Source organism: Martinezella sp. CNPSo 3957 (assembly GCF_057784395.1).
In genome coordinates, this window is sequence record NZ_JBXSOU010000020.1 from 1 (window position 1) to 56,352 (window position 56,352).

Consider the following 56,352-nt stretch of genomic DNA (forward strand, 5'->3'; position numbering starts at 1 on the left):
AGCGGTCGATAAACTAACCATAACCTGAAGGCCGCAAGGAAGGTAACCGCCAGATCCTCGGGCGCCAGACAAAAAGCGGCTGACGCCGGAAAGCGCAATGCTGCCGTAATCCATGAAACGTACCTCTGCCTGCAATCCCTCTCCAGTTGCAAAGGACGTTCTGATGCCTGCCATTCGCATGAAGCAGCTCCCCCGTGGAATTGCTGCGCTCATAGTCCTGCTGATTCTGTCGGCCTGTGCCTCGCAGATCATGAAGAGCTATATTGGCGCGCCGATCAGCAGCGTGATGCTGGACTATGGTCCGCCGGATAATGTCTATGATCTAGGCCCGGGCGCGCGTGCCTATCAATGGCGCAAGCAGAAGACGCAGGTGGTGTCAGGCCAATCCAGCGGCGAAATCCGGGATACACGTCGCGGCAAACGTTATGAAGTCACCGAAACGCCCGGCTATGTCGAGCATACGGAATGTTTCTACACCTTCTATACCCGAGGCTCCGGTCCCGATTGGTATGTAACGAGTTTTCGCCAACCTTCGCTTGAATGCGAATAAATCCCTCCAGCCGTCCAGCGGAAGCCGGATGATTCCGCTGCTCGCAAGGGATCAACTCAATCCCGGCCTGGTTCGTCGATTTTGCCCCATCGCCAACGCCATGGGGCATCCCCTTTCCACCAGGCAACGAAAATCAGCAATGCCGTCGGGACGATGATCGCCGTGGTGTAGTCGATTGGATGACTATCCGCATTAGGCCCGTCGACGAAGATAAAGGCCATCAGCACCAGCGCATAGATAACAAGCGCCATCCAGCCCTGCCAGCAGCAAGGCCGGCCGGCTCCGTAACCATAGGCTTTGACATGGAACCACGGGGCTTGGTGTCTCATGCGGTCGGATCCTTCGGCGGATCAGTCATCGCTCCGCTGCACTTTTCCACCGGGATTGTCCGGCAACTTTCGGGCAACCGCAAGACCGCCGATCGTGCGAAACGCGATGGCAGCGAATGGTTCGATTGCATAGGCATGACGCGGCTGACTTTCATGATCGAAAGCGGCGAAAGCGCTGATTTGGGGTTCGATCAGCCATCCTCCGCCGCTCTCCGTCAGGCCCGCCTTGGCTTGAAAAAAGCGTACCGACCTCTGCAAATCGGCGATCAGAAGCGATAGTTCAGGCCGGCCTTGATGACGTGATCGCGCAGATCGGTCTTCGACTTGCCGCTCGATGTTGTCGTGGAGACGTCGTTGGTCATGACGTAGTTATATTCGATCTTGGCCGACAGGCCGCCGCCGAAGCCCTGTTCGACGCCGCCGCCGACAAGATAACCCTGCTTCCAGCTGCCCGAGGTAGAAACGCCCCTGCCGCCTTCGAACTTCGTCATCGTCAGACCCGCGGTGCCATAGACCAGCGTACGGTCGAAGGTCAGGCCGGCCTTGGCCTTGGCGGCGCCGCGGAAGCGCTCTTCCACCTTGCCGTTCGGTACGTGCAGTTCGTTGTTTCCGAGATAGGAGCCTTCCAGTTCGGCGCCGACGATGCCTGGTCCCACCTGGAAATTGTAGCCGGCTTGCACGCCGCCGGTCAGCCCCTTGCCGCTGGCGAAAGGGTTGAACCTCCGCGAGGCGATACCGCCATGGGCACCGAAATAGGTGCCGCTCCACTGAAAGGCCGGCGGCCTGTCATAGGCGGAGGCATCCGGGGCCTGATAGGTGGTAAGATCGGCGGCTGATGCATTGTTTGCGGCCGCCATGGCCAGAGCCGCGAACAGGAAAGATTTTACGCTGAGCGACATTGCTAACTCCATACGAAACCCATGCGCCACTCTCGACGCTTGCAAGGTCTCTGTTGCGTTGGAGAACCGGATATCGGTTCCTGCTGCTCTCCGGGACCGGACCGCCTTGGGGAGCGGGTCGTCTTCAGGAGATGGAGGTCATTTTGCCGGCGAGAATTGCAGGTACATTGCAGGATTGAAAATCTTCAGAAATTATCTAATATTTTAAGATAGTTGATCGGATTTCCTTAACTATTTGTTAAGGTCTAGCGGTCGGAATGTCCCGATGGGTATGCAGGACCTTCGTCCGTTGGCTTGATGATGGCGTCTCTGCCAATCTCGATCGTGAAGTTCATTTCCCGACCGATTAGCGTCCTTGCGCGCAGTCTACCTGCCCATCCTTCGTTTTAGTCGACTGCTTGCGGCTCCTCGTAATGAACGGATTCCAGCCACGCCGCGCCGACGGCCGCGCCCAGCGACAGCAAGAATGCCAGAAAGATGCAGGTCGTGCGAAATGAGGTCAGACCCATCGCAGCGCCTGTCAGCATATATTCGACCGGCAGGAATAGCAGAGCGATCGAATAGGAAAGACCCATCACATGGGGTCGGCGGTCGCGTGGCGGCCTCGATTGCAGGATCGCGACGAAGGCGGGTGAAAGCCAGCCGTTCGCCAATCCGGCGACGAGACCGGCCACCATCATCGTCATCGGCGAAATCTCGATCCATAGAATGCCCATCGAAAGCGCCAGGCCGAGCAGAGCCTTGGAAACGATAGCCGTAGGCGCCGGTAAGACATGGCGCGATGCGAGATGCAGGTTCATCATGATCGTGCCCGTCGCCGATGCTGCAACGAAGAGCCCGAGCCACGCCACCGATTCGCCCTGCAGGCGCAAGGCGGCCGGCACGATGAAAATCTGCAGTACCATGAAGAAGCCGAGCGCCGCGCTTGCGCAAAGAGCGAATGGCAAAGACACGGCTGCAGGGCGGAACCGCCTGCCGGCGTGGAGGATATCGCCAAGCTTCGGCGTCGGCCCCAGCCGGAACCGCGGCAGGCTGAAGAACAGCAGCACCATGGCGATGAAATTGCCGATTACGATCCACCATGCCGCATCTTTCGGGCCGATGACGGCAATGATGAAAGCGCTGGAGGCAGAAGCCGTCAACAGCAAGAGGCCATCGATCGTATCGTCGATGGAAACCGCTGTGGCTGATGACAGCCTCGAAAGCCGGGCGATTTCCGGCGTCTTTGCCTCGGTGGCGACAGTTGCCGGGCCGTCGAGGATCGACCCTGCGAAGCTGAGAAGGAGGAAGGCGCCCGGATGCAGGAAACCCGCCATATAAAGGATCGCGATTATCAGCGACGCCACCATGCCGATCTTCGCGGAGATGAGCGCGGTGTGGCGCGTGCCCAGCATCTCCGCCACATAGCCGGCAAAGACCATGCCGATCAGAAGAACCGTGCCGTTCACGAAAGCGATCAGCGCCATGCACACGACGCTGCGGGTGAGATCGTACATGATCCAGGGATAGAGGACGGCTGCAAAGGCATGGCTGGAATTCAGAGCGACATTGCTCAATTGAAGCCCGACGAAAGGCCATCGCACGCGGCGTTGAAGTTGAAACATGGCTCTTTCCTGACGATCGTTTGCATCGTCAGGTTCGGCGCTCCGCCTTGCGGCAACATTGCGGAAATAAAATTATTGCAGGCGGACTCCGGGGACCACAGAGGCCGCCTGCGCACCCTTAGCGATCATGTCTCCAGGGGTGCGAAGATCTATTCGCAGCGCTGGCCAGTCGTGCGATCAAAGAGATGCAGCGCGCCGGCATCGAAGCCGAGTTTGAATTTCTGTCCTTCGGCAATCACTGTGCGCGGCGGCAGGCAGGCCATCAGCCGCTGCGAGCCCGCCTGCGCTGTCACGATCAGTTCGGGGCCGGTCAATTCCGCGACTTCGCATATGGCTTCGAGCTTGCCGCCCTCATCGAGATGCAGTGTTTCCGGCCGGATGCCGATGACCAGCTCCTGGCCTTGGTTGATCGGCGCTTTCGTCGACGGCATCGGCAGGGTGATCGAGGTGCCGTCGATGCGCAGCGAACCCTGGTCAGCGGTCGCGTTCAAAAGGTTCATCGGCGGCGCACCGACGAAGGTCGCGACGTAAAGTGTTGCCGGATGATTGTAGATTTCGTCCGGCGTGCCGAGCTGCTCGATCCGGCCGTCGCGCATCACGGCGATGCGCGTTGCGAGCGTCATCGCCTCGATCTGGTCGTGCGTCACATAGACGACGGTGGTCTTCAGCATCTGGTGTAGGCGCTTCAGCTCGGTGCGCATCTCCATGCGCAGCTTGGCGTCGAGGTTGGAGAGCGGCTCATCGAAGAGGAAGACCTCCGGGTTGCGCACCAGTGCCCGGCCGATCGCGACGCGCTGGCGCTGGCCGCCGGAAAGTTGGCTCGGCTTGCGCTCCAGCAGCGCTTCGATCTGCAAGAGCTTCGCCGCCTCGCGCACCGCCTTGTCGCGCTCTGCGGCAGGCACCTTGCGCATTTCCAGGCCGAAGCCGATGTTGCGGTGGACCGAGAGGTTTGGATAGAGCGCGTAGGACTGGAACACCATGGCGATGTCGCGGTCCTTCGGGTGAACGCCGAGCACGGAGCGATCACCGATGCGGATATCGCCGCTGGTTGCCTCGGCAAGCCCGGCGATGATGTTGAGCAGCGTGGACTTGCCGCAGCCTGACGAGCCAAGCAGCACCAGGAACTCGCCGCTTTCAAGCGAAATATCGATGCCTTTCAGCGTCTCCACTTCGCCATAGCTCTTGCGGATGTTCTGGATTTCGAGCGCGCTCATTGAACGGCCTCCTCGGATGCTTGGGCCGGGCCGTAGCTGCGCGGCAGAGTGGAAATGGCGCGGGAAGCGACTGCGGTCCCCGCCGAAAGACAGGCTGCAATCGGCTCTCCGCGGGCAAGGGCGGCCAGGAAGCCGGCATTGAAGACATCGCCGGCGCCGATCGTATCGACCACTGTGACTTTTGGCGCCGTAGCCGAAACGAGCCTGCCGTCAGCATTGATGGCGATCGCGCCATCCGGACCGCGCTTGACGACGAAGATGGCATCTTGAGGCATCAAAGCATGGAGCGCGCGAGCGGCTTCGGCAGGATCATCCATGCCGGCTAAGGTCGTCGTCTCGACTTCGTTCATGAGCGCCACGCCGCAGCGGGAAAGCCAGCGCCGCGTGGCATCGCAATTCTTTTTAGTCCAGCCGTCTAGCGGCCAGCCTGTGTCGAGCGCGACGGTGATTCCATGCTTCTCAGCCCAGTCGAACAAGGCATCGTAATCCCGCGTGAGATCCTCGGTGAGGAAGGCGCCGCAGAGCAGCGCATAGCCGCCGGCAAGTCTCCCGCCATCGAGAACCGCAAGTACGTCAATGAGATTGAACCTTGGCAGGTGGCCACGCGTCGTGAAGAAGGTGCGCTCGCCATCGGGATGGGTGATGCCGACCGAGAGTGTCGTCCCCTCCGGACGTACCGGCCACTTGCTGCTGCGCGCGCCGAAGGCCTCGCTGAGCCAGCGTCCGAACTGGTCGCTGCCGACATTGGCCGAAATCTCGTAATCGACACCAAGACCTTCCCAGGCAAGCGCGCTGTTGCCCGCCTGACCGCCGACGCGCAGCTCGTCGTGATCGACGATGATCTCGGTGCCGGCCTTCGGCCATGGTGCTGCGGGTCCGAGGATCAGGTCAATATTGACGTTGCCGATGACTGCAAGCGGCTTCATTCATTCGCTCCGGGTGATCTTGGTCGAGCGAACCGGCGTGCCGGCATTCTCCACCCGCTCGTCGGCAAAGGCGATCATCAACGACTGGGCGACGGGCAGCATCTGGAAGATGGCGGCAAGACCGATTTCCGGCTTGAAGCGCAGCGTGACGCAGCCGGGCACAGGCTCTTCCTCGGAGCCGTCAAAGATGATTACGGGCGCACCCGTCTCGACGGCGGAAACGGCCATCGCGGTTACGAGGTTCGCCGTTGCATCATTGCCGCGGAAGAGGACGACGCCGATCGAGGGACCGAGCATTTCCATCGGACCATGGCGCAGTTGGCCGCCTTCAAGCGAGAAGCAGGGACGACGGGAAAGTTCGGTGAGGCCGAGCGCCAGCGCCTCGGCCACGCCCTGCAGGCGGCGGCCTGAGGTGACGACCGTCGCGACATTGGCGAGGGCCGCAAGTGCCGGCTTGATATCGAGCGCTTCGGGCGCACGAAGCACGGCGAGCGCTCGAGCCGGATCCTGCCCCAGCGCGGCGAAGATCGCCAGATGCAGCGCGAAGCTGACGGTAAGGCTGCGGGTGGCCGCAAAGGCAAGCTCGGTGCCGCCGGCGCCGACGAGGGATGGAGCGGTCCTCGCAAGGAAGGAGCCGCCTTCCAGCGTCAGGCCAAAGGTCTCGGCAGTGCCGCCCGTCTCGTTGAACCAGCGCACCACTTCGGCGCTCTCGCCGGATTGCGAGGTCATGAAGATCGTGCGGCCCTCCAGCGACAGCGGCTGGCCGAGGTGTTCGGAGAGCGGCAGCGCGATCGCATCGATGCCCGCTGCGCGATAGAGCGGCTCAACGGCGCGGTTGACGGCGTGCGAGCCGCCCATGCCGAGCAGCAAGAGCTTGCCGGTGCGCTTCAGCGAGGCTGCGGCCTTGGCGGCCATGTCGCTTGTGGCATCGAAGGAGGCGAGTGCATCGGCATGCTGGCGAGCCATTTCGCGGTCGATCGCGGCGAGCCCCTCGGGGCGTGTTTTCTCTTTGGTCATGGTCATCCCTTGACGCCGCCATTGGTCAGGCCCGAGATCAGGGCACGTTGCATGACAAGGCCGATCAGCACCGGGGGCAGGGCGGCCAGCACACCGGCAGTCGCGATCAGTCCGTAATCCGAGACACGGCCGCCGGCCAGATCCGCTATGGCGACGGTGAGGGTCTTGGCGCGCTGGTCTGACGTGAAGAGCAGCGCATAGAAGAATTCATCCCAGGCAAGCAGGAAGGCGAAGAGCGCCGAGGTCGCCATGACAGGCATGGCAAGCGGCAGCGTGATGATCTTCAGGGTCTGGAACAGCCCAGCGCCATCGATCATCGCCGCAGCCTCGATCTCCTTCGGGATAGAATCAAAGCCGGATTTCATCAGCCAGGTCGTAAAGGGCGCGAGAATCGTCAGATAGACGAGCGCCAGTCCGAAGACGTTGTTGAGCAGGCCGAGATAGGCAAGGCCCATATAGAGCGGTACGGCGAGCGCCACCGGCGGCAGCATGTAGGTGGCGATGACCATGGAAAGCGACCACCCGACGGATGGCGTGCGCGACACGGCCCAACCGGCGGGGATGGCGAGCGCAATAGCGGCGATGGTCGCCATGCCGGCGACTTCGATGCTGTTGCGCAGCGACGAGGTGAAAGCCGCGCCCTCGCTGTTTTCCAGCATCGACAGCAGCACTTTGTAGCGTGAGAAGTCCGCCGTCTGCGGCCACCAGCGCAGCGGCTTGGCGGCAAGGTCGGCAGCCGGCGAAATGCTCATAATGAAGAGCCAGGCGATCGGCGCCAGGATGACGACGGCGAGCAGGATGGCGCATACATAGATGAAGCAGGTGAAGAGCGGGCTCTTGCGTTCCATCAGGTGGCACTCCCTGCTGTTTTGCGGACGAGGGTGGCATAGGCGGCGGCAAGCACCGTGACCAGCAGCGTGACGATGAGGGCAAGCGACGCGCCAGACCCTGCCCGCTGGAAGGAGAAGGCTTCCTGATAGACAAGGATCGACAGCGTGCGCGTGCTGTTTGCCGGGCCGCCGCGCGTCATGACCCAGATGATGTCGAAGACCTTGAAAGCCTCAATGGTACGCAGCACCAGCGCCACCATCAGCGGTCCCACAAGATAGGGAAGGATGACGAAGCGGAAGCGCTTGAAGGGGCCGGCGCCGTCAACCAGCGAGGCGGCGGTGATATCGCGCGGCACGGCCTGCAGGGCGGCGAGCGCAATCAGCGCCACCAGCGGGAAATTCTTCCAGCAATCGGCGACTATGAGTGCCGTGAGCGCCGTGCCCGGCTCGCCGAGCCAGGAACGATAGGCGTCGAGCAGGCCAATTTGGGTGAGGGCCGCGTTGAGCGCGCCATATTCGGGATTGTAGATCAGCCGCCAGAGCGTTGCGTTGACGACGGTCGGCAGCGCCCAGGGCAGGATCATCAGCGCGCGCAGCACGCCACGGCCCTTGAAATTCTGATTCAGCAGCAGGGCGGCCAGCACGCCGAGCACCATTTCGGCGGCGACGGAGACGATTGCGAACCAGGCCGTGGTGATCAGGGTGCGCTGGAAATTGGAATTCGCCAGCATCTTTGCATAGTTGTCGATCCCGACGAAATTGCCGCCGGTTCCCACAAGCTTCGCATCGGTGAAAGAAAGGCCGACCGTGTCGACGAGAGGCCAGCCGATGACGGCGATCATCACCACAAGCAGCGGCAGCATCAAAAGCCAGGCGCGGGTTGTCATAGAGGTGCCGGACATGGCGGGCCCCTTCTTTCATTCTTCATGGAGGATCAAGAGAGGCGGGCGGCAACTAGTACCGCCCGATAAGGGTATCAGAGACCGCTATTGTCGGCAGCAGACTTCAGCGCATCTTCCGGAGAAGATTGGCCGAGCAGGGATTCCTGGATCGCCTGCTGCAGTGCGGTCGACAGTTCCTGATATTTCGGCGTCGTCGGACGCGGATACATGGCCGCGAGGCCGACCTTTGCGGCCGCGATCAGTTCTTCCTGGCCTTTTGTCACGGCTGGATCGTCATAGGACGACGCCCAGATCGGCAGGCTGAGCTTGGCATACTGGTTCTGCGTTGCCTGCGAGGTCATGAAAGTGATGTACTTCCAGGCCTCGTCCGGATGCTTGCTGGCGGACGTGATGCCAAGGCCCATCGAACCGTTGACGGCAGAAGCCTCGCTCTTGCCGGCAACGCCCGGTGCCGGTACGACGCCGACCTTGCCCGCGACCTTGCTGTCCTTCGGGTCATTGGCCATGTTGTACATGTAGGTCCAGTTCAGCGCGAAGGCGGCGTCGCCGTTTTCGAAGACCTTGCGGACATCCTCTTCGAGGAATTCCTTGGAGTTCGGGTTGGTGAGGCCGGACTTGTAGCTTGTGACCATGTACTTCAGGGCATCGAGGCCGCCACCGGTCTGGAAGGCCGGCTTGCCGTCCTTGATGAAGTCGCCCTTATAGGCGCTGACGAGCGTTGCATAGTCGCAGATCGCGGCCTCGGCCTGCGACCAGCTCCAGGCGATCGGGGTGGCGAGAAGACCCTTGTCCTTGATGATCTTCGCCTGTTCGTTCAGTTCGTCCCAGGTCTTCGGCGGCGTCTTGATGCCGGCCTTTTCCAGGATGTCCTTGTTGTAGAACAGATACTTGGTGTCGAGGATCCACGGCATGCCATAGGACTTGCCGTCATACTGGACCGTCGTCCAGGCACCCGGCAGCACGCTCTTCTTCGTGTCGTCGGAGATGCGCGAGGAAACGTCGACCAGAACCTTGTTGGTCGCGTATTCGGCAGGCCAGATCACGTCGAAGAGCACGACGTCATAGCCGCCGCCGGACCCTTGAGCCAGCACGGTCTTGTCGTGCAGGCCTTCATAAGGGACGAATTCGAGATTGACCTTGATGTCCGGATTGGCCTTGGAGAAGGCATCCGTCATGGCGCGTACGTCGGCTTCGCTATAGGCAGCCTGTGCCATGAAGAGGGCATTGATCGTGGTTTCGGCAAAGGCGTGCGAGGCGAAAGATGCGCCGATCAGCGCTGCGCCGAGCAATGTCTTGTTCAATGATTTCAACATTCCATCCTCCGGTTTTTTGACAGTCACGCGATTTTTCCAATGGCGGCTGACGTCGCCATCGGTTGTCGAGCAGGCAATTGGCCGGGCTGGCCGCCGAACATCAATCGGCGCGTCTCTGAGCCATAAGGCTCCGTTTTGTTCCCTGATGAAACTCTGTGGTTTCTTTTAAGTCAATTGTCTTGACTAATTTGTTCTTCAATATTCTATTGCTGTCAAGAGGCAAAAACAGATGAACGATATTCGCCCGATCAGGGCTACGAGCGGAACGAACCATGAGGGCACCAGCGCCCATAACCGGCGGGTGATCATCGACGCCCTCAGGCTGAACGGCGCGCTCTCCCGCGCCGACCTTGCGCGCGCCACGCGCCTGACAAAGCAGACAGTCTCCAACATCATGGAGGAGCTGGAACACGACGGGTTGGTGACCTCAAGGGAAACGGTGCGCCGCGGCCGCGGCCAGCCCTCGACTCCCTATGGCCTCGTGCCGGAAGGTGCTTTCGCCATCGGCCTGCAGATCGACCGCCACATCACCCGCGCCATCGCCGTCGACCTCGTCGGCAATGTCCTCATCCGCAAGGAAGCGAACCTACCGGCCGGTGGCCCGGCAACGGGCACGCCCGTTGTCCTGCAGCTGGTAGAGGATGTGCGCAGCGAACTGAAGCAAAGTGTCGCGCAAGCGGAGAAGCGCCTCGTCGGCCTCGGTGTCGCGATGCCGGGCCCGTTTGGTATCGAGCAGGAGGATGCCGACAATCCCTGGATGATGGGTGCCTGGCAACGCTTTCCGCTGCTGGAAACGCTGTCGGCCGGAACCGGCCTCAACGTCACCCTGCAGAACGACGCGGCTGCCTGCGCGACCGCCGAGCGCATGGTCGGGGCCGCGCATGGGCTCGACCATGCCGTCTGCCTCTATGTCGGCTACGGTATCGGTGCCGGGCTGATCCTCGGCGGCGAGCTCTATAGTGGTGCCCATGGCAATGCCGGCGAAATCGGCATGGCGCTGCTGACATCAGGCGGAAAACAGACCCAGCTCGAGCATCGCGCCTCGCTGGCTTCCCTGTACGATCACCTCGGCGTCGATCCAATGGCGCCTGATATTTACTCGCTGATCAATGATCGAGCTGCCGCCGACGATCCGGATATTCTCGCCTGGATCGAAAGGGCGGCGATCGATCTGCGCTGGAGTGTCCAGCTCATCGAAACCGTCTTCGATCCGCAAACGGTGATTCTGTGCGGCGGTGCCCCCGTCGCGTTGGCAACACGGCTGATCGCCGCCATGCAGCCGCTGTTGCCCTCCAATGCCGATCGTCCCGACCGATTGCTGCCGCGCCTGCAGCTCGGCATGACCGACCCTTGGGCTGTAGCGCGCGGTGCGGCGGCGGAGCCGATCGGCCACGCCTTCGATCCGCGTTTCCAGGCGATTTTGAAATCCTGATATTCAGGGATGTCTCGGGCTGGCCCCGAGGCGCGCAAGCACCTTGTTCGGAATGCCATAGCGCTGGATGACATCGCGGCCGTTGCGCAGACCGCAGATCTCGCGATGGATGAACATTCCCCAGACGGCTTGCGCCGCGATATCCACCAGCCGCTCGTGCTCCACGCCATCCTTGCCCTTGGCTTCGCCCTCTTGCAACGCGGCAAGCGCCGCTTCCACCTTCATGCCATGATGGCCGAGCGTGCTGGCGCGTTCCGACATCATCTCATATTCGAGGATGCCGAGGCCGGTTTCTTTGGTTTGAGATGGATTGAAGTTGCGTGGCGGGCGAACTGTCATATCGAGCTCCGCATGCTTGACGATCTGGCTTTCCGCGATTCTACACAATTCCAGCCCATTCCCCAAGCGTGCGCATGGCGGCTGCGTTATCTTGCGGCTGAGCAAATGAATCAGGAAATGCCGGGATTTTCCTACCCGTCGTCCGTTTTCGGGTGGTTGGCGACCGTCATTTGAGGTCCAATAGGGACATAAGCGCTCCATCCGAGGCAATCTCGCCCGATGCCACGAGTGTAATTCAAAGAAAGGATATCGGCATGACCAAAGCTCAAAAAAATGCGGAAAAACAGTATGTCTATCGGACTATCGATTCGCCCGTTGGCGCCCTGAAGCTCGTCGGCAGCGATGATGGACTTGCCGCGATCCTCTGGGACAATGATCGCCCGGGCCGCGTGCCGCTGCTGGTCGTCACCGAAGACAACAGCCATCCCGTGCTGCTGGAGACCGAGCGGCAGCTGCGCGAATATTTCGCCGGCAAACGACAGATTTTCGATCTGCCGCTCGACTTTGTCGGAACGGAGTTCCAGCAGAAGGTCTGGCAGTCTCTGCTCGCCATCCCCTTCGGCGAGACGCGCAGCTACAGCCAGATCGCAAACGAGATCGGTTCGGCAAAGGCGATCCGCGCCGTCGGCGCCGCCAATGGCCGCAACCCGATCTCGATCATCGCACCCTGCCATCGCGTAGTGGGATCGGCCGGCGATCTCCGGGGATTTGCCGGCGGTCTCGAGCGCAAGGCCTATCTGCTGCGCCTCGAAGGGGCTGATACGAAGACATTCGATTTCGCCGCCTGATCATTTGGCAATTATCAACGACGCATATGCAAAAGGCCCATCCGGTTTCCGGATGGGCCTTTTGTGTCAATAATGCCTTTGAACGATAGGCCTATCTCAGCCCTCGAGCCACTTCACCTGTTCCGGCGTCAGCTTGATGTCGAGCGCCGAGAGGCTGTCTTCCAGTTCGGCGACCGTGCGTGGGCCGATCAGCGGGATGACCGGGAAGGGCTGTGCGACGACATAGGCAAGCGCGATATGGATCGGGCTGCGGCCGAGCTTCTGCGCCAGTTCGATCGCCCTGTCGCGGCGGCCGAAATTGCGGTCGGAATACCAGACGCGAACCAATTCCTCGTCGTCGCGCTTGTCGCGGCCGGCGCGGTCGGTAAAGAAGCCGCGGCCCTGGCTCGACCAGGCGAAGTTCGGGATCTGCTTGGCGTTGAGCCAGGCCTTCCATTCGTCGTCGGAGGCGGCGACGCATCCGGCCCAGATCGGATCGAGCATTTCCGCCAGCGAGAAGTTGTTGGAAAGTGCAGCCGGTGCCGTCTTGCCGTTCTTCTGAGCATAGGCGATCGCCTCGTCGAAGCGGGCGCGCGTCCAGTTCGAGCCGCCGAAGATGCCGCGAATGCGGCCGGCCTTCACCTCGGCATCCATCGCATCGACGAACTCGCCGACCGGAACGTCGGTATTGTCGCGGTGCATGAAGTAGATGTCGACATAGTCGGTCTTCAGGCGGTTAAGGGATTGGTCGAGCTGCTTGGCGATCACGTCCGGATAGCAAAGCGGCGAATGCGCGCCCTTGCCGATCAGCACGATCTCCTCGCGCGGCACGTTGCGGCTGGTGTGCCAGTCGCCGAAAATGCTCTCCGTCTTGCCGCCGCCATAGACATAGGCCGTGTCGAAGGCATTGCCGCCGGCTTCATAGAACGCGTCGAGCGTCAGCGAGGCGGCTGCGAAATTCGGGAAGAACTCGAAGCCGAGCGTGACGAGCGATGCCGGCTTGGAGATGCCGGGAATGCTGCGCTTCGGAATGCTGTTGCCCTTGGTGACGGTCGCGCCGGCGATGTTCTTCGTCCGCTTTGCTGCCTTCTCGATGCTATATTCGAGGCCGATCGAGGCGCGCCATTGGTCGAGCACCTTGAGGTTGCCGATCGAATCGGCCCAGCCGATGCCGGGATAGGCGAATTCCTTTTGTCCGGCGCGGATGGCATCGCCGGCCGCATCGACTTCGAAGGAATAGAGCCAGCGATCTTCCTTGACCTCGATCGTCTGGGTTTCGCCGCCCTTGATCACGTTGATCTTGCCGACGCCGCCCTTATGGCCGGAGGCGAACCAGAAGTCGGCGACTTCGATACGGCCTTCGGAGCCGATGATGCGCAGCGTGTTGTCCTGGTTCGCCATGATCGAGCAGGACACTTCGGCAATGATGCCGTTCGGGAACTTCAGGACGGCGGAAGCCCATTCGTCGACGCCAGTCTGGCCGAGATGGCCGACGCCGGAGACCTTTTCAGGATCGAGGAACGGCTTGCCGTCGACCGCACCGGCGATCAGGCGGGCCATAGAGACCGGATAGCCGCCGACATCGAGGATGCCGCCGCCGGCAGTCTCATTGGCAAACAGCCGGTGTTCCGGATTGACCTTGCCCATGTTGAAGCCGAAGGAGGTACGGATGATGCGCAGATCGCCGATCACGCCGCTCTTGACGAGTTCGATCAGCTTCGCCGTCTGCGGATGGACGCGATACATGAAGGCTTCGCCGGCGAAGACACCGGCTTTCTTGGCCTCGTAATAGATGGCCTCCGCATCGAAGGCGGAAAGCGCGATCGGCTTTTCGACGAGCACATGCTTGCCGGCGCGGACCGCCTTGATCGCCCATTCGGCATGGCCGGTGTGCGGCGTGGCGATATAGACGGCGTCGATTTCCTTGTCGGCGAGCAGGGCTTCATAACCGCTAACGATGCGCGCGCCCGGGAAACCGTCGCTCAGGCCCGGCTTGTCAGGATTGCGGCTGGCGATGGCCACCAGCTTGCCGCTGTGGGAATGGGCGATACCATCGGCAAAAGTCTGTGCGATCCTGCCGGGGCCGATGATGCCCCAGCGGATTGGTGTCTCAGTGGTCATGGAACGATCCTTTCCTAAATCTGCATGCTGTCTTGGGAGTAAGGGCAGCGCCTACCGCAATCGGTTGCCGGCGCTGTCGAACAGGAATGTCTTGGCGGCCGAGAGTGCCACGGTGAGCTTGTCGCGATTGCCCGTGTTGCGGGACTCCTCGCGCTCGATGACGATCTGCTCGCCGCCTTCGACATTGGCGTAGATGTAGCTGGTATTGCCGAGATGCTCCGCGACGTCGACATCGACGGTCATGTCCACATCACCCCGTCCGGCCTCGAGGAAATGTTCCGGGCGGACGCCAAGCGTCACCGGCTGGCCGACCTCCAACTTTGCCGAGGAGACGGGCAATGTCAGGCGAACGTTGCGCTGACCCTTGAGCACGACGGCGACGCGGCCCTGCTGATTGTCTGCGACCTCCGCCTGCAGGAAGTTCATTTTCGGCGAGCCGACGAAGCCGGCGACGAACTGGTTGGCCGGATCGTCATAGAGATCGAGCGGCGCGCCCACCTGCTCGATGTTGCCGCCGCGCAGCACGACGATCTTGTCGGCGAGCGTCATCGCTTCCGTCTGGTCGTGCGTGACGTAGATCATCGTGGTGCCGAGCTTCTTGTGAAGGCGGGAGATTTCCACGCGCATCTGCACGCGCAGTTCGGCGTCGAGGTTCGAGAGCGGCTCGTCGAACAGGAAGATCTGCGGTTCACGCACGATGGCGCGGCCGATGGCGACGCGCTGGCGCTGGCCGCCGGAGAGCTGTTTCGGCCGGCGTTGCATCAGCTCCGTGATCTGCAGGATCTCGGCCGCCTGCTTGACGCGACGGTCGGTGTCGGCTTTCGGATTGCCGTTCATACGCAGCCCGAAATTGAGGTTCTGTTCGACGGTCAGGTGCGGATACAGGGCATAGGACTGGAAGACCATGGCGATTCCGCGATCGGCCGGCTCCACATCGTTGACCACTCGGCCGCCGATCTTGAGCTCGCCGCCGGTAATGTCTTCAAGCCCGGCGATCATGCGCAACAGCGTAGACTTACCGCATCCGGACGGCCCGACGAAGACGACGAACTCTCCGTCCTTCACCTCGAGATTGGCGCCGTGGATGATTTCCAGCGAACCGTAGCGTTTGACGATATTGGTAAGAGACAGTTCAGCCATACGGGTCTCCCGGAATTATTTGATTGCGCCGGCGGCAATGCCGGCGATGAAGTGGCGTTGCAGGAGAACGAAGATGATGAGGATCGGCGCCGTCAGCATCACGGCACCGGCCATGATGCCGCCCCAGGAGACCCTGGTGAGGCCGATCAGCGTTCCGAGCGCCACGGGCGCGGTCATCATCCCCGGCCGGGAGTTGATGAGCAACGGCCAGAGATAATTGTTCCAGGAAGCCAGGAACAGGATGATGGCGAGCGCCGCCATCGTCGGCCGCGCCAGCGGCAGGGCGATGCGCAGGAAAATCTGCCATTCCTTGACGCCCTCGACGCGGGCGGCGTCAAAGAGTTCGCCCGGCATCATCGAGAAGGCCTGACGCATGAAGAGGACGCCGAGCGAGTTGAAGAGCGGCGGTACGATCAGCGCTACCCACGTGTTCGCCAGCCCGAAATCGCGCGCCACCATGATGAATTGCGGAATGATGACGACGGAGTAGGGCAGCGTGATCGTGCCGAGGATGATGCCGATGACACCCGAACGGCCGGCGAACTGGTAGCGCGCCAAAGCCCATCCAGCCATCGACGTCAGCAGCACAGACAGGCAGGTATAGACGACGGCAACGACGATGGAGATCGTCATCGCGCCGACGAAGTTGGTGTCGGCCTGCAGGTTCCGGAAGTTGTCCATGAAACCAGTCGACGGTGTCAGGACGATGCCGGGGCTGAAAATGCCGTAATCGGGCATGGTCGAGAAGACGAACATCATCCAGATCGGAAACAGCCAGATGATGGCGAGCGGCGCCAGCAGGCCGTGCAAGGCGATCGAGCGGATCAGAGTGGATTTGGACTTTGATTTCATTTCGGTTCGCGCCCCACCCAGAGATTGAGAAGAGAGATGGCCACCGCAAGCGCCGCCATCGTATAGGCGATCGCAGAGGCGTAGCCGAAGTTGGTCGACTGGAAAGCCTGGCGATAGAGCAGCAGGCCGAGCGTTTCCGTCCCGCCGCCAGGCCCTCCTCTATTGGTGATCAGATATGGTTCGGTGAAGAGCTGCATGGTGCCGATGACCGACAGGACGACGCAGAAGAGGATGATCGGCTTTAAAAGCGGCAGGGTGATGTGGATGAACTGCTTGAAGCGGCTGACGCGGTCGAGGGTCGCGGCCTCGTAAACATCCTCGGGGATCGACTGCAGCCCGGAAAGAATGATGATGGCGTTGTAACCCGCCCAGCGCCAGGTGACGGCGATAACGATGAGTACCATTGCGGCATGCGAGTCCGCAAACCACGACACCGGCGCTATGCCCATGCCGCCGAGCAACTTGTTGATGATGCCGAAGTCGACGTTGAACATTAGGCGGAAGACGGCGGCATAAGCCACTTCTCCGACAACCACGGGTGCGAAGAAAGCAAAGCGAAAAATGCCACGCGCCTTCAGCAGCGGCGAATTCAGCAGCACCGCCATGACGGTGGCGAGCGTGATCATGACCGGCACCTGAACGATCAGGATGATCAGCGTATTTTCAAGCGCATTGTAGAATGCCGGATCGCCGAACAGCCGCCCCCAATTGAGCGACAGATTGAAGGTCCAGGGATTAGCCCGGGTATTCTGGAACGATATCAGGAACGAATCGATGATCGGCCAGACCCAGAAAGCGGCGAATACCAGAAGATAGGGTGCAAGGAACGCATAGGCGCTCCGGTTTCGCAACCGCATGAAAGCCTTCTCCTTTAGCGCAGGAAAATGATGCGTGACATCACATCCCCGCCGCCCCTAGAGCGTGACGCCGAAAAATGTAGGCGGTTTTCGGACGACGTCACGCGCTACTTCTTTGATGCTAGGGCGGCGGGGATGCCGGGCGCGGCTTGGGAGGCACGCCCGGTAGTGTCACTCATTTCGCGAGCGGCAGACCTGTCGCCGAAGCGATCTGCTGGGCTGCATCGTCGAGCGCGGCCTTGCCATTCGGATAGCCACCAGCGAGATATTTCGTCTGGACAGCCTTTATGACCTCATCGGCATCACTGAAATACTGGGTGCCCGGGCTCGGGTTGATTTTCGGCAGGGTGGCGAGAATATCGGCCCAGACCTTTTGCCCGCCCCAATAGGGCTGCGGCTGATTGACGAAAGGATCTTGGACCGCCGTCAGCAGCGACGGCACGAGGCCGAAGGATTTCAGCATGGTCACCTGGCCCTCATTGGTGCCAAGTGTGTATTCGAGAAACTTCCAGGCGGCTTCCTTGTGCTTGGATCCGCTGGCGATTGCGAGCGACGATCCGCCAAGATTGGCTGCGTGCGGGCCGTCGGCCGTCATGCTCGGCATCGGGTAGACGCCCCATTTGCCGGCAAGATCCGGTGAGGTGGAGCGGACAGTGCCTTCATACCAGCCGCCATAGAGCTGCGACGCCACCTTGCTTGCCGTGTTCGCCTGGATTTTCTCGTTCCAGTTCGCGGCGCTCATCAGGCCCGCGTCCTTGATTTCCTTTACCTTCTCCAGTGCCTTGACGCAGCCGGGCTGATTGACGGTAATGTTTTGGCTGTCACCTGAAAAATACCCACAGCCCTGTTCGTTGGCGAGCATGCGGAACCATTCGGTGTCGCCGTTGAGATCAGCCTGCGTCATGATCACGCCCGGATTGGCGGCGGAGATCTTCTTGCCGGCGGCGATGAAATCGTCCCAGGTCTTGATCGTTGCCGGATCGACGCCTGCTTTTTCATACATGTCGCGGCGATAGAACATGGTGACCGGCCCGGAATCCCATGGCATCGCATAGGCTGCATCGCCGACCTCAAGCTCGGCGCGCTTGAAATCCGGGAACTGCTTCTTCAGCTCATCCTTGTAGCCGAGCTTCGTAAGATCGGTCAGGCAGTCCGGAAAGCGGTTCCAGAAGATCGAAGCCTTGTGGTTTTCGATCGACACGACGTCGGGCAGCCCATCGCCGCCGGCAGCGCAGGCAGCCAGCATCTTGTCGAAGACCCCTGGGTTGCCGATGTCTTGAACTTCGACCTTGATGTCAGGATTTTTCTTATTGAATCCCTCGACCGTCGACTTCAGCGCCGACGCGGCGATGTTCCAACTCCATACGGTAATGGTGGTTTGCTCAGCAAAGGCAGAACCGGAAGCAAGCAGGGCAGCAAGTGCCGTCGCTCCAGCAAGTTTTAAACGCATTGAAAATCCTCCCTTTTCAATTGCCGTCCTCAGTAGAACACGCTTAAACTATCCGCCGGTACGCTTCTGTCTCCTAAAAAGGGAACATGGACTTGGCGAAAAGTAAGGTGGGTCAACGGGCAGTTTATCAGCCGGGTGCAAGCAGTGTCGAAGGGCTCCCAAACGTCCTGCAGATGTTTCATAACCAGCCGTTGCCGATGGCAAAGCCGCATTGGCACGCACAGGTGGAAGTCAATTACATTGTCCGCGGGACCGTGCACTACCGCATAGGCGATCACGAGCTTACTTTGCGAGCCGGTGAGATCTGTCTTTTCTGGGGCGGCCAGCCGCATCAGCTGGACGAACTGTCCGACGATTCGATCTATGCCGGCGCGCATCTGCCGCTCGTGCATTTTTTCCGCCTGCGCCTGCCGCTTGATATCTCCGGCCGCCTCATTCGTGGACAGGCATTGATAAGCTCGGCGACCGATGCCGCCGATGACGAAAACTTCGCCAGATGGCATCGCTATGTCATGTCTGGCGACGGCGCCAAGGCGGAACATGCCGTCGCGGAGCTCCTGCTGCGTTTGGAGCGCATCGCTTTCGAGCCCTATCGCATGGTTCCGGAAAAGACTGGGAATGCGGCCAATGACCAGGCTCATCCGCAATCTTCGCGCAGCCTCGCGCGAATGTGCGATTTCATCGCCGATAATTTCCTCCATGACATCGATACGGTTGACATCGCCAAGGCGGCTCACCTCCATCCGAAATACGCAATGAACCTCTTCAAGAAATCCACCGGCATGACGCTGGCCAAATATGTGAACCTGCTGCGCCTTTCGCGGGCGCAGGCGATGTTGATGCGCGACGGCGCCAATGTTCTGCAGGTCGCCATGGATAGCGGCTTTGGCTCCATCAGCGCTTTCAACAAGTCCTTCCGCCATATTGCCGGGATGTCGCCTTCCGATTTCCGGCGCGACATGCGCGTGCTCTCAGCAGTGAAGGTAGAGGCCATCAAACCTTCAATGCCGCGGCTGCCACAGCAGTATCATCGCTAGAGAGGCTTGCCGTTGCGCATGATCTCGCGCATTGCTCCTGACCAAATCGAGGGAGGAGAATCTCATGCGACAGTTTTCAGCCTGTATCGAGTGGTTGTTTGCGCGCGACGGCGATGCTTTTGCCGATCGTGTCCAGCTGGCACATGCGGCGGGACTCGATGCGGTCGAGTTCTGGCACTGGACGAACAAGGATCTGGACGCAATTGCAGCTGCCGTCGCCGAAACCGGTATTGCAGTGTCCGGCATGGTGGCGGAGCCGATGATAGCGCTGACGAATCCGGCAAACAAAGAAATTTGGCTGCAGGGGCTGCGGGAGTCCGTTGCTGTCGCCCAGCGCCTCGGCGCGCCAGTTCTGATCGCGCAGGCCGGCGATGATCTGGCGGAATTTTCCCGCGCCGAGCAGCGCGCGGCCATTGTCGCTACCCTTCGCGCCGGTGCTGACCTTCTAGAAGGCTCCGGCGTCCGGCTCGGCCTTGAGCCGCTGAATACGAAGATAGACCATGTCGGTTATTACCTGTCTTCGACGGCGGAGGGCCTTGATATCGTCGATGAGGTCGGCCGTCCGGAAATAGGCATTGTCTACGATCTCTATCATTCGGCCGTCATGGGCGAGGACACGCAGCAGGTGATCGGCGATCGCATCGACCGCATCGTCCATCTCCATGTTGCCGATCATCCCGGCCGCAACGATCCCGGCACCGGCCATATCGATCTGGCGGAACGGCTGGCTTGGCTGTACGCCCAAGGCTATCGCGGCAGGGTGGGCCTGGAATACAAGCCGACGACACAAGATCCGGCGGCCGTTCGGTCGGTCGTGAAAGCGCTCGGGGGCTAGACCGGCTCCATCATGCCAAAGACGGCGACCAGCGCGATAACGATAATGCCGATCACGATCTCGGAGATACTTCCGAGCCGGAGGGCCAGCAACGCGCGGTCCGGCTTGCGGCTGATCCAGGGAACGAAGACGTAGCGGTTGATGATCGCCAATACGGTCATGACGGCAACCAGGGCGATCTTGATGGCAAGCAGCTTCTGATAGGACGAAAACCAGTCCGTCGGCAGGCGTTTCAGAATCAGCAGCGTGCTGACGATGCCGGAGAGAATGACCAGTGCGACTGCAACGTGACCGGCATTGGAGAACCGGCGCAACGCCACTTGCGCTTCCGTCCTATATTCCGGCCGGCCGAGAAGCTTAAGGATAGGGATCAGCGGCACCAGCGCCCCCAGCCAGCCGCCGCCGGCAAGCACGTGCAGGATATCATTGGCCCGGTGCACCTGCTGCATCCATCCCTCCAGCATCGAGGCATGCCCAGTCAATGACAGAGAGGCAAGGCCAATGCCGGCGCCCAGGGCCAGCCCATGGCGGCACCGGCTCTGCGGCAGCAGCGAGGCGCAAATCATCACGATGGCTGCCAGCGCCTGCGCTTGCCAGGCGAGCCCGACCGTGGTTTCGAAAGCCACTTCATGGATCATGCCGGCATCGAGCGCATCGCTCCAGCCATTGCCGATATCCGCCGTCGTCACCGGCAGCGCGGCCAGTGCCGTTAAAACCGCAACCACGGCAATCAGCACAAACGGTCTCGCAATCATGCGCCAAACGGCGTCGGCAAGTGCTCTTGGTACGAGGAGAGAGAGATAGGCGCATGCGCCCCATAGAAGCATCAAGGATGCATCATGCAGAAAGCGGCAGAGTTGGAGCGCTGTCGTCGTATCCATCACGGCTTCACGATAGGTTTACAGTCGCCATGAATGGGACGTTCCAATTTGAGGCGGCAGCCCTCGTGCCGAGGCCCCAACTTCTGGGTTTCCAGGGTTGACGGCGGAAGGTCTCGCGCCAGCGTGGGTAGCGCGATAAGATTGCGGATACGCACTGTCAACTTTCTCCATGCATAAAGGTGCCGTTCGGGACGCTTTGCCGCAAGGCGGGTTGGTGCTGCAGGTTCGGTCCTGCTGCCAGAACCGTGACCAGCGATAATTTCCGCCTTTCTGGCAAAGAATCGTCGCTTTTGAGTTCTTTTTGCAGACACAGTTGAGGCGTTCCGGGGTGTGCGCTCGAAAGGCAGTTTCATGGCGGCGTCCAGGATACGCGAAAAAATGACCAATGGCTTCGACCATCGCCGACGCCGGGAATGGCTCGAACACCTCGACATGCCCACCTACGTCATCGGCGATGTCCACGGGCGTTACGATCTCCTGAGCGCGCTGGAGCGCAAGATCTTTGCCGACGCGGCGGGGCTTCCCGGCCGAAAGCTCATCATCATGCTGGGGGATTTTATCGATCGCGGTCCTGCCTCGGCGCAGGTCGTCAGTCGCCTGATGGCGCCGCCGCCGAACGGTTTCGACCGCATCTGCCTGACCGGCAATCACGAGATGGCGATGCTGTCCTATGTCGATGGCGACATATCGCTTGAGGATTGGGTGGCGCTCGGCGGGGATGCGACGCTCGCCTCCTACGGCGTGGATATCCCTCGTTTGCAGCAGCTATATCCCAAGCGGAAGAAGCTCGATACCTTTATCCGAAGCTGGCTGCCAGAGGGTCATGTCGATTTCCTGCGCCGACTGCCGATCCTGCTGGATACGCCAGAGGTGCTATTCGTCCATGCCGGCATCGATCCGGATCGGTCGATTGCCGATCAGCAAGACGACGACCTCGTCTTCATCCGCTCACGCTTCTACGACAGCGCACAGCCGCTGCCGAAGCTGATCATCCATGGCCATACACCGATCCAGCAGGCCGAAGTCAATGGTCTCAGGCTCAATCTCGATACCGGCGCCTTTTACACCGACCGGCTGAGCGCGGCCCGCCTGTGGCAGGGCCGCATTCATATCACCTCAACCTGATAGCCGGCTACAGATTGCCGATGCAGAGATACTTCATTTCGAGATAGTCGTCGGCGCCATGGCGCGAGCCTTCACGACCGAGGCCGGATTGCTTGATGCCGCCGAAGGGTGCCGTCTCTGTCGACATCAGGCCGGTATTGATGCCGACCATGCCGTATTCCAGCGCTTCCGCCACGCGCCAAACCTTCTTGAGGTCACCGGCGAAGAAATAGGCGGCGAGGCCGAATTCGGTGTCGTTCGCCTGGGCGATGACATCCTCGACGGTGTCGAAGCGGAAGAGCGGTGCCACCGGCCCGAATGTCTCCTCGCGGGCGACCTTCATGCTCCGGTCGACGCCAGTCAGGATGGTCGGCGCAAAGAAGGTGCCGACGCCTTCGATGCGCTGGCCGCCCGCCAAGACGCGAGCACCCTTCGAAATGGCATCCCGAACATGGTCTTCCGCCTTGGCGACGCCCTGTTCGTCGATCAGCGGCCCCACGGTTACGCCCGGCTTGAAGCCGTCACCGACGGAAAGTTCGCCCACTTTTGCGGCGAGCTTGGCGGCAAAGGCGTCGTAGACATTGGATTGCACATAGATGCGGTTGGCGCAGACGCATGTCTGGCCGGCATTGCGATACTTCGAAGCCATGGCGCCTTCGACGGCTGCGTCGAGATCGGCATCATCGAAAACGATGAAGGGCGCATTGCCGCCGAGCTCGAGGCTGACTTTCTTGATCTGGTCGGCGCACTGGCGCATCAGGATGCGTCCGACTTCGGTCGAGCCGGTGAAGCTGATCTTGCGCACCTTCGCATTACCGCAGAGCTCGCGGCCGATCGCCGGGCCATCGATGCCGACGATGATGTTGAGGACGCCTGGGGGAATGCCTGCCTCCTCGGCAAGCACGGCAAGCGCGATCGCCGTCAGCGGCGTCTGTTCGGCGGGCTTCGAGACCACGGTGCAGCCGACGGCCAGCGCTGGCGCGATCTTGCGGGCGATCATCGCGGCCGGGAAATTCCAGGGCGTGATCGTGCCGACAACGCCGACCGGCTGCTTGATGACGACCATGCGCTTGTCGTTGGAGGGGGCGGGGATGGTTTCGCCGTAGATGCGCTTAGCTTCTTCCGCATACCATTCGACATAGGAAGCAGCGTAGAGAATCTCGCCTCTGGCTTCAGGAAGCGGCTTGCCCATTTCGGCGGTCAGGATTGCCGCCAGCTCATCGGCATTGGCGATCATGAGATCGAACCATTTCCGTAAGATTGCTGCCCGCTCTTTAGCCGGACGGGCGGCCCAGGCGGTCTGGGCGATATAGGCGGCATCGATGGCTGCGGTCGTCTCGGCGGCGCCCATATCGGGCAGCGTCGCGAGCACTTCGCCGGTGGCGGGATTGACGACATCGAATGTCTTCGTCGCCCGGCCAGCCGTCCAGGCGCCGTTGATATAACCGGCGGCGCGCAGGAAGCGCGAGGAGAACGGCACATGCTTGGTCATTGCTGTTGTAAAGGACATGCTATGCACTCCGACAGGTTTCACCCGGCTGGCCGCGCGGGCGGATAATTAAGAAAATGCTGATGGCGGCGATTAGTGGGCGGCGCTTGCCTGCAGCAGCGATGCCTCGAGAATGTCGAGTGCTTCGCTGAAGACGCCGTCCTGAATGGTGATCGGCGACAGGAAGCGGATGACATTGCCGTAAACACCGCAGGTCAAAAGGATCAAGCCCTTGTCGAGCGCGATCAGCCGCACCTTGTTGGCGAAATCCGCGCTCGGCAGCTTCGTCGCCGCATCGTTGAATTCCACGGCATTCATGAAGCCGGGGCCGCGGATATCGGCGATTTCAGGCACCTTGTCGCGCAGCGATTCCAGCCGCTGCTTCAGGCGCGAACCGAGCTGGTTGGCGCGGTCGCATAGGCCCTCGTCGGCGATGACGTCGAGTACCGCATGGGCTGCGGCGATGCCAAGCGGATTGCCGCCATAGGTGCCACCGAGGCCGCCCGGAGCGGGTGCATCCATGATTTCGGCTCGGCCGGTGACGGCGGCGAGTGGAAAGCCGCCGGCAAGGCTCTTTGCCATGGTGACGAGATCGGCCGCCACCTCATGGTGGTCCATCGCAAACATCTTGCCGGTGCGCGCAAAGCCGGTCTGCACCTCGTCGGCGATCAGGAGAATGCCGTGCTGGTCGCAGATCTCGCGCAGCGCTTTCATGAAGGCGGCTGGCGCGGGATAGAAGCCGCCTTCGCCCTGCACGGGCTCGAGGATGATCGCGGCCACACGCTGTGGATCGACATCGGCGGCAAACAGCTTCTTCAGTGTCGCCAGCGACTGCTCGACACTGATACCGTGCAGCGGCACCGGGAAGGGTGCATGGAAAACATCGCCCGGCATCGGGCCGAAGCCGATCTTATAAGGTGCGACCTTGCCGGTCAGCGCCATGCCCATGAAGGTACGGCCGTGGAAGCCGCCGCCAAAGGCGATGATGGCAGAGCGGCCGGTGGCGGCGCGGGCGATCTTGACGGCATTTTCGACCGCTTCGGCACCCGTCGTCACGAAGATCGTCTTCTTGGCGAAATCGCCGGGAACGATCGCGTTCAGCCGCTCGGCCAGATGCACATAGCTCTCATAGGGTACGACCTGATGGCAGGTATGCGTAAAACGGTCGAGCTGTTCCTTGACGGCGGCAATCACGCGGGGATGGCGATGGCCTGTATTCACCACAGCAATGCCGGAAGCGAAATCGATATAGCGATGCCCTTCCTTGTCCCAGATCTCAGCATTTTCGGCACGGTCGGCATAGATCTGCGTCGTCATGCCGACGCCGCGGGAAATGGCGGCGTTCTTCCGCTCGGTCAAGGTCATTGCAGTGGCTCCCACATGTTTTCGAATTATCTTGCAGAAGTTCTGCAAGTTATTTACAAAACTCCTACATTTTTCCTGTAGGATTTCAAGCGGGATTTTGTGAGAGAGACAAGAATGCGCCGAAGGCTGGCAGAAGGTTGCCGCTTTCCTTTAAGGCGCGCTAAGTCGCTTCATCCGTGCTAAACGGATCGAAAAACGATAACCAGGGATCTTGGCGAATGAGCAGCATCGAGCCGGAGCGATATCCGGTGCGCTACAAGGTGGCGGAAGCGGCGCGTCTTGCCGGCGTGTCGGCCTCCACGCTGCGGCTATGGGAAAGCCAGGGGCTTGTGGTTCCCTCCCGCTCCGAGACCGGGCACCGCCAGTATAACGCCGAGGATGTGGCGCGACTGAAGCGTATTGCATGGTTCCGCGCCGAACGTGGCCTCAATCCTGCGGCGATTCGCGAAGCACTCGAGACGGAGGAAGGCGGTGCCGCCGGATTGGAAAATGGCGAGCAAGCAGCTTCCTCCGATATCGGCCGCAGGCTCCGGTCGCTCCGTCATGCCGCCGGCAAGACGCTGGATCAGGTCGCCGCCGACATGGGCATGACCTCCTCGACGCTGTCGACCCTGGAACGCACCTCGCAAGGCGTCAGCTTCAAGACCCTGCATGATCTGGCTGATTATTATGGCACGACGGTATCGCGCCTGTCCGGCGAGGAGCGGGAGGATGCTTCCGCGCTCGTCCGATCCGGCGAATGGCGTGCCTGGCCGGCAACGACGCCGGGCGTCACTGTCCAGCTTCTCGCCGAAGGACGGACGATGATGGACTGCCATCGCTTCGTGCTCGCACCCGGTGCGACGAGCGAGGGTGCCTATCGCCACGAGGGCGAGGAGTTCATCCATGTTCTCGCCGGTCACCTGGAGCTGGTGCTCGACAGCGACCAGTTCTTCGATCTCCTGCCAGGCGATTCCCTTTATTTTGAAAGCCGCCGCTATCATTCCTGGCGCAATCGCCATGACGGTGAGACCATACTGCTCTGGATCAACACGCCGCCGACATTTTAACCGGCCGGTATGGTTCTCATCCTCTCCGTTCTATAGAACGGACGAAAAGCGAATTCAGAACGACAGAGCCTGGAGAATCTCATGGCTGCCACCATCCGCTATCACGAAGGCGATATTTCCACTGAGGATGCCGCCCGCTACACCGGCGCCATTGCCATCGACACCGAAACTCTCGGCCTCGTTCCACGGCGTGACCGGCTTTGCCTCGTGCAGCTTTCGCCCGGCGACGGCACGGCTGACATCATCCGCATTGCGGCTGGCCAGACGCAGGCTCCCAATCTCGTTGCCATGCTGGCCGACCCGACGCATCAGAAGATCTTTCACTATGGCCGCTTCGACATCGCCGTGCTGTTTCACACCTTCGGCGTCACCACGACACCGGTCTTCTGCACCAAGATCGCCTCGCGCCTCTGCCGCACCTATACCGACCGTCACGGCCTGAAGGACAATCTCAAGGAGATGCTCGAGGTAGATATCTCCAAGGCGCAGCAATCGTCCGACTGGGCGGCGGAAACGCTGTCCCCGGCGCAGCTCGAATATGCCGCATCCGACGTGCTTTATCTGCATGCGCTGCGTGAAAAGCTGACGCAACGCCTGCTGCGCGACGGCCGCATGGACTATGCGGATGACTGTTTCGCCTTCCTGCCGACGCGCGCCAAGCTCGACCTCCTTGGCTGGGAAGAGGCGGATATCTTCGCGCATAGCTGATTGCTTCGCTTGCAGCGCGAAGTCCAGGGGCCAGTGTCGCGGAAGTGGCATTGGTCCTTTTATTTAGGGATCTGTTAAGGATTCGACTGCTATTTTGCGGATGATTTCCAGTTCTGCGCGTTCGCGCCTCGTCAGTTCGGTCATCCGGCGCTAGGAAATCCACAGGCCGCATGAGCGGACCTCGATTGAACCTGCTTTCCGCTTCCATCGTCGTCTTGCCAGACAAAGGAGCATGTCATGTTGCTTCCCGTTGGTGCCGTGTCCGCTGTGGGTGTGTCCGTTGAGAAGCCGATTGCCGCGACGGCCGAGACCTCCGGGCTTCAGACGACGGCAACGCCGCTCGCCGTTCTATCGAGCACCGTCAATGCCAGCGTCGAGGGAAAGCTGAACATGCTGCTGGTCGCGGCCCGCGAACGCATGCTCGACAGCCTGCTTTCCGCGATCGATGCCGCCAGCAAGGTGGTCAATGTTTCCCGTGAGCCGGGCGAAAGCAATACCGCCTATGCGCAACGTGTAGCCGCCGCAATCCGCAGCCTGACGCCGCCGCAACTCGCCGCCGCGCAGCAGCGAATGGATGCGCAGATGAGGACGCCATTGCCACTGCCGCTTCTGGCAGCGGCATTACAGGATCCGGAAAGCCCGCAGGCGGTGCAGCTGGCTCTCAGCCTGGAGCAGGCGTCGGTCACCGAGCCGGACGCCGTCCTGAAGGCGGTCGTCAATTCCTATGGGCAGAATGCCGGCAAAGTGGAAACGCCAGCTGCGCAGGGACCGACATTGGCTCCGCTGCAGAAGGTAGCCGATCTGGTCGCTCAGGCGACGGCACTCGCAGCTGCCGCAGAAGAACCGGCCTCCGCTATGCCCGCACCTGCGCCTGCGCCGGCCACACCACCGACGGCTCAGCCTGCTGCACAGCCGGCACCTGCGGCGCAGCCGACGTCACAATCGGGCATGTCCGTACAATCTCAATCCGCGCTGGCTGCTGCGCAGATGGCTCCGGCGCAAGCGGTTGCACAAAACGGTACTATCGCCGCCCCGCAAGCCGCGCCTGCCGGCAGCGGTGCCGCTGCCGCTGCGGCCGTCACTGTCCAGCCTTCCGCACTCGCTTCTCTCGTCGATGATTTGACCGCGAGCGTGCTGCTGACGGCGATCGCCGCTGAAGCCGAGCTCCCGACCGAAGTCGCGCTGATCCGGTCGCCGCTCGTGCCGCCGCCGGTGCCGCGCGATATCCAGCAGATAGAAGCCGACATCAAACAGGGCCTGCAGGTCGTGATTAGCGCGCCCGCGATGGCGACCGGTTCCGATCTTCTTCAGATCATTAACAATCCTTCCTCTTCCGTCGAGAAGATCATCGCCCAGGCACTGACCGGCAATGCTGCCGCGCAAGCCTCATCGGCGCAGCCGCCGGCCGTCAATGAAGGTGCCAAGAGCCCGGTCGCGGCGGCGGCCATGCCGGTGTCACTGGCGGAAGGACCCGAGGCATCCGACGCTCTTGCCATCGCTTCCGGCAAGCCGACGTTGCAGGCGTCGCCTGTAACGCCGATGGCAGTGTATGAGGCTGCGGAGCAGGCGACGATGTCGGCACCCCTGCCGCTCGGCGTTCCCTTCGTCGTGGCGAATTATTTGCCGGCAGACACCCCCGCCAAGAACAGCGAATCGAAATTGCTCAATCGCGTCGATCCCGTCGGCGATGAGGAGGGCGGACAAGCTCAGGACGAGGAGAGCCGGCAAGGTCAGGATGAAGAGCACGCCGATGCGGAGGAAGCATCGGCAAAGTCAGAGAGCGAGGCATCCGACGAAGCGGAAGCTGGCCCGGCCTCCGCGAGGGACGATAATGTCAGGCCGGAACTCGCTGCCTTGCCGCAGCCTCTGCGCGACCCTCTGCACGACCATGCCTTCGATTTCTACCAGCGCATGGTCGCCTGGGAATAGCCGGCTCGCAGCAGACAGGCGGCACGGGCACCGCATAGTGGACAAAGAAAAACCCGCCGGATCGCTCCGGCGGGTCTTTTGTTTCCAGGCTTCGACCGAAGATTATTCGGCGTTGCGGTTCTTCAGAGCCGCACCCAGGATGTCGCCAAGCGAAGCGCCCGAGTCGGAAGAACCGAACTGAGCAACGGCTTCCTTCTCTTCTGCGATTTCCAGAGCCTTGATGGACAGCATGATCTTGCGGTCCTTCTTGGAGAAGTTGGTGACGCGAGCGTCAACAACCTGACCAACCGAGAAACGCTCAGGGCGCTGCTCGTCACGGTCACGCGACAGATCGGCGCGGCGGATGAACGAGGTGATGTCTTCGTGGTTGACGAGCTTCACTTCGATGCCGCCTTCGTTGACTGCGATGACTTCGCAGGAAACGACTGCATTCTTGCGCAGGTCGCCGGAAGCTGCTGCTTCGCCGACTGCATCCTTGCCGAGCTGCTTGATGCCGAGCGAGATGCGTTCCTTCTCGACGTCAACGTCAAGAACGACAGCCTTGACGACGTCACCCTTGTTGTACTCTTCGATGACCTGCTCGCCCGGACGGTTCCAGTCGAGGTCGGAGAGGTGAACCATGCCGTCCACATCGCCGTCGAGGCCGATGAACAGGCCGAATTCGGTCTTGTTCTTGACTTCGCCTTCGACTTCGGTGCCAGCCGGATGGTTGCGGGCGAATGCTGCCCACGGGTTTTCCAGCGTCTGCTTCAGGCCGAGAGAGATACGACGCTTGGTCGGATCCACTTCGAGAACGACGACTTCGACTTCCTGGCTCGTGGACAGGATCTTGCCGGGGTGAACGTTCTTCTTGGTCCAGGACATTTCCGAGATGTGGATGAGGCCTTCGATGCCCGGCTCCAGCTCGACGAACGCACCGTAGTCGGTGATGTTCGTGACGGTACCGGAGATCTTCTTGCCTTCCGGATACTTGGCCTGGATGCCATCCCACGGATCGCTCTCGAGCTGCTTCATGCCGAGCGAGATGCGGTGGGTTTCCTGGTTGATGCGGATGATCTGCACCTTGACCTGCTGGCCGATGGACAGGATTTCCGACGGATGGTTCACACGGCGCCATGCCATGTCGGTGACGTGCAGCAGGCCGTCGATGCCGCCGAGGTCAACGAACGCACCGTAATCGGTGATGTTCTTGACGACGCCGTCAACAACCTGGCCCTCTTCGAGGTTCTGAACGATTTCAGAACGCTGCTCGGCACGGGACTCTTCCAGAACCGTACGACGCGAAACGACGATGTTGCCGCGGCGCTTGTCCATCTTGAGGATTTCGAAGGGCTGCGGGTTGTGCATCAGCGGGGTAACGTCGCGGATCGGACGGATGTCGACCTGCGAACGCGGCAGGAAGGCGATAGCGCCATCCAGATCGACGGTGAAGCCGCCCTTGACCTGGTTGAAGATGACGCCTTCGACGCGCTCGCCAGCTTCGAACTTGACTTCGAGCTTGATCCAGCTTTCTTCGCGGCGAGCCTTTTCGCGCGACAGAACGGCTTCGCCAAGCGCGTTTTCGATACGCTCGACGTAGACTTCGACTTCATCGCCAACCTTGAGCGTGCCGTCCTTGGCGCGTGCACCGAATTCCTTCAGCGCGATGCGGCCTTCGACCTTGAGGCCGACGTCTACAACGGCGACATCCTTTTCGATGGCGGTGATGATGCCCTTGGTGACATAGCCTTCAGCCAGATCGTTCTTGGCAAAGGATTCTTCGAGAAGGGCCGCGAAATCTTCGCGAGAGGGGGAAGTTACAGACATAAAATCTCCTGGCGTGTCCCGATCATGCAATCTGGACACTGATGCGCCGGTGGTTCGCGTTGAACAGGCCTGACCCCAGTCCGCCTCCCTTCGGGAAGCTATCCGGCGCTTGGACGGAATGTCAGGCTATCTTGAAATCGGCGGTTTCCGGCGCGAGGCGCGCGAAGGCCGCTCAAATTTTCAGGCATTTCGGCTCAGAGCGGCGTCGATGATCGATTTCGCCGTCTGAAACGCCGCTTCTATACTCATTTCTGAGGTATCTAGCAAGTGCGCGTCTTCAGCTGGTTTCAAAGGGCTGTCGGTGCGTCCCATATCGCGCTCGTCGCGCCGTTTCACATCCTCGAAAATGGCGTCGTAATCGGCGCTGCCGCCGGCGTCGACGATTTCCTCGTAGCGCCGCTTCGCCCGCACTTCGACCGAAGCCGTCACATAGAGTTTTACCGGCGCATCCGGGCAGACCACGGTGCCGATATCGCGGCCGTCGAGCACGGCACCTGGCGTCTTTTCGGCAAAGCGACGCTGCGCCTCGACCAGAGCCCGGCGGACGGCCGGCATGACGGCGATTTTCGAGGCTGCCTCGCCGATCTCGTGTCGGGACAGAACGGCCCGGTTAAGCCCGGCGAGATCGACCTTGCGCGCCATGCCTTCGGCAGTCGCTTCGTCGTCGAGCGGCAGCCCGGCATCGAGCAGCGCCTTGGCCGTGGCGCGATAGGTGAGGCCGGTGTCGAGATGATGATAGCCATAGGCTTCGGCGATCCGGCGTGCCAGAGTTCCCTTGCCGGCAGCCGCTGGTCCGTCGATGGCGATGATCATGTCTTCTTCCGTCCCTACCCGGTCTTTCGTTATTTGCTTGGCGATGCAGCAGATCGGTCATTTCCGCTGCCTCCGTACGATCGATCGTCGTGAGGCCTTCGGCGACGCTCTGCGGTAGCCAGGGCCGGTTCTGGCTCACCTTCCACTTGTCGTCAATCATCTCCATGGCAATTGTCGATGATGCCGACAACGCCTTTCATCTGGGCTGCGATGAATTCCGGCGGTGTATCTTTCCAATATCTATGGCTCAGCGCGCCTGGGCCATTGCATTTTCCGGGTGAGCATCTCCTCGACGGCCTTCCGCTTCGTGTAGCCCTTTGGCAGAGGCCCGCCGACCACTATACTAAAACCCTATGCAAAGCGGCGTGAACTTTAGCTTTGACAGAAACGGCGGCAACGATTAAGGGGACCGGCTGATATTTCCCTTAAAACGCCGGCTTCCCCGGCATTGCCGAATTTTCATTCGGCCATTCATGAGGCTTTGACAGTGGCGAAAGCGGAACTTGGAACAAAACGTACCGACCCCGATACCGGCAAGAAGTTCTATGACCTGAACCGGGATCCGGTGGTCTCGCCCTATACCGGCAAGTCCTGGCCCTTGTCCTTCTTCGAAGAAACCTCCGCTTCCAAGGAAGTTCCGGAAGAGGACGAAGTGGCCGAAGTCGATACCGAAAACACGGAAGTCGAACTGGTATCGCTCGAAGATGCCGATGAGGCTGCAAGCGGCGACGACATTCCGGATATCGGCGATGACGATGTCGAAATCGGCGACGATGACGACGATACCTTCCTCGAAGCCGATGAAGATGAAGACGATGACGACATGAGCGACATCATCGGCGTCACCGGCGACGAAGACGACGTCTGATCTGAAAGACGATCGGCCCGGTGAAAGAAAAAATTTCCCGGGCCGAATTTTTCGGCTTGCTATCTGTGAAAACCACAAGTAATAAGCCGCCACCCCGACGGGCGAAGCGCTCGGAAGGGACCCAGGGCCGGTCAAACGGCACCATCTTGATGGGGCTATAGCTCAGCTGGGAGAGCGCTTGCATGGCATGCAAGAGGTCAGCGGTTCGATCCCGCTTAGCTCCACCAGCCTTCGCTCTCCGAGCTTCGGTTCGGCAAGCCAGTAGACGAAGGCTGTCGCGCTGAAGTTACGCAGTAACGAAAGCGGGTTCTTATGTAGATAACCTCACGGACATTCTGCTAAATCACCTACAGTCCCAAAGACGCCAAATAATTGATTACATATTTTGGGGTCATGTCCGACGCGCGGACACCTTCTAATGCCTTGTCTGTAAGTCCACCGTCCATGCTTGCCTTTGGATGGTAAACCCAACCGTCAACGCATTTAGCTATCGATTCACAGTTCTTCACCACTGAGTGTCGATAATCCACATAACTGTCAGCTTTAATGAATTCGTGGCAATTGGCTGGAAGCATACAAGTGGGATCGTACCAAATCCCATCTCGAATGGTCGAAACCGTCAAAAGCAAGCATTTGCCTGCCGCGCAAGGATCGGTCGAAACAATGTGGAGGTGGAGTCCATCCTCCGACCGGTATGAACCAGATGGTACTAAAAATGTTGCACGGCGAGCGACGACGTAAGTCATTAATCCCTAAGAATGCTGGAGAGTTTACGATCCGTTGCAATCTTACGGTCAATGCCATTAACGTTTTCTTTACCAATCGCTTTTAGCAGCCGCTCATAAGGTATTGGCGTTGATGAGCCATGGGGATCTTCCCATTCCAAGCAGTGCCTATGTGTGTATTCAACCAGTTGCCATTGGTCCATATGTCCGAATTCGACCCAAACCTCTTCTAGAGTTCGGACTTCAGCGCGACTAAGTTCATCAAGCGCTTCGATTTGAATGTCGGCATCAGCCAGCCCAACGAAATGATTCTCTCTGTCTGTAACGAACTCGTTCCAACCGGTGTCCGGCGTGAAACCGTTTATCTTGTTAAGCGTAGTGGAATTTACGGGACCGTTGTCCATGGACACAAGCTGATCATTCAGCATCGAGGAATCGTATTTCGCGATGAAGCTGCGGTCCGCTAAGTAGACCAATTTAACAAGCTTAAGAATATTAATTCGGCCGCCTTGCCGCTTTGCAAAGAAGGCCGCTATCTGTGCGGCTTTTTTGGAGTTATACCAGTGGGCCATAGTGTCAAAACCTGTCATTGTTCGGAGCACTATACACCGGAATTGATTCGGTGAGAACATGCGATGCTAAAAAGTCAATCCCGAATCATTACAAGAGGACGGACTTCCGTATTCTTTCGTGGGGTTGCCCGTTGGAGGGGGACGCATGGCGGCACCTTTGAGTGGCAATAGCTCCTAGAATATTCCATATCAGCTTGTTACAGAATAATGCGTTCGCAGCGAGGCGAAAATGCTTGTCATGAAGGACAACAATAGGTCGGGTGTCTCGAGCTATATCCTCGCCTTCATGCTACCCTCCAATCCTCCGTAACTCGCCCCGAATCGCCCATGACCAGACAGCGCCGCCGTCGTCTCATCAAGACCCGCCGTACCGTGACGGGGTTTCTGCTCGTTGCCTCGATCGCCTTTCTGGCGGGCATGACTGATGCCGTCGGCCTGATGCTGACGGGCAATTTCGTGTCCTTCATGACCGGAAATACGACACGGGCGGCGATTGCCCTCGGAATGGGCGAGTTTGGTCATGCGGCGGTGCTGTTCTCGGCCATCCTGACATTCATCATCGGCAATGCGCTCGGCATCGTCATTGCCCATGCGGCGGATCGGCGAGCTTTCGTGGTGCTTGCCTGCGTCAGCATCCTTCTGGCCGCTGCCGCGGGCTTTGCGGAGCCGTCGCTGCTTCTGGTGCAGTTCTATCTGGTGGTTCTTGCTATGGGGATGGTCAATGCCACGGTCGAGCATATCGAAGGCCTGCCCATCGGCCTCACCTATGTTACCGGGGCGCTGTCGCGCTTCGGGCGTGGTCTTGGCCGTTTCCTGCTGGGGGATCGGGATTTTCTCTGGACGGTGCAGATCGTGCCTTGGAGCGGCATGATATCAGGCGCCATCATCGGCGCGCTTCTGGCCGGCGCCTTTGGCGCACACGCGCTCTGGCTGGTGTCGATGGTCGCGCTTGTCCTGGCGCTGTCGACGCTTTTCATCCCCCGTCCGCTGCAGCGCCGCTTCAATCAGCGCTTCGCGCCGCCGCCGCTGGCACGGCGGGCGAAATAGCCACATTGCAGTGCACAAAAATCTGCTAGGGAGTAAAGCGAATCGTTTTGCCGACAAGCGTGAGGATGTGCCGTGTTCGTTTTTTCGAAACTTGTCTGGATCTTCGGTCAGCCGCTGTCGCTGGCCTTCTTGTTTGTCCTGTTGGCATTCATCGCCGCTCTGCTGCGCTGGCGAGCAACCGTCATCACCTCGGCGCTCTTGTCGGCGCTGATCCTGTTTGTCTCGCTTTATACGACGGCCGGCGCCTATGTCGTTCAAACGCTCGAAGAGCGCTTTCCGCATCCGGCTGCCGATCCCGTCGATCTCAAATGCATGATCGTTCTCGGCGGCGCCACGCAGAACGAGGTGACGACGGTCCGAGGCGGCTACGAACTCGATTCGGCCGGCGATCGCCTGATCGAAGCGCTGCGTCTCGCGCAGAAATACCCGCAGGCGCGCATCGTGATCTCGGGCGGCGACGGCTCGATCGGCGGCACCTATGAGGGCGATGCCGTGATTTCCGAGCGTTTCTTCACCGCGCTCGGCATTCCGACAAGCCGCATGGTCGAGGACAAGACCTCGCGCACCACCTTCGAGAATGCCGTCAATACGAAGGAGCTGCTGGCGCAGAACGGGCTTTCGGATTGCCTGCTCATCACTTCAGGCTTCCACATGCCGCGCTCGATGGGCATTTTCCGCAAGCAGGGCATCAATGTCGTGCCCTGGCCGGTCGACTATCGCAGCACCGGCAAGGAAAGTCTCGGCTTCGATTTCACACAGCCCTCGCGCAATGCGCAATTGCTGGCGACCGGATTGCGTGAATGGGTCGGTCTGGTCGGCTATTACGCCGCCGGCCGCACCTCCGCCCTGTATCCAGGACCATAACCACGTGACCGGACCGTTACCACGTGTCCGGACCGTTACCATCTGTCCGGCCTGGAATGACGTGTCCGCGCCGTAAAACCTATTTCTGGGATATGGTAACGAATTTGGTGCCGCGCACTCTGACGGTGATCTCGCAGACCGCTTCGCCATCCTTGCGGTCGCAGAAGCGCGGATGCATCTTCATGACCAGCACCATGTTTCCGAAACGCTGGATGAAATCGTAGCCATAGATCTTCGCCGTGGCGATCATCAGGTAGCCGCCTTCGGCCACCTGGACATAGAAATTGTAGGGGCAGCCTTCGTCAGTGCAGTAGGGTCCCTTTTCGCCCTTGCAGGTGATCTCACCTTCATTGACGACGATATCCATCAGCTTGTCGTTGTTGATGTCCTGCTGGGTGGCGAATTTGTCGCCGAAGCTCACCTGGCCGTCGCAGCTCTTGGTGAAATGGTCCTTCTCGAAGGCCACGGGGTCCTGCAGGATCGATTGCTGCGCCTCGGCCACGGCGGGCATGACCACGAGAGCGAAGAGGTTGAGGATCACGATCAGCAGGGATTTCACGGGGGATTCCTTTTCGAAGCGCCGTTACGGCCGCGATAACAGTCGCAGCCGCTGCGACATCTTTGCACGCGCCTGCTTGCGCGGCCCTTGCCGTCGTGATTCATTTCGGAAAAATCGCGGGCGTTCCGCTGGAGTTTTCGATGTCGCTTCTCTCGTTTCTTGATTATGCCGGCGTCGCCCTTTTTGCCGCAACCGGCGCGCTCGCGGCCTCGCGCAAGCAGCTCGATCTGATCGGCTTCCTGTTCCTGGCGGCCGTCACCGGCATTGGCGGCGGCACCCTGCGCGATATCGTCCTTGGCCGCGTGCCGGTATTCTGGGTGCTGAACCCGACCTATATCATCATCTGCGCCGTGGTCGGCGTTCTGGTCTTCTTCACCGCGCACCTCTTCGAATCGCGCTACCGGCTGCTTATCTGGCTCGATGCGGTGGGGCTGTCGGCCTATTGCGTGATGGGGGCGGCCAAGGGCATGGCGGCGACGGGTTCGCCCACCGTCGCCATCGTCACCGGCGCGCTGACGGCGACCTTCGGCGGCATCCTGCGTGATCTCTTGGCAAACGAACCTTCGGTGCTGCTGCGTCCGGAAATCTATGTGACCGCTTCGCTCGTCGGCGCCAGCGTCTTCACCGCCGCCAATGCAACGATGCTGCCGCTTTATGCCTCGGCGGGGCTGGGAGTGATCGCGGCCTTTGCGGTGCGCGGCGGCGCGCTCTGGTTCGGCTGGACCTTTCCGACCTATCACCATAAGCCAGGCCGGCATCCGGACGATGTAATGTGAGGGAGAATCTTGTCGCAGGTGAGCCGACGCGGCGCTTATTTCAGCGCTGCTGCTTGCGCCGCAGGCGGATCACTACATCGACATGGGCGATTTCCATGCCCTGTGGCGGCTCGGGCAGATTGTCGATCGTCAGATTGCTGATCGGAATATCCAGCACCTCGTTATGGCCTTCCACGAAAAAGTGATGGTGATCGGAGACATTGGTGTCGAAATAGGTCTTGGTGCTTTCGACAGCGAGCACGCGGATCAGGCCTGCTTCGGTAAATTGATGCAGCGTATTGTAGACGGTCGCGAGCGAGACGGGCACGCCGGCGGCAACGGCTTCCTCGTGAAGCTCTTCCACGGTCAGATGGCGGTCACCCTTGGCGAAAAGGAGGTCTCCCAGTGCGATCCGCTGCCTAGTCGGCCTTAGGCCCACATTACGCAGCCTGGTTTCGATCGCGATTTCGGCATGTTCTGCCATTCAGGGACTCCGGATTCCTGATCTCTATAATTCTTTACTAAGCCATATAACTTTTGCCTTGATTGCTTTCAATAGTTTCAATGGGGTGGGAAGGTGCTCAAAAGCCGGAAAAATCGGGCTTTTGCCGCATTTGGCACTGGTAGCGGCTCTGGCGTTCCTGTATGCGACCACCACATAAGAGCTACTGCGTTCGATCGAACGACTGAATGAGAGTGTGATGGTTACGCTTCATTTTCTGTCGATCTTGCACTAAAGCTTCACATCCATCGGCATTCATGCGGGGGAAACGGAATTTTTATGACGACGAGACAATCCAGCTTCAATTACGAGGAAATCCTGTCCTGTGGCCGCGGCGAGCTGTTCGGCCCGGGCAACGCACAGCTTCCCCTGCCGCCGATGCTGATGGTCCATCGCATTACAGATATTTCCGAAACGGGCGGGGCCTTCGACAAGGGCTATATCCGCGCCGAATACGACGTGCGCCCCGATGATTGGTACTTCCCCTGCCATTTTGCCGGTAACCCGATCATGCCGGGCTGCCTCGGCCTCGACGGCATGTGGCAGCTGACCGGCTTCTTCCTCGGCTGGCTCGGTGAGCCCGGTCGCGGCATGGCGCTTTCGACAGGCGAAGTGAAGTTCAAGGGCATGGTTCGTCCGGACACGAAGCTTCTCGAATACGGCATCGACTTCAAGCGCGTCATGCGCGGCCGCCTCGTCCTTGGCACCGCTGACGGCTGGCTGAAGGCCGATGGCGAGACCATCTATCAGGCGACGGACCTGCGCGTGGGCCTGTCCAAGGACAAGGTTGCCTGAACCGCGGCATCGCCGCCTCCACAAAGACAGATGTTTTAGAAAAGGTCATCGACATGAGACGGGTAGTTGTTACGGGTCTGGGTATTGTCTCTTCGATTGGAAACAATGCTCAAGAAGTGACCGCCTCGCTGCGCGACGCCAAATCCGGCATTTCCTTCTCTCCTGATTTCGCCGAGCATGGCTTCAAGTGCCAGGTCTGGGGCGCGCCGAAGATCGATACGACCGACCTGGTGGATCGCCGCGCCATGCGCTTCCTGTCGCAGGGCGGTGCCTGGAACCACGTCGCCATGAAGCAGGCGATCGCCGATAGCGGTCTCGAGGAAGGTGATATCACCAACGAGCGCACCGGCATCATTATGGGCTCCGGCGGCCCCTCGACCCGCACACTGATCGAGGCGGCCGATATCACCCGCAAGAACAATAGCCCGAAGCGCATCGGCCCTTTCGCGGTGCCGAAGTCGATGTCGTCGACCGCCTCGGCCACGCTTGCGACCTGGTTCAAGATCCACGGCGTCAACTATTCCATCTCGTCGGCCTGCTCGACCTCGGCGCATTGCATCGGCAATGCCGCCGAAATGATCCAGTGGGGCAAGCAGGACGTCATGTTCGCCGGCGGTCACGAGGATCTCGATTGGACCATGTCGAACCTCTTTGACGCCATGGGAGCTATGTCCTCCGATTTTAACGAGAACCATCCGGAAACCGCCTCGCGCGCCTATGACGCCAAGCGTGACGGCTTCGTCATTGCCGGCGGCGCCGGCGTGCTGGTTCTGGAAGAGCTTGAGCATGCCAAGGCCCGCGGCGCCAAGATCTATGCCGAAATCATCGGCTACGGCGCCACCTCGGATGGTTATGATATGGTAGCACCTTCGGGCGAGGGTGCGGTACGCTGCATGCGCCAGGCGCTTGCCACGGTGAAGGGCAATATCGACTACATCAATACCCACGGCACCTCGACGCCGGTGGGCGACAGCAAGGAAATCGGCGCGATCCGCGAAGTCTTCGGCGACAAGATCCCGCCGATCCAGTCGACCAAGTCGCTGACGGGCCATTCGCTCGGCGCAGCGGGCGTTCAGGAATCGATCTATTCGATCCTGATGATGCAGGAGCGCTTCATCGGCGAAAGCGCCCATATCACCGAACTCGATCCGGAATTCGAAGGCGTGCCGGTCGTGCGCAAGCGTATCGACAACGCCAAGTTCGATATCGCTCTTTCGAACTCTTTCGGCTTCGGCGGCACCAACGCCACGCTCGTATTCCAGCGCTACAACGGATAAGGCAATGACGGGAATTATGCAGGGTAAGCGCGGCCTCATCATGGGCGTCGCAAACAATCATTCGATTGCCTGGGGTATTTCAAAGGCGCTGGCAGCCGAAGGCGCGGAACTGGCTTTTACCTTTCAGGGTGAAGCTCTCGGCAAGCGCGTCAAGCCGCTGGCAGCCGAAGTCGGCTCGGATTTCCTTCTGCCATGCGACGTCGAGGATCTCGCTTCGGTCGATGCCGTCTTCGACGCCATCAAGGAGCGCTGGGGCAAGCTGGACTTCATCGTCCATGCCATCGGCTTTTCCGACAAGAACGAGCTGAAGGGGCTCTACGCCAACACCACGCGGGAGAATTTCACCCGCACGATGGTGATTTCCTGCTTCTCCTTCACCGAGGTCGCCAAGCGTGCCGCCGAACTGATGACGGAAGGCGGCAGCATGCTGACGCTAACCTATAACGGTTCGACGCGCGTGATCCCGAACTACAACGTCATGGGCGTCGCCAAGGCGGCACTCGAGGCTTCCGTCCGCTATCTCGCGGCGGACTACGGCCCGCGCGGCATTCGCGTTAACGCCGTCTCCGCCGGCCCGATCCGGACGCTCGCCGGCGCCGGCATTTCCGACGCCCGCGCCATCCTGTCGTGGAACCAGCGCAATGCGCCGCTGCGCAAGTCCGTCACCATCGACCAGGTCGGCTCCTCGTCGCTCTACCTCCTGTCGGACCTTTCGGCCGGCGTGACCGGCGAGATCCACTTTGTCGACGCCGGCTACAACATCACCTCCATGCCGACCTTGGAAACGCTGTCGAGCGCGGATACGGAATAAGCTCCCGATCTCAGTCGTGTCCTCCCGGTTTTGGCCGGGAGGATCGAATTTCCGGATATCCTTCGAGAGGATTCCCGATGACGTTTAACGACGCAGAACTTTTGGCATCGACTGATCGCCTCGTCCTCCGCCGCTTTGTGCCCGAGGATTTTGTCGCCTACAGTGCCTATCGCTCCCTGCCGGAGATCTATCGTTTTCTTTACCGCGATCCTCCCTCGCCCGAAGTGATGAGGGAGCGTTTCGATATCCGCCTGAATTCCCCTTTCTCCGAAGATGGGGATACGCTGCTCTGCGCTGTCATTCGGCGGGAGGATGGCGCCTTGGTAGGTGACGTCAGCCTGACATTCGCAAATAAGGCCGCACTTCAGGCCGAACTCGGCTATACCTCCAACCCAGCCTATGCCAGGAAGGGATATGCTACCGAAGCGGCGCAAGCCGTGATTACCCTCGGTTTTGAAAAATTCGGCTTTCACAGGATCTTTGCACGGCTGGATGCGAAAAATGCCGGATCCATTGGCGTTGTCGAACGCCTCGGTCTGCGCCGCGAGGCCCTTTTGATCGAAAACGATCGCTTCAATGGTGTCTGGGGCGACGAATGCGTCTACGCCGTGCTCGACCGCGAATGGGCCGCAAGAGCTGCGAAATGAACTTCCTGATCTCCACTCAAAAAAATGGCGGCCATCTGACCGCCATCATTCCTTATTTCTTTGCCCAGAGCACCTTGTAGCGGGCGTTGCGGCAGGTCTCGCCGAATTCCTTGAAATTCTCGGCCAGCACCGGCTCGTAGGGCAGGCCACGATTGGCGACCAGCATCAGCCGGCCGCCGCCGCGCAGCGCCGAGGCGGCCGTCTTGATCATCGCCTGGCCGAGCGAGGGCTCGGCGGCGTGGCCTTCATGGAAGGGCGGGTTCATGATGATCAGGTCGTATTTGTCCTTGACTGGCTCGCTTGTCAGATCGTGCCAGAAGAAGCGCTGGGCGACTTTCGGGCAGTGCGACAGCAGATTGGCGCGTGCGGCCTCCAGAGCGCCGTAATGGGCCTCGTAGAGGTCGATGCGCTCGATCCTTGGCGATTTCGTTGCGAGCTCGACCGAGAGATAGCCCCAGCCAGCGCCGAAATCGGCGGCATCGCCGGCAAAATCGGTCGGCAGGCGCGAGGCGAGCAGTTCGGAGCCGGCATCGACACGGTCATGGGAAAACATGCCGGGCGCCGTGGTGAAGCTGTCATCGACCAGCGTCGCCGGCTTCGCGAGCTGCGCCGTCAAAAGCTTGATATCGGCAGGCCGCGCAAACCAGAAGGCCACGCCGTGATATTTCGGCATGTGCTCGATTTCGAGCCCGAAGGCCTCGACGCGCTTGCGCAGCGGTTGGATACCATCTTCCTTGCCACCGGCAACGACGATGAGGCCGCCTTCCTTCACCCGCGACAGCGCTTCGGCGATATGATCCTCATTCTCGCCCTTGTGCTTGCCGCAGAGCACCAGCGCGCCGTCATAGCCTTCGCCTTCGATGTCAGGCGTCACGTTGATGCGCTGCGCCTGCAGCTGGCGATAGAAGGGGCGGAAGCCCTGGACGGCGGACAGCTCGGCGGCGAACCCCTCCGGCAGCGCAAAGCCCGCCTCGGCGCCGAGAAACAGGATCCGCTCGCCCTCGCCGGGTGTGTCGACAGTGCCGGAGGCAAAGGGATGGAACAGGGTCTTCAGGGCATCGCGGCTCATGGGCGTGGTCTCGTTATTGTTTCGTTGGTCGGGCTTGCTGGCAGGTATCTGTTTCCGCGCGTGCCCCTCACCCTAGCCCTCTCCCCGCAATGCGGGGAGAGGGCTAGGGTGAGGGGCCAGGCACGTAGTTTCGGCAAAACCGAACCGGCTAACCTCTTAAATATAAAAAGGGCGCGGAAAAAATCCCGCGCCCCGGAACTTGGATGAAGGCGCAGCTTATTCGGCTGCGTCGTCCTTCTTCTTGTCGGCAGCGATTTCCTGGCCGGTGGCCTGATCGACGACCTTCATGGACAGGCGAACCTTGCCGCGCTCGTCGAAGCCGAGCAGCTTGACCCAGACCTTGTCGCCTTCCTTGACGACATCCTGCGTCTTGGCAACGCGCTCGGAAGCGAGCTGCGAGATGTGGACGAGGCCGTCGCGGGCGCCGAAGAAGTTGACGAAGGCACCGAAGTCGGCGGTCTTGACAACAGTACCTTCGTAGATCTGGCCGACTTCCGGTTCTGCGACGATCGAGTGGATCCACTTGCGGGCCGCTTCGATTTCCTTGCCGGAAGAGGAGGCGATCTTGACGGTGCCATCGTCCTCGATGTTGATCTTCGCACCGGTCTTTTCGACGATTTCGCGGATGACCTTGCCGCCGGAGCCGATGACTTCGCGGATCTTGTCGACCGGGATGTTCATGACCTCGATGCGCGGTGCGAATTCGCCGAGCTGGCCACGGCTCTCGGTGATTGCCTTGGACATTTCGCCGAGGATGTGGGCACGACCGCCCTGTGCCTGGCCGAGAGCGACCTTCATGATCTCTTCGGTGATGCCGGCGATCTTGATGTCCATCTGCAGCGAGGTGATGCCGTCGGCAGTGCCGGCGACCTTGAAGTCCATGTCGCCGAGGTGGTCTTCGTCACCGAGAATGTCGGAGAGAACGGCGAAGCGATCGCCTTCCAGGATCAGACCCATGGCAATGCCGGCAACCGGCTTCGCCAGCGGCACGCCGGCGTCCATCAGGGCGAGCGAGGTGCCGCAAACCGTTGCCATCGAAGACGAGCCGTTGGACTCGGTGATCTCGGAAACAACGCGCAGCGTGTAGGGGAACTGTTCCGCCGACGGCAGCATCGGGCGGATAGCGCGCCATGCGAGCTTGCCGTGACCGATTTCGCGACGACCCGGGGAGCCCATACGGCCGGTTTCGCCAACCGAGTAGGGAGGGAAGTTGTAATGGAGCAGGAAGCGCTCTTTGTACATGCCGGTCAGGCTGTCGACATACTGTTCGTCTTCGCCGGTGCCGAGCGTGGCGACGACGATGGCCTGCGTTTCACCACGGGTAAACAGCGCCGAACCGTGCGTGCGCGGCAGCAGGCCGACTTCCGAAACGATCGGGCGAACGGTCGACAGGTCGCGGCCGTCGATGCGGCTCGACGTGTCGAGGATGTTCCAGCGAACGATCTTCGCCTGCAGGTGCTTGAAGATGGCGCCGACTTCTTCGGCCGTGTACTTGGCTTCGCCTTCTTCCGGCAGGAAGTGTGCCTTCACCTTCGCCTTGACGGCGTCGACGGCAGCGTAGCGATCGGCCTTCTGTGTGATCTTGTAGGCGTCGCGTAGTTCGGCTTCGGCGAGGCCGAGCATTTCCTTCTCGAGCTCGGAATAATCTTCCGGCTGGAAGTCGCGCGGTTCCTTGGCGGCGACTTCGGCGAGCTTGATGATCGCGTCGATGACGGGCTGGAAGCCGCGATGACCGAACATGACGGCGCCGAGCATGACGTCCTCAGGCAGTTCCTTGGCTTCGGATTCAACCATCAGAACGGCGTCCTGCGTCCCGGCGACGACGAGGTCGAGGCTCGATTCGTCCATCTCGTCGAGATGCGGGTTGAGCACGTATTCGCCGTTGATGTAGCCGACGCGAGCGCCGCCGACCGGGCCCATGAAGGGAACGCCCGAGAGCGTCAGCGCAGCCGAGGTTGCGACCATCGACAGGATGTCGGGATTGTTTTCGAGGTCATGCTGGATGACGGTGACGACGACCTGCGTGTCGTTCTTGTAGCCTTCCGGGAAGAGCGGGCGGATCGGGCGGTCGATCAGGCGCGAAACGAGCGTTTCGTTTTCGCTCGGACGACCCTCGCGCTTGAAGTAGCCGCCGGGGATCTTGCCGGCTGCGTAGGTCTTTTCCTGGTAGTTGACGGTGAGCGGGAAGAAGTCCTGGCCCGGCTTCGGCGCCTTGGCGGAAACGACGGTCGCAAGCACCACGGTCTCGCCGTAGGTGGCGACAACGGCGCCGTCAGCCTGACGGGCGATCTTGCCGGTTTCGAGCTTCAGCGGGCGGCCTGCCCACTCGATTTCGACGGTATGGATATCGAACATATCTTGTCCTTGCATGATGCGGGAAAAGGCGCCGTCGCCGACGAATTCGGCAGGGCACATCTTCGACCGCACGAAGTGTGACGCATCACGGGCAAGACAACGAGAGGCTTTCGAAATCAGGCCGAAGCGCTAGGCTTCGGCTGAAAGCATCCGGCAATCCTGCCCCATGACAGGTCAACGGTTGTTGTTGGCAGCACCGGCCCATCCGGCCTGCCGGCAGTCTCGCGTCGCACCGGCATAAGGCGCGAGGGAAACTGGTCTCAAGGGTTCATACCCTTCATAAGCATCCGGCGGACGTTCAGGTGAACGCCCGCCGGAAATTCCGTTAGCGGCGGATACCGAGGCTGGTGATCAGCTTGGTATAACGGCCTTCGTCCTTCTTCTTGAGGTAGTCAAGAAGCGAGCGCCGGCTGGAAACCATCGTCAGGAGGCCACGACGGGAGTGGTTGTCCTTCTTGTGGTCCTTGAAGTGTTCCGTGAGGTTGTTGATGCGCTCGGTCAGGATCGCAACCTGGACTTCCGGAGAACCGGTGTCGCCTTCGACGGTAGCGTATTCCTTGATCAGCGCAGCCTTGCGCTCAGCAGTGATCGACATCGGATGGTCCTTTCTATGAGAGGAGATTGAAGTCGCCAAACGCCGGGATGTCGTCCAGCATTGGCCGCGAATGCAATCAGGCATGCCTGATGCTGGCGCTGCCTATAAACCAATTGAGCGCCAATTGAAAGAGGGTTCTCCCTGGGCGCTTTTCAGCGCCCCGCCATGGTGTCCCGGATCAAGGCATTGTAGCCTTCCGGATCCTGCAGCATGGCGAAATGGCTGGCATCCTTCAGAATGACAAGCTTCGCGCCCGGGATTTCCTTCGCCATCATCTCGGTATGGTCAAGCTTCACCGCTTCGTCATGGTCGCCGATGGCAAGCGTCACCGGCACCGCGATCTTGCTGAGATCGGCTGCGGTCCATGCCGGCTGTGTCGCCCACATTTGCGAGATCTGGTTGACGAAAGCCTCATATTCGTTCGGGGTCGGCGACAGTTTTTTGTAATATTCGCCGGCGACGTTGATGTAATCGTTGAAAGTCTTGTTGCTCATGACGTCGGGCTTCACGCCGTCGGTCGTAACATTGGCGGCTTGCGCGATCACGCGCGTCAGCTTTTCGGGATGTTTCATCGCCATGTCGATGCCGATGATGCCGCCGTCAGACCATCCGACCAAGGTCACCTTGCCGACCTTCAGATAGTCGAGCAGCGCGACATAATCCGAAGTCATAAGATCGTAGCCGAAGGGTTTTTCGCTGCGCGTCGACCGGCCATGCCCGCGGCTGTCGGCGACGATGACGAGATGATCTCTCGCGAAATCGGCGACCTGAGCGCCCCAGACGTCGGCATTTCCGAGGCCGCCATGGATGAAGAGGATCGGGTCGCCCGCGCCATATTCGGCATAATACATCTTGATGTCGTTGACATCGGCCATGCCGCTCGTTTTTGGCTGCGGCATTGGCGGAAATGGCGGTAGCCCGGCCCACCGCTCGGCAGATTGGGCGTTCGCAACTGTCAGGAACAGGGAAAGGAATGCAAGTATTCCGAATGCAACTCTGCGCATGTTTGCCCCCTTTGGACGGGCCATGATGGCCCGTCGGGGAACATATCGCATCGCCATTGCCCGCAATAGCCGCTATTTCTGGTTGATTGAGGTCAGCCGAACACGCGCTTGGGGCGGAATTCGCCCTGGCCGATCTCGCCGATGGCGATCAGCTTGCCGCGGGACGTGGCATAGGCCTCGGTCTCGGCAATCGGCGCATCGCGGCCGCGCACCAGGATCGGGTTGCCCATCTTCAGGCGGTGCGCCTGGTCGTCGCTGATGACGAGATGCGGCAGCGAAGAAAGAGCTTCCGCCGTATCGATCAGCAGCGCATCGAGGGCTGCCAGTCGCTCGTCAGCATCTTCGATCTCCTCCAGCGCCACGAGATCGGCAAGCGGCACCATCGCCTCCTCGGCAAAGGGCGCGACGAAGCTGCGGCGCAGGCCGGAAATATGGCCGTAGCAGCCGAGATCGCGGCCGAAATCGCGGGCGAGCGCGCGCACATAGGTGCCCTTGCCGCATTCGACTTCGAAATGCGCCGTATTGGCATCCGGGCAGGCAAGCAGCGTCAGGCGGAAAATCTCGACTTCGCGCGAGGGGATCTCGACCGTCTCGCCTTCGCGGGCGAGATCATATGCGCGCTCGCCTGATATTTTGATGGCGGAGAACTGCGGCGGAATCTGGTTGATGACGCCGGTATAATTCGGCAGCAGCGCGCGAATATCCTCTTCGCTCGGACGCTTGTCGGAGGTGGCTGTTACTGCGCCCTCGAGGTCGTCGGAAGCGCGTTCCTCGCCCCAGGTCACGGTGAATTCATAGATCTTGCGGCCATCCATGACGTAGGGAACCGTCTTCGTGGCGTCGCCGAGCGCGATCGGCAGCATGCCGGAGGCGAGCGGATCGAGCGTGCCGGCATGGCCGGCCTTCTGGGCCTTGAACAACCACTTGATCTTGGAAACGGCTTCGGTCGAGCCGAAATCAATCGGCTTGTCGAGGATGAGCCAGCCCGAAATCGGACGGCCCTTGGGCTTACGTGGCTTGGACATTCTCTGTCTCTGTTATTGATCTTGGTCGTTGTCGTCGTCGAGATCGCGGCTGACCTCGGGCGAGCGCAGAAGCGCGTCGATCTTCTTGTAATTGTCGAAGCTCGTATCGTCGCGGAAGCGAACTTCCGGCATGTACTTCATCTGGCGCAGTTGCGGGCCGAGGCGGCCCCGGATGTATTTCGCATGGCGGTTCAGCGCTTCGATGACGGCGCCGTGGTCGGAAACGCCGAGCGGCGTCACGAAGGCCGTCGCGATCTTCAGATCGGGCGACATGCGCACTTCGGAAATGGAGATCACGGTGCGCTCGATCAGGTCGTCGCGCACTTCGCCGCGCTGCAGAACCTGCGTGATCGCTGAGCGCACCTGCTCGCCGACGCGAAGCATGCGCTGCGAAGGCGCGGAGGAAGTTGGTTTGGTCATGGTTGTTCCGTTAGCAGCGTCCCATTGGACGCGATAAAGGGGGTCAAATGACTCGATCCGGGCCAAAGGTCAAGGCTGGACAGGGTTTGCGGCCTGCCAGAAGCCGAGAATCCTTGCGAAAGCGGCATCCTGCGCCTGCTGATCGGAAAAGGCGGAGGCAGGAATATAGGTAACGAAGGATTCGAGATCGAACTCGATCCGCCCGTCGGCGCGGCTGATATTGATGATTTCGCTCCAGCCGAACCAGATCCTGGTATCTGTCGACGCCCAGGACGCACCCTGAGCATTGGCCGTCGCGGTGATCCTGACACCGGGGCGAATGCGCGAGCGCATCACCGCCCGTCGCCGCCGCATTGCCCAGCGATAGTAGACCAGAATGAGCGCGTAGATCATGAGGGAAGGCACGAGCCATATAATAGCAAGCTCGGCTTCGTGGATGGAAGGCGATAGTCCGAAGACGGGGACATAGACATAGCGTCTTAGCAAATAGAAGAGAACCGGCAGGCCAACGCCGACGGCGATCGCCGATATGAAGAACCATGCCACCTCGTTCTGGACTTTTTGCGGGCTGCGGCGCGCCACGCGCCTGCCCGCCCTCAGCATCACCGCGACGTGCTCGTCCGGCTGGCGAATGAAGGAGACGGAGATTGAATGTTCGTCCTCAGATCCTGTCGTCATATCGGTTGCGCATCCCCGTTCGGTAGCATCCAATGAAAAACCGCCGGTTTTGGCCGGCGGTTTTGATATCTCGCAAATCGAAGGATCGCTTACAGCGTACGGGTGATATGCTCGACGCGGAAGCACTCGATCGTGTCGCCGGCGCGGATGTCTTCGTAGTTCTCGAAGGCCATGCCGCATTCCTGGCCGACATTGACTTCCGACACTTCGTCCTTGAAGCGCTTGAGGGTCTTGAGCTTGCCTTCGTGGATGACGACGTTGTCGCGCACCAGGCGGACGCCGACGCCACGCTCGACCTTGCCTTCGGTGACGCGGCAACCTGCGACCTTGCCGACCTTCGTGATGTTGAACACCTCGAGGATCTCGGCATTGCCGAGGAAGGTTTCGCGGCGCTCCGGAGAGAGCAGGCCCGACATCGCCGCCTTCACGTCATCCACCAGGTCGTAGATGATGTTGTAGTAGCGGATCTCGATGCCCTGACGCTCGGCGAACTGACGTGCCTGCGCGTTGGCGCGGACGTTGAAGCCGATGATCGCTGCATTGGAGGCTTCCGCCAGCGAGACGTCCGACTCGGTGATACCGCCTGCGCCCGAATGGACGATGCGGGCACGAACTTCGTCGGTGCCGAGCTTGTCGAGAGCGCCGGCAATGGCTTCGATCGAGCCCTGCACGTCGCCCTTGATGACCAGCGGGAATTCCTTCACGCCGACCGTCTGAAGCTGGGTCATCATCTGCTCGAGCGAACCGCGCTGGCCGGACAGGCGGGCAGCCGCCTTGTCGCGGGTGAGGCGCTGGCGATATTCCGAGATCTCGCGGGCGCGGCTTTCGCTTTCGACGACGGCAAACTTGTCGCCGGCCTGCGGTGCGCCGGAAAGGCCGAGCAGTTCGACCGGCATGGCCGGGCCTGCTTCCTTCACATGCTCACCCTTGTCGTTGACGAGCGCACGAACGCGGCCCCACTGATCGCCGGCAACGACGATCTGGCCGGGACGCAATGTACCCTTCTGCACGAGCACGGTGGCGACGGAACCGCGGCCGCGGTCGAGCTGAGCTTCGATAACGGTGCCTTCGGCCGTGCGGTTCGGATTGGCCTTGAGGTCAAGGATTTCCGCCTGCAACAGGATGGCTTCGAGCAGCTTGTCGAGGTTGGTTCGGTTCTTCGCGGAGACTTCCACGTCGAGCACTTCACCGCCCATCGATTCGACAAAGACTTCGTGCTGCAGCAGTTCCGTGCGGACCTTCTGCGGGTTGGCTTCGTGCTTGTCGATCTTGTTGATCGCCACGATGATCGGAACACCCGCCGCCTTGGCGTGGTTGATCGATTCGATCGTCTGCGGCATCACGCTGTCGTCGGCTGCGACGACCAGGATCGCGATATCGGTCGCCTGGGCACCGCGAGCACGCATCGCCGTGAAGGCGGCGTGGCCGGGGGTGTCGATGAAGGTGATCTTCTGACCGTTCTGCTCGACCTGATAGGCACCGATATGCTGGGTGATGCCACCGGCTTCGCCGGCCACCACGTTCGCATGACGGATGGCGTCAAGCAGCGAGGTCTTGCCGTGGTCGACGTGGCCCATGATCGTGACGACGGGCGGACGGGAAACCAGTTCGCCTTCCTCGTCGGCAACGTTGAAGATGCCCTGTTCGACGTCGGATTCCGAAACGCGCTTGACCGTGTGGCCGAATTCGCCGGCGATGAGTTCGGCCAGATCGGCGTCGATGACGTCGCCCGGCTTCATCATCTGACCTTCCTTCATCAGGTACTTGATGACGTCGACGGCGCGTTCGGACATGCGCTGCGACAGTTCCTGAATGGTGATGGTCTCGGGCAGCACGACTTCACGCGAGATCTTCTCGCGCGTTTCCTGCATCTGGCTGCGCCGGAACTTTTCCTGGCGGCGGCGCATGGCCGAAAGTGAACGGCCGCGGGCATTGCCATCTTCGTCGACATTGGCCGTGGTGACCGTCAGCTTGCCGCGGCGGCGCTCGTCCTCGGTCTTCGGACGCGTGGTAACAGGCTTTGCCGGTTCCGGGCGTACGATTTTGCCGCGTGCCGGAGCGCCTCGGGGCGGGCCGCGATCGCTCTCTTCTTCATTGACGCGACGGCGGTTGGCCGGTGCCTCGCCGGCAGGAGCGCCAGGGCGTGCCGGCTGAGGAGCCGCATCCGGACGACGTGCAACGACGGGAGCCGCAGGCGTCTGGACTGCCGGCTTCGGCGCTTCCACCGGTGCGGGTGTCTCGACCTCGGCTTCGGCGGCGCGTGCGGCCTCTTCTGCGGCGCGGCGTGCAGCTTCAGCCTGTTCGGCGATGCGGCGTGCCTCTTCTTCCTGAGCGCGGCGTGCTTCTTCCTCGGCACGGCGCACGGCATCGGCAGCGTCGCGAACCTGGGCTTCGGCGAGCGCACGGCGGCGAGCATCCATTTCGCCGGCCGACAGATGGTTCAAGACCACCGGTCGCGACGAACGCTCCTGCTGCGGGCGCTGCTGGCTACCCTGGTTGGGCTGTCCCGGCCGCTGTTGCTGGCCACCAGGCTGATGAATGCGCGGAGCCGGCTGCGGCGGGCGCGGCGGCTGCGGCGTCGGTTCGGCGACGCGCGTCACCGAGGGCGCGGCGGTCGTTACCGGCGTGATTGGCTTTTCGTCTTCAGGACGTAGCGGGCGGCGCTTACGGGTCTCAACCACGACCGCCTTGGTGCGACCGCGGCCCATGTCCTGGCGCACGGTGCCCTGGTTTACGCCTGATGGCTTCAGGGTGAGAGTCTTCTTACCTGAAACATTCAGCGTCTTGTCGTCTTGATTGTCGGTCATTCCGTTCCTGTTCCTTCGGACAGGGCACGGAAACGTCCGTCAGACCCTGTCGTTCAATGCATGTACCTTAATGAGGCGTCCGGCAAAGGCCGGTGACCGCGTCATTGTTTTCGCCGGCCAGCGCCGCCCGTTGCCCGGGACTGACCGCCGTTGCGGTACCGTTCGAGCAGGTTTGCGCGCTTCACTACACCCTCACCCGCCTGCCCTGCAAGCGCTGCGGCATGGATAAAAGCATTCTGGCCCATCAGTTCTTCCATCTCCGCTTCCGTAAAGACACGGAAGGAAGGTATTTCCTTTTCGGTTTCCATACCGAGATGCCAGGCTTTTCGTGCCTGGTCGATCTTGCGGACGCCATCGGCGGCGGCGGCGATCGCATGAAACACGGCAATTGCCGAGCCGTTGCGAACGGCGCCATCAACCTTCGATGAACCGCTGACGAACCGGCCCGCCTTGCGAGCCATGTGCATCATCCCGGCCAGTTGCGCCAAGAGAAGCCGGTCGACCACGGCACCGAGATCTGCCGGTGCCGTCACTTCCGCCTTCAAAGCGCGGGAAAACAGTTTCTTTGCCACTGCCTTGTCCACCAGTGCCCGGTCTATCTTAACCCAGCAGCCGCGTCCCGGCAGTTGCCGCTTCAGATCGGGAACGACAGTTCCGTCCGGAGCGGCTACGAAGCGGATCAATTCGTCGGGTGATCCGCTTTCGCGTGTTACGATGCACATGCGGCCATTTGCGTCGTTACCGCCGAGATCATCGTCCTCGGTCGGTGCGCCAGGCCCCTCGGTGATCGTCATGCTTGTTGCTCGGTTTCGTCCTCCGCGACCTCTTCGGTCTCAGCGGCGAGATCGGCTTCGGTGATCCAGCCGGCCAGCAGGCGAGCCTGCACGACCATCTGTTCGGCTTCGACGCGCGAGACTTCAAGCTTGGAGAACAGGCCCTCGAACTTCTTCGTTTCGCCGTTCTTGCGTTCGCTCCAGCCGACGAGGTCGTCAGCGGCGCAGCCGGCGAAGTCCTCGATCGTCTTGATGCCGTCCTCGCCGAGGGCGACCATCATCTGTGCGGTCATGCCGTTGATCTCGCGCAGTTCGTCGGAGACGCCGAGCGCCTTGCGCTTCTCATCCATCTCGGCTTCGAGCTTCTCGAGATATTCGCGGGCGCGGGTCTGAATTTCCTGCGCAGTATCTTCGTCGAAACCGTCGATCGAGGAGATTTCGTCGAGATCTACGTAAGCCAGTTCCTCAACGGCGGCAAAGCCTTCCGAGGCCAGAACCTGGCCGACCATTTCGTCGACGTCGAGCGCATCCATGAACAGGTTGGTACGCTCGTTGAATTCCTTCTGGCGGCGTTCCGATTCCTCGGCTTCCGTCATGATGTCGATATCCCAGCCGGTCAGCTGCGATGCGAGGCGGACGTTCTGGCCGCGGCGGCCGATGGCAAGCGAAAGCTGCTCGTCCGGCACCACGACTTCGATGCGCTCTGCATCTTCGTCGAGAACGACCTTGGCGACTTCGGCCGGCTGCAGCGCGTTGACGACAAAATTCGCCGGCTCGCTGGACCAGGGAATGATGTCGATCTTTTCACCCTGCAGCTCACCGACGACGGCCTGAACGCGCGAACCGCGCATACCGACGCAGGCGCCGACCGGATCGATCGACGAGTCGTTCGAGATGACGGCGATCTTGGCGCGCGAACCCGGATCGCGGGCAACCGACTTCACCTGGATGATGCCGTCGTAGATTTCAGGCACTTCCATGGTGAAGAGCTTGACCATGAACTGCGGATGCGTGCGCGACAGGAAGATCTGCGGGCCGCGCTGCTCGCGGCGGACGTCGTAGACATAGGCGCGGACGCGATCGCCGTAGCGGAAGTTTTCGCGCGGGATCATTTCGTCGCGGCGGATGATGCCCTCGCCACGGCCGAGATCGACGATGACGTTGCCGTATTCGACGCGCTTGACGGTGCCGTTGACGATTTCGCCGACGCGATCCTTGAATTCGTCGAACTGGCGGTCACGCTCGGCTTCGCGCACCTTCTGCACGATGACCTGCTTGGCCGACTGGGCGGCGATGCGGCCAAAGTCCATCGGCGGCAGCGGATCGGCGATGAAATCGCCAAGCGCTGCGTCCGGATTGCGGTCGCGGGCCAGCTCCAGCGGGATCTGCGTGGAATAGTCCTCGGCCTTCTCGACCACTTCGAGCAGACGTTGCAGGCGGATTTCACCCGTCTTCGGGTTGATGTCGGCGCGGATATTCGATTCCGTGCCGTAACGCGAGCGCGCGGCCTTCTGGATCGCATCCGCCATTGCGGCAAGCACGATCTCGCGGTCGATGACCTTTTCGCGCGCCACTGCATCTGCGATCTGCAGAAGTTCTAGCCGGTTCGCACTGACTGCCATTGTTCTTAGTCTCCGTCTTCCTGCCTTCAGGTTTCCCGTTCCGTCAGGCGGTTCGTTGATCGGTTATTCTTCTTCGTCGTCCGCTTCGTTCTGGTTCGCTGCCTCGGCTTTCGCAAGCTTGTCGGCGCGCAGAGCGTCGCGGATGAGATCGTCCGTCAGGATCAGCTTGGCCTCGGCCAGCGTGCTGAACGGAATGGTTACCTTCTGTTCCTCGCCGCGGGTCGCTTCATCGCGTTCGATCGTGAAGCCATCGGCATCGACGGCGACGATCTTGCCGCGGAAACGCTTGCGGTTATCGACGAGGATCGACGTTTCGCACTTGACGATGTGGCCGATCCAGCGCTGGAAATCCGACTTTCGCACCATCGGGCGGTCGATGCCCGGCGAAGACACTTCGAGATGATACGCCTTATCGATCGGATCTTCCACATCCAGGACCGGAGAAATGGCCGTGGAGACCTCTTCGCAGTCCTCGACAGTCATGGTGCCGTCGTTGCGCTCGGTCATGACCTGCAGCGTCAGGCCGTTCAGATTGAGGAGACGCACGCGCACCAAACGGAAGCCCATGCCCACAAGGACGGGCTCGATGATGGCGGCGACGCGCTGATCAAGGCCGGTTTCGACGATCAGCCGAGGTTCATTGGTATTGTCTGCGTTTGTCACGTCCGACAAGCATTCACTCCGCATTGTTCATGCATTGGGAGATCGCGCTAATAAAAAAGAGCGGGTCCTTGCGGCCCACTCTTCATCACACGATCAAGAATTTGATGCGGATATAAGCCTCTTTCCGGCAAATTGCAAGGCATTCGCGCCGAAAGGCGTTTCCGCAGCTATTTCAGCACGCCAAGCATGGAACTGTCCGGATAGCAGGTGGGCTTCATGCTGCTCTTTTCCTGCCACTGGCCGATCGAGCGCCGGGTCTTATAGCCCGGCAGGCCGTCGGTACCGCCGACATCGTAGCCCTTGCGCTCCAGAGCCTTCTGCATGTTTGCGACGTCGGATCGCAGCATCTTGCCGACATCGCCCCATTTTTCCTGGAAGGCGCCGCTGCCATTGGCGATGCGGTCGGCGAGATTGCCGATATAGAGGCCGTATAGGTCGGAATTGTTGTATTCCTTGATGACGTAGAAGTTCGGCGTGACGATGAATTCCGGCCCGTCGCGGCCGGCCGGCACCAGCATCATGCCACTCGCCCGCATTTCGTCGGATGGAAATGACTTGCCGGAAACCCGCTGAATGCCGAGCGAGGCCCATTGCGAAATCGGCTTGGCGAGATCGGGCCCTTCCTGGGCGCAGGAGACGTTCTGCGGAATGGTGACTTCATAGCCCCAGCCGCGGCCACGCTGCCAGCCCTTTTGAACCATATAGTTGGCGATGGATGCCAGCGTGTCGGGCACTGAAGTCCAGATGTTGCGATGGCCGTCGCCATCGAAATCGACGGCATATTTCAGGTAGTTGGTCGGCATGAATTGCGGCTGGCCGAGTGCGCCGGCCCAGGAGCCCTTGAACTGATCAGGCGTAACGTCGCCATGTTCGAGGATGCGCAGTCCAGCGATCAGCTCGTTGCGGAACATGTCCTTGCGCGTCGACATGAATGCCTTGGTCGCCAGGACCTGCATTGCCGAATTCGGCAGTTTGGCGGCGCCGAAGCCGGTTTCGCGGCCCCAGATGGCCAGCAGGATTGGTCCGGGTACGCCATAGGTCTTCTCGATCCGCCGCAGCACCGGCCCATATTGCGAGGCGAGGCTCCGCCCGGTTACGGCCAGTTTCTGCAGCCGTCCCTCATTGAAATAGGGGGCGGGAGAGGAGAATTCCGCCTGGGTCTGCGCCTGTTGCTTCGGTTTCGGGAAGCCCGGCGGCTCGAGATCGGGCAGATCCCAGTTCAGCGTTACGCCGGCAAAAGCCGCCTGGAAGGTCTTTTCCGAAATTCCGGCCTTTCGCGCTTCCGGCCAGAGATCCTTCTGGATCCAGACCTGAAACTGCGCTGCGACCTCGGCTTTCGAGGCGGCGAGAGCGGGGAGGGGAAGGAGGGCGAGGAGGAGGATGTAGAATAGGGAAAATAGTCTTTGCGCATGCCGAGCCGCTGATACCCCCCTCTGTCGCTTTCGCGACATCTCCCCCACAAGGGGGGAGATTGTTGGGAGTTCGCTGCGGCCCCTATCCGTAAAATCTCTCTCGGCATCTGCAGGCAGAATATTGGTTTGAGGCAGGTCGGTGCTGCGAGCGACCAATCTCCCCCCTTGTGGGGGAGATGTCAGCGAAAGCTGACAGAGGGGGGTAAAAACTCTCCTCATACTCTTTCCTTTGTTGCAGCTCTCAAATCAAATCGCCGTCCGCGCCCTCAGCGCCGCCGCAAGCGTACCTTCATCGAGATAATCGAGCTCGCCGCCGACAGGCACGCCATGGGCAAGGCGGGTGATCTTGACCTCGAGGCCATCAAGCTGGTCGGTTATATAGTGTGCTGTGGTTTGCCCCTCGACCGTCGCATTGACCGCGATGATGATCTCACGGACACCGCCTTCGCCGACGCGGGCGATCAATCCGCGAATATTGAGATCGTCAGGCCCGACGCCGTCGAGGGGCGACAGGACGCCGCCGAGAACGTGATAGGCGGCGTTCATCGCGCCTGATCGTTCCAGAGCCCAGAGGTCGGAGACATCCTCGACGACGATGATAACGGACTGGTCGCGGCGGTCGTCGGTGCAGACGGTGCAGGGATCGACGGTATCGACATTGCCGCAGCGCGAGCAGATCTTCACCTTGTCATAGGCATCGCCCATGGCATGGGATAGTGGCCCGAGCAGCTGGTCCTTCTTCTTGATGAGATGCAGCGCCGCGCGGCGCGCCGAGCGCGGCCCGAGGCCCGGCACTTTCGCCAGGAGCTGGATGAGTTTTTCGATTTCGGGGCCGGTGACTCGCTTTGCCATGGGAGGCTTTTAGCTCATATGCTCAAGGAACGGAATCTCGGAAGGAACGGTTGACCGATGAAAATTCTCGCCGTGTGCCGTGGTGTTCCTGAAACGC

Annotated in this window: 55 protein-coding genes and 1 tRNA gene (1 of these 56 only partly in view); 20 read left to right on the forward strand and 36 right to left on the reverse strand. The window is 60.7% G+C overall.

From position 1 onward, the window contains the following. Positions 1-163: 163 nt before the first annotated feature. Positions 164-550, forward strand: a complete 387-nt coding sequence (locus tag AC13QE_RS29170) for a hypothetical protein (protein WP_488486353.1) — start codon at positions 164-166, stop codon at positions 548-550. 56 nt (positions 551-606) lie between these two features. Here the strand turns inward: AC13QE_RS29170 and AC13QE_RS29175 are convergent, their stop codons facing one another. From AC13QE_RS29175 to AC13QE_RS29215, 9 genes are all read right to left on the reverse strand, one after another. Continuing rightward, positions 607-879, reverse strand: a complete 273-nt coding sequence (locus tag AC13QE_RS29175; RefSeq protein WP_488486354.1) for a hypothetical protein — start codon at positions 877-879, stop codon at positions 607-609. 266 nt (positions 880-1,145) lie between these two features. Further along, positions 1,146-1,778: an outer membrane protein gene (locus AC13QE_RS29180; protein WP_488486355.1), complete on the reverse strand. Its 633-nt coding sequence runs from the start codon at positions 1,776-1,778 to the stop codon at positions 1,146-1,148. Positions 1,779-2,164: 386 nt separating this feature from the next. Then, positions 2,165-3,382, reverse strand: coding sequence for an MFS transporter (locus AC13QE_RS29185; protein WP_488486356.1), 1,218 nt, complete (start codon positions 3,380-3,382; stop codon positions 2,165-2,167). A 149-nt stretch (positions 3,383-3,531) separates the two neighbouring features. After that, positions 3,532-4,596 carry an ABC transporter ATP-binding protein gene (locus AC13QE_RS29190; protein WP_488486357.1) on the reverse strand — a complete coding sequence of 355 codons (1,065 nt, stop codon included), beginning with the start codon at positions 4,594-4,596 and terminating at the stop codon, positions 3,532-3,534. Continuing rightward, positions 4,593-5,522, reverse strand: coding sequence for a PfkB family carbohydrate kinase (locus tag AC13QE_RS29195; protein ID WP_488486358.1), 930 nt, complete (start codon positions 5,520-5,522; stop codon positions 4,593-4,595). The genes AC13QE_RS29190 and AC13QE_RS29195 overlap by 4 nt, the downstream gene beginning before the upstream one ends. After that, a complete protein-coding gene (locus AC13QE_RS29200) occupies positions 5,523-6,545 on the reverse strand; it encodes an SIS domain-containing protein (RefSeq protein WP_488486359.1) in 1,023 nt (340 codons plus the stop codon). Further along, positions 6,542-7,387 carry a carbohydrate ABC transporter permease gene (locus AC13QE_RS29205; protein WP_488486360.1) on the reverse strand — a complete coding sequence of 282 codons (846 nt, stop codon included), beginning with the start codon at positions 7,385-7,387 and terminating at the stop codon, positions 6,542-6,544. Before AC13QE_RS29205 ends, AC13QE_RS29200 begins: the two co-directional genes overlap by 4 nt. Continuing rightward, the gene (locus tag AC13QE_RS29210) at positions 7,387-8,271 is read right to left on the reverse strand and encodes a carbohydrate ABC transporter permease (protein WP_488486361.1); all 885 of its coding nucleotides are present in this window, start codon (positions 8,269-8,271) and stop codon (positions 7,387-7,389) included. Before AC13QE_RS29210 ends, AC13QE_RS29205 begins: the two co-directional genes overlap by 1 nt. 74 nt (positions 8,272-8,345) lie before the next feature. Further along, the gene (locus AC13QE_RS29215; protein ID WP_488486362.1) at positions 8,346-9,584 is read right to left on the reverse strand and encodes an extracellular solute-binding protein; all 1,239 of its coding nucleotides are present in this window, start codon (positions 9,582-9,584) and stop codon (positions 8,346-8,348) included. Between the two features lie 229 nt (positions 9,585-9,813). Here AC13QE_RS29215 and AC13QE_RS29220 point away from each other — a divergent pair, with 229 nt between their 5' ends. Continuing rightward, on the forward strand, positions 9,814-11,016 hold the full coding sequence (locus AC13QE_RS29220; protein WP_132721798.1) for an ROK family transcriptional regulator: 1,203 nt from the start codon (positions 9,814-9,816) through the stop codon (positions 11,014-11,016). 3 nt (positions 11,017-11,019) lie between these two features. On the opposite strand, the gene AC13QE_RS29225 is transcribed toward AC13QE_RS29220, so the two are convergent. After that, complete coding sequence (locus AC13QE_RS29225; RefSeq protein WP_488486363.1) at positions 11,020-11,355, reverse strand: DUF6665 family protein; 336 nt, start codon at positions 11,353-11,355, stop codon at positions 11,020-11,022. Positions 11,356-11,367: 12 nt separating this feature from the next. Between AC13QE_RS29225 and AC13QE_RS29230 the strand changes: the two genes are divergently transcribed. Both AC13QE_RS29230 and AC13QE_RS29235 read left to right on the forward strand, forming a co-directional pair. Then, a complete protein-coding gene (locus AC13QE_RS29230; RefSeq protein ID WP_488486364.1) occupies positions 11,368-11,529 on the forward strand; it encodes a hypothetical protein in 162 nt (53 codons plus the stop codon). Between the two features lie 80 nt (positions 11,530-11,609). Next, entirely contained in the window at positions 11,610-12,143 is a 534-nt protein-coding gene (locus AC13QE_RS29235; protein WP_488486365.1) for a methylated-DNA--[protein]-cysteine S-methyltransferase, read from the forward strand. 96 nt (positions 12,144-12,239) lie between these two features. Here AC13QE_RS29235 and AC13QE_RS29240 read toward each other — a convergent pair whose 3' ends face one another. From AC13QE_RS29240 to AC13QE_RS29260, 5 genes are all read right to left on the reverse strand, one after another. Then, a complete protein-coding gene (locus AC13QE_RS29240; protein ID WP_488486366.1) occupies positions 12,240-14,243 on the reverse strand; it encodes an aldo/keto reductase in 2,004 nt (667 codons plus the stop codon). Positions 14,244-14,294: 51 nt separating this feature from the next. Further along, positions 14,295-15,383, reverse strand: a complete 1,089-nt coding sequence (locus AC13QE_RS29245) for an ABC transporter ATP-binding protein (protein ID WP_488486367.1) — start codon at positions 15,381-15,383, stop codon at positions 14,295-14,297. A 15-nt stretch (positions 15,384-15,398) separates the two neighbouring features. Beyond that, the gene (locus AC13QE_RS29250) at positions 15,399-16,235 is read right to left on the reverse strand and encodes a carbohydrate ABC transporter permease (protein WP_015338242.1); all 837 of its coding nucleotides are present in this window, start codon (positions 16,233-16,235) and stop codon (positions 15,399-15,401) included. Continuing rightward, entirely contained in the window at positions 16,232-17,092 is an 861-nt protein-coding gene (locus AC13QE_RS29255; RefSeq protein WP_488486368.1) for a carbohydrate ABC transporter permease, read from the reverse strand. The genes AC13QE_RS29250 and AC13QE_RS29255 overlap by 4 nt, the downstream gene beginning before the upstream one ends. A 175-nt stretch (positions 17,093-17,267) precedes the next feature. After that, on the reverse strand, positions 17,268-18,542 hold the full coding sequence (locus tag AC13QE_RS29260) for an ABC transporter substrate-binding protein (protein ID WP_488486369.1): 1,275 nt from the start codon (positions 18,540-18,542) through the stop codon (positions 17,268-17,270). An 86-nt stretch (positions 18,543-18,628) separates the two neighbouring features. On the opposite strand from AC13QE_RS29260, the gene AC13QE_RS29265 reads away from it, so the two are divergent. Together AC13QE_RS29265 and AC13QE_RS29270 are read left to right on the forward strand one after the other, a co-directional pair. Continuing rightward, positions 18,629-19,579 carry a helix-turn-helix domain-containing protein gene (locus AC13QE_RS29265; RefSeq protein ID WP_310235838.1) on the forward strand — a complete coding sequence of 317 codons (951 nt, stop codon included), beginning with the start codon at positions 18,629-18,631 and terminating at the stop codon, positions 19,577-19,579. A gap of 64 nt (positions 19,580-19,643) precedes the next feature. Then, complete coding sequence (locus tag AC13QE_RS29270; protein ID WP_488486370.1) at positions 19,644-20,414, forward strand: TIM barrel protein; 771 nt, start codon at positions 19,644-19,646, stop codon at positions 20,412-20,414. Here the strand turns inward: AC13QE_RS29270 and copD are convergent. Beyond that, complete coding sequence (gene copD, locus AC13QE_RS29275; RefSeq protein ID WP_488486371.1) at positions 20,411-21,295, reverse strand: copper homeostasis membrane protein CopD; 885 nt, start codon at positions 21,293-21,295, stop codon at positions 20,411-20,413. The two genes, AC13QE_RS29270 and copD, sit on opposite strands and share 4 nt — an antisense overlap. A gap of 351 nt (positions 21,296-21,646) precedes the next feature. Here copD and AC13QE_RS29280 point away from each other — a divergent pair, with 351 nt between their 5' ends. Next, complete coding sequence (locus AC13QE_RS29280) at positions 21,647-22,420, forward strand: metallophosphoesterase (protein ID WP_488486372.1); 774 nt, start codon at positions 21,647-21,649, stop codon at positions 22,418-22,420. Between the two features lie 7 nt (positions 22,421-22,427). Here AC13QE_RS29280 and AC13QE_RS29285 read toward each other — a convergent pair whose 3' ends face one another. Both AC13QE_RS29285 and AC13QE_RS29290 read right to left on the reverse strand, forming a co-directional pair. Continuing rightward, entirely contained in the window at positions 22,428-23,909 is a 1,482-nt protein-coding gene (locus AC13QE_RS29285) for an NAD-dependent succinate-semialdehyde dehydrogenase (RefSeq protein ID WP_488486373.1), read from the reverse strand. A gap of 72 nt (positions 23,910-23,981) precedes the next feature. Continuing rightward, positions 23,982-25,253, reverse strand: a complete 1,272-nt coding sequence (locus AC13QE_RS29290) for a 4-aminobutyrate--2-oxoglutarate transaminase (RefSeq protein ID WP_488486374.1) — start codon at positions 25,251-25,253, stop codon at positions 23,982-23,984. 218 nt (positions 25,254-25,471) lie between these two features. Here AC13QE_RS29290 and AC13QE_RS29295 point away from each other — a divergent pair, with 218 nt between their 5' ends. From AC13QE_RS29295 to AC13QE_RS29305, 3 genes are all read left to right on the forward strand, one after another. Beyond that, positions 25,472-26,302, forward strand: coding sequence for a MerR family transcriptional regulator (locus tag AC13QE_RS29295; protein WP_488486375.1), 831 nt, complete (start codon positions 25,472-25,474; stop codon positions 26,300-26,302). 81 nt (positions 26,303-26,383) lie between these two features. Further along, on the forward strand, positions 26,384-27,010 hold the full coding sequence (locus AC13QE_RS29300) for a ribonuclease D (RefSeq protein ID WP_488486376.1): 627 nt from the start codon (positions 26,384-26,386) through the stop codon (positions 27,008-27,010). A gap of 237 nt (positions 27,011-27,247) precedes the next feature. Next, positions 27,248-28,939 carry a hypothetical protein gene (locus AC13QE_RS29305; RefSeq protein ID WP_488486377.1) on the forward strand — a complete coding sequence of 564 codons (1,692 nt, stop codon included), beginning with the start codon at positions 27,248-27,250 and terminating at the stop codon, positions 28,937-28,939. Between the two features lie 102 nt (positions 28,940-29,041). Here AC13QE_RS29305 and rpsA read toward each other — a convergent pair whose 3' ends face one another. Together rpsA and cmk are read right to left on the reverse strand one after the other, a co-directional pair. Beyond that, entirely contained in the window at positions 29,042-30,745 is a 1,704-nt protein-coding gene (gene rpsA, locus AC13QE_RS29310; protein WP_132721766.1) for a 30S ribosomal protein S1, read from the reverse strand. Between the two features lie 180 nt (positions 30,746-30,925). Further along, entirely contained in the window at positions 30,926-31,558 is a 633-nt protein-coding gene (gene cmk, locus AC13QE_RS29315; RefSeq protein ID WP_488486378.1) for a (d)CMP kinase, read from the reverse strand. A gap of 487 nt (positions 31,559-32,045) precedes the next feature. Here cmk and AC13QE_RS29320 point away from each other — a divergent pair, with 487 nt between their 5' ends. Together AC13QE_RS29320 and AC13QE_RS29325 are read left to right on the forward strand one after the other, a co-directional pair. Further along, a complete protein-coding gene (locus AC13QE_RS29320) occupies positions 32,046-32,426 on the forward strand; it encodes a TIGR02300 family protein (protein WP_015338257.1) in 381 nt (126 codons plus the stop codon). Positions 32,427-32,577: 151 nt separating this feature from the next. Further along, a tRNA-Ala gene (locus AC13QE_RS29325) sits at positions 32,578-32,653 on the forward strand. A 518-nt stretch (positions 32,654-33,171) separates the two neighbouring features. Here AC13QE_RS29325 and AC13QE_RS29330 read toward each other — a convergent pair. After that, the gene (locus AC13QE_RS29330) at positions 33,172-33,741 is read right to left on the reverse strand and encodes a Panacea domain-containing protein (RefSeq protein WP_488486379.1); all 570 of its coding nucleotides are present in this window, start codon (positions 33,739-33,741) and stop codon (positions 33,172-33,174) included. 309 nt (positions 33,742-34,050) lie between these two features. Here AC13QE_RS29330 and AC13QE_RS29335 point away from each other — a divergent pair, with 309 nt between their 5' ends. Continuing rightward, complete coding sequence (locus AC13QE_RS29335; RefSeq protein WP_488486380.1) at positions 34,051-34,770, forward strand: YoaK family protein; 720 nt, start codon at positions 34,051-34,053, stop codon at positions 34,768-34,770. Between the two features lie 72 nt (positions 34,771-34,842). Continuing rightward, positions 34,843-35,634 (forward strand): YdcF family protein, encoded by a 792-nt coding sequence (locus tag AC13QE_RS29340; protein WP_488486381.1) that lies wholly within the window; start codon positions 34,843-34,845, stop codon positions 35,632-35,634. A 79-nt stretch (positions 35,635-35,713) separates the two neighbouring features. Here the strand turns inward: AC13QE_RS29340 and AC13QE_RS29345 are convergent, their stop codons facing one another. Then, complete coding sequence (locus tag AC13QE_RS29345; protein ID WP_132721758.1) at positions 35,714-36,193, reverse strand: hypothetical protein; 480 nt, start codon at positions 36,191-36,193, stop codon at positions 35,714-35,716. 140 nt (positions 36,194-36,333) lie between these two features. Here AC13QE_RS29345 and AC13QE_RS29350 point away from each other — a divergent pair, with 140 nt between their 5' ends. Next, positions 36,334-36,969 (forward strand): trimeric intracellular cation channel family protein, encoded by a 636-nt coding sequence (locus AC13QE_RS29350; RefSeq protein ID WP_112338929.1) that lies wholly within the window; start codon positions 36,334-36,336, stop codon positions 36,967-36,969. A gap of 40 nt (positions 36,970-37,009) precedes the next feature. On the opposite strand, the gene irrA is transcribed toward AC13QE_RS29350, so the two are convergent. Beyond that, entirely contained in the window at positions 37,010-37,432 is a 423-nt protein-coding gene (irrA, locus tag AC13QE_RS29355; RefSeq protein ID WP_112338881.1) for an iron response transcriptional regulator IrrA, read from the reverse strand. Positions 37,433-37,729: 297 nt separating this feature from the next. Between irrA and fabA the strand changes: the two genes are divergently transcribed. The 4 genes from fabA (at position 37,730) to AC13QE_RS29375 (ending at position 40,980) form a co-directional block, all read left to right on the forward strand. Then, positions 37,730-38,245, forward strand: coding sequence for a 3-hydroxyacyl-[acyl-carrier-protein] dehydratase FabA (fabA, locus tag AC13QE_RS29360; protein WP_015338264.1), 516 nt, complete (start codon positions 37,730-37,732; stop codon positions 38,243-38,245). A gap of 53 nt (positions 38,246-38,298) precedes the next feature. Further along, positions 38,299-39,522, forward strand: coding sequence for a beta-ketoacyl-ACP synthase I (fabB, locus tag AC13QE_RS29365; protein WP_488486382.1), 1,224 nt, complete (start codon positions 38,299-38,301; stop codon positions 39,520-39,522). Positions 39,523-39,526: 4 nt separating this feature from the next. Then, a complete protein-coding gene (gene fabI, locus AC13QE_RS29370; RefSeq protein WP_112338882.1) occupies positions 39,527-40,333 on the forward strand; it encodes an enoyl-ACP reductase FabI in 807 nt (268 codons plus the stop codon). A gap of 77 nt (positions 40,334-40,410) precedes the next feature. After that, on the forward strand, positions 40,411-40,980 hold the full coding sequence (locus AC13QE_RS29375; protein ID WP_488486383.1) for a GNAT family N-acetyltransferase: 570 nt from the start codon (positions 40,411-40,413) through the stop codon (positions 40,978-40,980). A 52-nt stretch (positions 40,981-41,032) separates the two neighbouring features. Here AC13QE_RS29375 and AC13QE_RS29380 read toward each other — a convergent pair whose 3' ends face one another. The 13 genes from AC13QE_RS29380 to recR form a co-directional block, all read right to left on the reverse strand. Continuing rightward, complete coding sequence (locus tag AC13QE_RS29380) at positions 41,033-42,049, reverse strand: class I SAM-dependent methyltransferase (protein ID WP_488486384.1); 1,017 nt, start codon at positions 42,047-42,049, stop codon at positions 41,033-41,035. Positions 42,050-42,265: 216 nt separating this feature from the next. Continuing rightward, on the reverse strand, positions 42,266-44,404 hold the full coding sequence (gene pnp / locus AC13QE_RS29385) for a polyribonucleotide nucleotidyltransferase (protein WP_112398691.1): 2,139 nt from the start codon (positions 44,402-44,404) through the stop codon (positions 42,266-42,268). A gap of 325 nt (positions 44,405-44,729) precedes the next feature. Then, positions 44,730-44,999: a 30S ribosomal protein S15 gene (gene rpsO / locus AC13QE_RS29390; RefSeq protein ID WP_015338271.1), complete on the reverse strand. Its 270-nt coding sequence runs from the start codon at positions 44,997-44,999 to the stop codon at positions 44,730-44,732. 152 nt (positions 45,000-45,151) lie between these two features. Continuing rightward, on the reverse strand, positions 45,152-46,003 hold the full coding sequence (locus tag AC13QE_RS29395) for an alpha/beta fold hydrolase (protein WP_488486385.1): 852 nt from the start codon (positions 46,001-46,003) through the stop codon (positions 45,152-45,154). 92 nt (positions 46,004-46,095) lie between these two features. Further along, positions 46,096-47,028, reverse strand: coding sequence for a tRNA pseudouridine(55) synthase TruB (truB, locus tag AC13QE_RS29400; protein WP_132721748.1), 933 nt, complete (start codon positions 47,026-47,028; stop codon positions 46,096-46,098). 12 nt (positions 47,029-47,040) lie between these two features. Then, the gene (rbfA, locus tag AC13QE_RS29405) at positions 47,041-47,448 is read right to left on the reverse strand and encodes a 30S ribosome-binding factor RbfA (RefSeq protein WP_112338886.1); all 408 of its coding nucleotides are present in this window, start codon (positions 47,446-47,448) and stop codon (positions 47,041-47,043) included. A 69-nt stretch (positions 47,449-47,517) separates the two neighbouring features. Continuing rightward, positions 47,518-48,126, reverse strand: coding sequence for a hypothetical protein (locus AC13QE_RS29410; protein WP_132721746.1), 609 nt, complete (start codon positions 48,124-48,126; stop codon positions 47,518-47,520). 89 nt (positions 48,127-48,215) lie between these two features. Further along, entirely contained in the window at positions 48,216-50,933 is a 2,718-nt protein-coding gene (gene infB / locus AC13QE_RS29415; protein WP_488486386.1) for a translation initiation factor IF-2, read from the reverse strand. A 101-nt stretch (positions 50,934-51,034) separates the two neighbouring features. Further along, positions 51,035-51,727, reverse strand: coding sequence for an RNA-binding protein (locus AC13QE_RS29420; RefSeq protein ID WP_488486387.1), 693 nt, complete (start codon positions 51,725-51,727; stop codon positions 51,035-51,037). Beyond that, positions 51,724-53,328: a transcription termination factor NusA gene (nusA, locus tag AC13QE_RS29425; RefSeq protein WP_015338278.1), complete on the reverse strand. Its 1,605-nt coding sequence runs from the start codon at positions 53,326-53,328 to the stop codon at positions 51,724-51,726. The genes AC13QE_RS29420 and nusA overlap by 4 nt, the downstream gene beginning before the upstream one ends. A gap of 63 nt (positions 53,329-53,391) precedes the next feature. Then, positions 53,392-54,000, reverse strand: a complete 609-nt coding sequence (gene rimP, locus AC13QE_RS29430) for a ribosome maturation factor RimP (protein WP_132721740.1) — start codon at positions 53,998-54,000, stop codon at positions 53,392-53,394. A gap of 158 nt (positions 54,001-54,158) precedes the next feature. Then, on the reverse strand, positions 54,159-55,442 hold the full coding sequence (locus AC13QE_RS29435) for a lytic murein transglycosylase (protein ID WP_488486388.1): 1,284 nt from the start codon (positions 55,440-55,442) through the stop codon (positions 54,159-54,161). A gap of 207 nt (positions 55,443-55,649) precedes the next feature. Continuing rightward, on the reverse strand, positions 55,650-56,255 hold the full coding sequence (gene recR / locus AC13QE_RS29440) for a recombination mediator RecR (protein WP_112338892.1): 606 nt from the start codon (positions 56,253-56,255) through the stop codon (positions 55,650-55,652). Between the two features lie 57 nt (positions 56,256-56,312). On the opposite strand from recR, the gene AC13QE_RS29445 reads away from it, so the two are divergent. After that, a protein-coding gene (locus AC13QE_RS29445; protein WP_488486389.1) for an MOSC domain-containing protein crosses the window boundary here: on the forward strand, positions 56,313-56,352 show its start. Its footprint extends 584 nt past the window's final position; only the first 40 of its 624 coding nucleotides appear in the window; it begins with the start codon at positions 56,313-56,315; the stop codon falls past the right edge of the window.

Bases quoted from the DNA above. Each gene is read 5' to 3' on its own strand.
- AC13QE_RS29170 (WP_488486353.1), top strand. From the start codon at position 164: ATGCCTGCCATTCGCATGAAGCAGCTCCCCCGTGGAATTGCTGCGCTC.
- AC13QE_RS29175 (WP_488486354.1), bottom strand. From the start codon at position 879: ATGAGACACCAAGCCCCGTGGTTCCATGTCAAAGCCTATGGTTACGGA.
- AC13QE_RS29180 (WP_488486355.1), bottom strand. From the start codon at position 1,778: ATGTCGCTCAGCGTAAAATCTTTCCTGTTCGCGGCTCTGGCCATGGCG.
- AC13QE_RS29185 (WP_488486356.1), bottom strand. From the start codon at position 3,382: ATGTTTCAACTTCAACGCCGCGTGCGATGGCCTTTCGTCGGGCTTCAA.
- AC13QE_RS29190 (WP_488486357.1), bottom strand. From the start codon at position 4,596: ATGAGCGCGCTCGAAATCCAGAACATCCGCAAGAGCTATGGCGAAGTG.
- AC13QE_RS29195 (WP_488486358.1), bottom strand. From the start codon at position 5,522: ATGAAGCCGCTTGCAGTCATCGGCAACGTCAATATTGACCTGATCCTC.
- AC13QE_RS29200 (WP_488486359.1), bottom strand. From the start codon at position 6,545: ATGACCATGACCAAAGAGAAAACACGCCCCGAGGGGCTCGCCGCGATC.
- AC13QE_RS29205 (WP_488486360.1), bottom strand. From the start codon at position 7,387: ATGGAACGCAAGAGCCCGCTCTTCACCTGCTTCATCTATGTATGCGCC.
- AC13QE_RS29210 (WP_488486361.1), bottom strand. From the start codon at position 8,271: ATGTCCGGCACCTCTATGACAACCCGCGCCTGGCTTTTGATGCTGCCG.
- AC13QE_RS29215 (WP_488486362.1), bottom strand. From the start codon at position 9,584: ATGTTGAAATCATTGAACAAGACATTGCTCGGCGCAGCGCTGATCGGC.
- AC13QE_RS29220 (WP_132721798.1), top strand. From the start codon at position 9,814: ATGAACGATATTCGCCCGATCAGGGCTACGAGCGGAACGAACCATGAG.
- AC13QE_RS29225 (WP_488486363.1), bottom strand. From the start codon at position 11,355: ATGACAGTTCGCCCGCCACGCAACTTCAATCCATCTCAAACCAAAGAA.
- AC13QE_RS29230 (WP_488486364.1), top strand. From the start codon at position 11,368: ATGCTTGACGATCTGGCTTTCCGCGATTCTACACAATTCCAGCCCATT.
- AC13QE_RS29235 (WP_488486365.1), top strand. From the start codon at position 11,610: ATGACCAAAGCTCAAAAAAATGCGGAAAAACAGTATGTCTATCGGACT.
- AC13QE_RS29240 (WP_488486366.1), bottom strand. From the start codon at position 14,243: ATGACCACTGAGACACCAATCCGCTGGGGCATCATCGGCCCCGGCAGG.
- AC13QE_RS29245 (WP_488486367.1), bottom strand. From the start codon at position 15,383: ATGGCTGAACTGTCTCTTACCAATATCGTCAAACGCTACGGTTCGCTG.
- AC13QE_RS29250 (WP_015338242.1), bottom strand. From the start codon at position 16,235: ATGAAATCAAAGTCCAAATCCACTCTGATCCGCTCGATCGCCTTGCAC.
- AC13QE_RS29255 (WP_488486368.1), bottom strand. From the start codon at position 17,092: ATGCGGTTGCGAAACCGGAGCGCCTATGCGTTCCTTGCACCCTATCTT.
- AC13QE_RS29260 (WP_488486369.1), bottom strand. From the start codon at position 18,542: ATGCGTTTAAAACTTGCTGGAGCGACGGCACTTGCTGCCCTGCTTGCT.
- AC13QE_RS29265 (WP_310235838.1), top strand. From the start codon at position 18,629: ATGGACTTGGCGAAAAGTAAGGTGGGTCAACGGGCAGTTTATCAGCCG.
- AC13QE_RS29270 (WP_488486370.1), top strand. From the start codon at position 19,644: ATGCGACAGTTTTCAGCCTGTATCGAGTGGTTGTTTGCGCGCGACGGC.
- copD (WP_488486371.1), bottom strand. From the start codon at position 21,295: ATGGATACGACGACAGCGCTCCAACTCTGCCGCTTTCTGCATGATGCA.
- AC13QE_RS29280 (WP_488486372.1), top strand. From the start codon at position 21,647: ATGGCGGCGTCCAGGATACGCGAAAAAATGACCAATGGCTTCGACCAT.
- AC13QE_RS29285 (WP_488486373.1), bottom strand. From the start codon at position 23,909: ATGTCCTTTACAACAGCAATGACCAAGCATGTGCCGTTCTCCTCGCGC.
- AC13QE_RS29290 (WP_488486374.1), bottom strand. From the start codon at position 25,253: ATGACCTTGACCGAGCGGAAGAACGCCGCCATTTCCCGCGGCGTCGGC.
- AC13QE_RS29295 (WP_488486375.1), top strand. From the start codon at position 25,472: ATGAGCAGCATCGAGCCGGAGCGATATCCGGTGCGCTACAAGGTGGCG.
- AC13QE_RS29300 (WP_488486376.1), top strand. From the start codon at position 26,384: ATGGCTGCCACCATCCGCTATCACGAAGGCGATATTTCCACTGAGGAT.
- AC13QE_RS29305 (WP_488486377.1), top strand. From the start codon at position 27,248: ATGTTGCTTCCCGTTGGTGCCGTGTCCGCTGTGGGTGTGTCCGTTGAG.
- rpsA (WP_132721766.1), bottom strand. From the start codon at position 30,745: ATGTCTGTAACTTCCCCCTCTCGCGAAGATTTCGCGGCCCTTCTCGAA.
- cmk (WP_488486378.1), bottom strand. From the start codon at position 31,558: ATGATCATCGCCATCGACGGACCAGCGGCTGCCGGCAAGGGAACTCTG.
- AC13QE_RS29330 (WP_488486379.1), bottom strand. From the start codon at position 33,741: ATGACAGGTTTTGACACTATGGCCCACTGGTATAACTCCAAAAAAGCC.
- AC13QE_RS29335 (WP_488486380.1), top strand. From the start codon at position 34,051: ATGACCAGACAGCGCCGCCGTCGTCTCATCAAGACCCGCCGTACCGTG.
- AC13QE_RS29350 (WP_112338929.1), top strand. From the start codon at position 36,334: ATGTCGCTTCTCTCGTTTCTTGATTATGCCGGCGTCGCCCTTTTTGCC.
- irrA (WP_112338881.1), bottom strand. From the start codon at position 37,432: ATGGCAGAACATGCCGAAATCGCGATCGAAACCAGGCTGCGTAATGTG.
- fabA (WP_015338264.1), top strand. From the start codon at position 37,730: ATGACGACGAGACAATCCAGCTTCAATTACGAGGAAATCCTGTCCTGT.
- fabB (WP_488486382.1), top strand. From the start codon at position 38,299: ATGAGACGGGTAGTTGTTACGGGTCTGGGTATTGTCTCTTCGATTGGA.
- fabI (WP_112338882.1), top strand. From the start codon at position 39,527: ATGACGGGAATTATGCAGGGTAAGCGCGGCCTCATCATGGGCGTCGCA.
- AC13QE_RS29375 (WP_488486383.1), top strand. From the start codon at position 40,411: ATGACGTTTAACGACGCAGAACTTTTGGCATCGACTGATCGCCTCGTC.
- AC13QE_RS29380 (WP_488486384.1), bottom strand. From the start codon at position 42,049: ATGAGCCGCGATGCCCTGAAGACCCTGTTCCATCCCTTTGCCTCCGGC.
- pnp (WP_112398691.1), bottom strand. From the start codon at position 44,404: ATGTTCGATATCCATACCGTCGAAATCGAGTGGGCAGGCCGCCCGCTG.
- rpsO (WP_015338271.1), bottom strand. From the start codon at position 44,999: ATGTCGATCACTGCTGAGCGCAAGGCTGCGCTGATCAAGGAATACGCT.
- AC13QE_RS29395 (WP_488486385.1), bottom strand. From the start codon at position 46,003: ATGCGCAGAGTTGCATTCGGAATACTTGCATTCCTTTCCCTGTTCCTG.
- truB (WP_132721748.1), bottom strand. From the start codon at position 47,028: ATGTCCAAGCCACGTAAGCCCAAGGGCCGTCCGATTTCGGGCTGGCTC.
- rbfA (WP_112338886.1), bottom strand. From the start codon at position 47,448: ATGACCAAACCAACTTCCTCCGCGCCTTCGCAGCGCATGCTTCGCGTC.
- AC13QE_RS29410 (WP_132721746.1), bottom strand. From the start codon at position 48,126: ATGACGACAGGATCTGAGGACGAACATTCAATCTCCGTCTCCTTCATT.
- infB (WP_488486386.1), bottom strand. From the start codon at position 50,933: ATGACCGACAATCAAGACGACAAGACGCTGAATGTTTCAGGTAAGAAG.
- AC13QE_RS29420 (WP_488486387.1), bottom strand. From the start codon at position 51,727: ATGACGATCACCGAGGGGCCTGGCGCACCGACCGAGGACGATGATCTC.
- nusA (WP_015338278.1), bottom strand. From the start codon at position 53,328: ATGGCAGTCAGTGCGAACCGGCTAGAACTTCTGCAGATCGCAGATGCA.
- AC13QE_RS29435 (WP_488486388.1), bottom strand. From the start codon at position 55,442: ATGTCGCGAAAGCGACAGAGGGGGGTATCAGCGGCTCGGCATGCGCAA.
- recR (WP_112338892.1), bottom strand. From the start codon at position 56,255: ATGGCAAAGCGAGTCACCGGCCCCGAAATCGAAAAACTCATCCAGCTC.